Genomic DNA, 43,960 nt, shown 5'->3' with positions numbered 1-43,960 from the left:
TACAACACCCGCAGGAGACACTCCACGCTCAGCTACCTCAGCCCCATCGACTACGAGCAGCAGACCACCGCTAGAGTGCTGCTCGCCGCATGACAGCCGGTGTCCACGCTTCGGGGTGAGCCCCCGGGCTCCCCCGGTTGCCTCGTGGTGGTGACCAGCCGCGCCCGGCTGTCGAGCCTGGTCGCCATCGAAGGCGCTCAGTCAATCCCCCTGGATCTGCTGTCCGAGACCGAAGCGGGCGACCTGCTGGCTCGGCGCCTTGGCGCGCAACGGACCGCGGCCGAGCCTGAGGCTGTCAACGACCTCATCGCGATGTGCGCCGGCCTGCCGCTTGCGCTCGTCATCGTGACGGCCGCCGCCCACCGCCTGTTCCCTCTCGCCGACTTGGTACATCAGTTGCACCAGGCCCGTGACAACCTGGACGCCTTCGTCGGCGACGCATCGGTCACCGATGTACGGGCGGTTTTCTCGTGGTCGTACCAAGCACTCAGTACTGAAGCGGCGCGACTGTTCCGGCTGCTCGCCCTGCATCCAGGCCCGGACATCGGCATGGCCACGGCGGCCAGCCTCGCCGCGCTGACACCGGCTCGGATCAGACCCCTGCTGACCGAACTCTCCAGCGCCCACTTGATCAGCGAGCACGCCCCAGGAAGGTACGCCTTTCATGACCTGCTGCGCCTCTACGCCGCGGAGCTTGCCGACTCCGTGGACCCGCCCCTCTCGCGCGGCGCGGCACGTGAGCGCCTGCTGGACCACTACCTCCACACCGCGCACGTTGCTGCCCTCCTGCTGCAGCCGACCAGGAAGCCTCTGGCGCTGGACCCGCTGACCCCAGGGGTCGCTCCAGAACAGCCGCCTGGTTACGAGCAGGCGATGGCCTGGTTCGCCACCGAACGCCCCTCGCTCCTGGCCACACTCAGCCATGCGGCCGACGTTGACCTCAACCGGCATGCCTGGCAGCTCGCTTGGACGCTGAACGACTTTCTCGACAGGCAGGGGCACTGGCTCGACAACCTCACCGCGCACCAAGTCGCGCTCCGGGCCGCGGTTCAGCGGGGGGACTCGATCGGTCGAGCTCACACCCACTGCGGCCTGGCCCGCGCCTACATCAAGCTGAACCGTCTTGACGAGGCGCACGAACACCTGCTGCGCGCGCTTGACGAATACACGGAGCAACGCGACCTCCTCGGCCAGGCCGACACCACCCGGACCCTCGCATGGGTGGTCTGGTCACAGGGCAGCCATCGCGAAGGAATCGATCGCGCCCGGCGGACCATGGACCTGTACGCGGAAGCCGGGAACACGGTGGGCCAGGCACGCGCGTTGAACAACCTCGGCTGGTTCTACGCCGAGCTCGGCGAGCACGACCAGGCGCTCGACCACTGTCAGCAGGCCCTGCGCCTCCAGCAGGAGATCGGCGACCGCCGCGCCGAGGCTGCCACCTGGGACAGCCTCGGCTACATCCACCTCCAGACCGGCAGCGCGCAGCAGGCCATCGCCGGCTATGAACAAGCCGTCAACCTCCTGAGAGATTTCGACGATCGCCACGAAGAAGCCCGCGGCCTCATCGGCCTCGGCGACAGTCATCACGCGGCGGGCCAAGTCGGGGCAGCGCGAGAGGCGTGGCAACAAGCGCTCGACATCCTCACCGAACTCGGCCATGAAGACATCGGCGAGGTCCGTCGCAGGATTTACGACCTCGACCGATAACGACGGCATTCGCATTCTCGGCACTCGCCTCAGAAGTGCGAGCCATCAGTTCCGGTGCAGCGGCAGTCCTGGTTCGGCCGCGGGGGATTCGCCGTCACCTCGGGTCGATCAGTGAACGGACCAGGCGGGCGGCGACGTCGTCGCCCAACGGGGCGTGACCCATCAGCAGGCGATACCACATCAGCCCGTAAATCTGATCGACCAGCAGGTCCAGATCAGTGCCCGCGGGCACCTCGCCCTGCTCCAGGCCGCGAGCGAGCAGGGCGAGGAGCTCATCCCTGCGGCCGCCGGCGAACTGGCGCATCCCTTCGGCGGCGACAGGGTCCCGCTGGGCTTCGGCCATGATGCCACGCAGCAAACCGCCGACCAGTTCAGCGGTACGGAAGGTGGCGGCGACGAATGCCTCCAGGTCATCGGCGAACACACCTGTGTCCAGGCCGGGCGTCTCCCGTCTGGCTCGCTCCACCATGGCCTCGAGCAGCACCGCGCCTTTGGAGGGCCACCAGCGGTAGATCGTATGCTTGCTGACCCCCGCGGCCTGTGCGATGGCGTCAATCGGGACGGCCGAATAGTTGTGGGCGGCAAGCAGGTCGGCGGCGTGATCCAGAATGGCCTGCCGGACGGCGGGATTGCGCCGACGTCCGGTGTGCCGGCGAGGCTCGGGCTCTGCTGTCACATGACCAAGCATAACACTTGACGAAACCGGGGGTTTCTATAATCCTGTTACCGAAACCGGTAGTTCCGAAAAGGTGCCGAGCACGCCGGCCCCTGCCTCGGTTTCGGCGCTCCCGCCCCGCTGGAAACGTCGTGCCCAGCTGGCCTGGCAAAGCGCCACACGACAAGAGAACCACCATGACCCAGAGGAACACATGCACCGGGAACAGCAGTTCGAGCGAGGTTTGAAGGCACTCCGGCAGATCGACCCCGAAGCCGGCCAGATGATCGTCGAAGCTCTGGGCGACGTCTCGCCCGAACTCGGCCACCAGGTGATCGCCTGGGCATTCGGCGAGATGTACTCCCGCCCCGGCCTGCTCCCCCGGGACCGGCAACTGATCACTCTGGGCATACTTACCGCCCTCGGCGGCTGTGAGGCCGAACTCGACATCCACATCCGCGCCGCCCTCAGCATCGGCCTCGCCCCTGCCGAGATCACCGAAGCCCTCTTGCACTCGGCCGTGTACTGCGGCATGCCCCGGGCCTTGAACGGCACCTTGGTGGCCAAGAAGGTCTTCGCCGAAAAAGGCCTGCTTCCCATCGAGAACGCCACGGCCTGACTCCCGAGACTGGGAGGGTCAGCAACTGCTCATCCCCCCGAGTCGGCCACATCGGCGCGAATCGGCGGCTGGCACGCCACCGATGACCAGGGCGCCTTTGATCGCCCAACCAAAGGGCGCAATCCCGCCATGCCTGGCGAGCGCGAGGCTCGGTCGCACCAGCATGAGCGGACCCCACCACTTGACGAAACTATCGGTTTGGGCAAACCTGTCTTCGACATCGAAGATTCCGACACCATATGAGGCATGTCATGGATCTGAACCTGAGCGGCAAGCGGGCACTCATCACCGGCGCATCACGCGGCATCGGCGCCGCGATCGCCGAAGTGCTCGCCGAAGAGGGCTGCGATCTCGACCTGGCCGCACGCAGCGGCCCCGACCTGAAGAAACTGGCCGCCCAGCTGGGCACCGACTATGGGGTGAACGTCGACGTCCATGTCGTGGATCTGCGGCAGAGCCACGAACTCGACCGGTTCGCCGCCGCCGTCCCCGTACCGGACATCCTCATCAACAACGCCGGCGACATCCCCGGCGGACCACTGGCCGCAGTGGACGAGCAGACATGGCGGCACGCCTGGGAGCTGAAGGTCTTCGGCTACATCAACCTGACCCGCCACCTGTACACCAGGATGAAGACCCGTGGCCACGGCGTGATCATCAACAACATCGGTGCCTCCGGTGAGGGCACCGACGCCAACTACATCGCCGGCAGCACCGGCAACGCCGCACTCATGACATTCACCAGGGCACTGGGCGGGCGCAGCCTCGCCGACGGCATCCGCGTCCTCGGCGTCAACCCCGGCCCCGTCGCCACCGACCGCATCCTCACCCTGATGAAAGCCCAGGCCCGTGCCCGGTTCGGCGACGAGGACCGCCACAGCGAACTGACCGCCATATTCCCACTCGGCCGCGCCGCCACCCCACGCGAGATCGCCGACCTGATCGCCTTCCTGGCCTCCGACCGCTCCGCCTACACCACCGGCGCCGTGTTCACCATTGACGGTGGTGTGTCAGCGGCAGGCCTGTGAACGGGCTCCTGTGGGTGCTCCAGGGCACGCTGGCCGCCCTGTTCCTGGTGGCGGGGCTACGCCAACTCCTCCAATCCCCCAACCCCGCGCCGGGCAACACCTACGTCACCTGCCTGGACCTGCGCACGGGCGAGCAGGTCCAGCGGGCGCGCAGCGTGGCCGGCAAATTGGGCCTGCTGGTTCGCGTCGAGTAGTTCGGTGAGACGGCGAACCCCTCCTCGGGGAGCACGGGTGCGCACGCAGGTGCGGGCGTCGTCGGCGCCGACCGCGTCAGCACCGGTCAGGCGCGACGGGACCGCATGACATGCTTACCAGCCCCTGGCTCTCATCAGGCGGACATGCTGGGAGTCGCCCCATCACTGTCAGGCGAGCAGTTTGTCGAGAGTGATGGGCAAGGTTCGGATGCGTTTGCCGGTGGCGTTGTAGATGGCGTTGGCGAAGGCGGCGGCGGCTCCGACCGTGCCGAGCTCGCCGATCCCGCGCGCGCCTGTGGGGCTGAGCCTGGTGTCGGGGTAGTCGAGGAAGTGTACGTCGATCTCCGTGGTGTCGGCGTTGATCGGCAGCAGGTAGTCGGCGAGGTTGGCGTTGGAGATCCGGCCGGTTGCGCCTTCGACCTTGCCCTCCTCGAACATCGCTGCCGCGAGCCCGAACAGCACTCCCCCGGTGATCTGGTTACGCGCGGTTTGCGCGTTGAGGATCGCCCCGGCGTCCACCACGGTCGTGAAGCGGGACAGACGCGGCTCCCCGGTCCACCGGTTGACCCTGACCTCGCAGAAGTGCGCGGCATAGGAGGCATAGGCGTAGCCCTCGTCCAGGGCCGCACTGGTCCCCTGGGCGCCGACCTCGCCGCTCCTGGTCAGGGTGAGCAGCTCGCCGAACGCCACCGCCTTCCCCGCCCCTATGAGACTGCCCCCTTCGTACCGCACGTCGCGGGCCCCGAGCAGCGGCGAGCCCTCGGCCGTGGTGGCGTGCTCGACCAGCTTCCCGATCGCCTCCTTCGCGGCCACCAGGATCGCGGGCGTCACGGTCGAGGTAGCGGCCGAGCCGACGGCGCCGTACACGTCGGGGTTGCCGTTGCCCACGACGGGCAGCCAGGAGTCGCCGAGCGCCGGCTTGATCCGGTCGGCGGACACCTCCAGAGCGCGAGCCCCTGTCATCGCCATGATCGTCCACATCCCCGTGCCCGCGTCGGATGTGGCGCAGGCCACCGTGGCGGTGCCGTTCGGGCGGAAGGTCACCCGCACCGTCGTGGGCGCTCGGCCGGAGTCCAGGATGGCGGTCGACATCCCCAGGCCGACCAGCCAGTCCCCGTCGGTGACCGCGCCCGGCTGGGCACTGCGGCGCGACCAGCCGAACCGCGCGGCGCCCGCCCGGTAACACTCGTCGAGATGCTTGCTGGAATAGGGCGTGCCCTCGATCAGGGTCGACTCCAGGTAGTTCTTCATGCGCAGCTCAATGGGGTCCATGCCGAGCCGCACGGCCAGCTCGTCCATGGCGCTCTCCAGGGCGAAGGAGCCGGCCTCGTCGCCGGGGGCGCGCATGATCGTAGCGGTGGGCAGGTTCATGTCGGGGGTGACCATCAGCTTGATGTCGACGTTCGGGGCCGCGTAGTACTTCGGCGTGGTGCGGTAGCCGGGATCCTCCACGATACTCTGGCAGGTCGTGTGGTGCTTGATCGCGGTGACGCGCCCGTCCCGGTACGCACCGAGCGCGAGCGTCTGCGACGACGCCGCCCGGTGGCCGGTCACGGTGAAGAGCTGCTCACGGCTGGTCACGACCTTGACGGGGCGGCCGAGCGCGCGGGCAGCGGCCGCGGCCAGCAGCGCCGGCGCCCAGGTGAACGCCTTGCCGCCGAAGGCGCCGCCCACGTACGGGCTGACCACGTGCACGTCGGACAGTTCGACGCCCAGCACGGCGGCCAGCTCCATCGCATGCGCCGCCGGCCCCTGCGTACCGCTGTAGATCGTCAGCTTGCCGCTCTGCCAGGCGGCCACGGCCGCGTGCGGCTCCATCATGCTGTGGTGCCTGGGCGGGACGTCGTAGGTCTGCTCGACCCTGACCTGGCTCGCGGCCAGTGCGGCCTCGATGTCGACGTCCTGGGGCTTCTTGATCGGTTGCCCGAGTGGCAGCCCGGGGAGGGAAGGTGGGTCCGCGGGGCTCCGCTTGGCGTCCTCGAAGGAGGATTTGGGGGGCCGCGCCGCGTACGTCACCTTGATCAGCGCCGCGGCGTCGCGGGCCTGCTCGATGGTGTCGGCCACGACCAGCGCGACGAGCTGGCCGTAGTAGTGGATCTCGCGGTCGGCGAGCGGGTGGCGGGTCTCGGCGAAGATGCCCGCGAGCCCGGGCAGTGCGCCCGGAAAGGACGGCTGGTTGTCGTGGGTGTAGATGTCGATCACTCCCCCGGCGGCGCGGGCCGCGCCCAGATCCATCGAGACGATCTGGCCGTTGCCGATCGTGCTGGTCACCATGTGGCCGTAGGCCATGCCGGGCAGATTGTGGTCGGAGGCGTACTTGGCCGCGCCGGTGACCTTGGCGCGGGCGTCGATCCGGTTCATCGTGGGTTGTGCCATGTCAGCCTGCCAGGTGCACGAGTGCGCGGACGATGGTGCGGCGCAGCAGCGCCGGTTTGAAGGCGTTGCGGGACAGCGGGCGCGCGCCGTCGGTGGCGTGCGCCGCCGCGGCCTCGAACGTCGCCGCCTGCATCGGCCTGCCTTTTAGCGCCTGCTCGACGGCGGGCAGCCGCCAGGGTTTGGTGCCCACACCACCCGCCGCGACGCGGGCCTCGCCGATCACGCCGCCCCTCACGTTCACCGCGACGGCGACGGAGGCCAGGGCGAACTCGTACGACTGCCGGTCGCGCACCTTGACGTAGGTGGACCTGCGCGCCCACGGCAGCGCGGGCACGGTCACGCCCGTGATCAACTCACCTGGCCGTAACTCGTTCTCCAGGTGGGGCGTGCCGGCGGGCAGCCGGTAGAAGTCGGCCAGCCGCAGCGAGCGCTCGCCGCCGGCGCCGCGCAGCGACAGACGGGCGTCGAGCGCGGTGAGTGCGACGGCAAGGTCACTGGGATGAGTGGCGACGCAGGCGTCGCTGGTGCCCAGGATGGCGTGCGAGCGGTTGTGACCGTCGATGGCGGAACAGCCCGAGCCGGGCGAGCGCTTGTTGCACGTGGTGTGCGGGTCGCGGAAGTACCCGCAGCGGGTGCGCTGCAGCAGGTTGCCGCCGATGGTGGCCATGTTCCTGATCTGCGGGGAGGCGCTCTGCCGCAGCGCCTCGGCCAGCATCGGGTACGGGCCCGCGACCAGGTCGTGCCCAGCCACGTCGGCCATGCACTCCATGGCCCCGATGGACAGACCCACCGCGTCGGCCCGGATGCCGCGCAGCGGCACAGCCGTGATGTCCACCACGTGCGCAGGGCTGATGACCTCCAGCTTCATCAAGTCGACCAGCGTCGTCCCGCCCGCCAGGTAGGCGGATCCGTCGCGTGCCTGCTCCAACGCCTCGCTCACGCTGCGCGCGGCGGCGAACGTGTACGGCCGCATCACGCCCCCTCCTTCGCCATCCGCACCGCTTGCACAATCTGCTGGTATGCACCGCAACGACAGATATTTCCGGACATGTACTCCCGGATCTCGGCCTCCGACCCCGCGTGCCCCTCCTCGATCAGCGCGACGGCCGACATGACCTGCCCCGGGGTGCAGAACCCGCATTGAAGCCCGTCGCACTCCACAAACGCAAGCTGGACCGGATGCAGCCGGTCTCCGTCAGCCAGCCCTTCGACGGTGGTCACGGCCTTGCCACCGACCCCGGCCGCGAGTGTGAGACATGACAGCACCCGGCGACCGTCCACGTGCACGGTGCACGCCCCGCACTGGCCGCGGTCGCACCCTTTCTTCGTGCCAGTGAGATCCAGCCGCTCGCGCAGCGCGTCCAGCAGCGTGACGCGCGGGTCGAGGCTGAGCGTGCGCGCCTTCCCATTCACCTCCAGCGCGACCTCAACGACCTCGGCGCCCGTCGCGGTGGCGGCCGCAACCGGCCGTGGGTGCTCTGCGGTGGCGGCGAGCGCCGCTACCGCGGTCGAGGTCAGCAGGAAGCCGCGGCGCGACACCCCGCTGTCCCGTGACTGCTCGTCCATGAATCAGCCTCCGTTGCCTCGGGGCGGCAGCCCGGCCGCCCGGTAGATGTCGTCGATGGTGCTCACCGGCTCCCAGGACGCCGTCGTCACGATGGGCCTGACAGGTCGGCATAGGAGTCGTGTACGGCGCCGATGCCGTGCCGGGCTGCGAACCGCTGCGCCCGCAACCGTTCCCGGGCCGCCACGGCGACCACCCGCACACCCGGCACCCGCCTGGCGGGCCGAAGGAGTGCGGCGGGCGCGATGGCGGCGGCGCCCAGCAAGCCGATCTTGAGCACCTCTCCTCCAGAACCAGATACCATTAGGTACTGAGTACCATAACGTATCGAGTTCCATCGGGATAGACTGAACGCATGCCGGCCGAATCACTCCAGGAACGCAAGCGGCAGCGGGCGCGTAACGCCATCATCACGGCCGCCTACGAGCTGTTCGGTGAGCACGGGTTCGATGACGTGACGGTGACTCAGATCGCGGAGCGCGCCGAGGTCGGGCGCACCACGTTCTTCCGCTACTTCGGAGACAAGCAGGAGGTCGTCTTCGCCGACGACGAGCGGACCATCGCGGCCCTGATCGGCACGCTGCGGCGGGAGGCCGAACGGCGCGCCCCGATCGGCGACTCGCTGGCCGACGCGCTCGACGCGATCAGGGCGGCCACGCGGGAGGGTCTGACCGGGTGGACGGCCACGCCGCAGCGGTCGGCGGTGCACGCCAGGCTGCTGCGGCGCCACCCCGAGCTGATGGCGCGACTGCTGCTGAAGCAGCAACAGGAGGCCACCTTGATCGTCGACGTACTGGCCGAGCACGGGGCCACGCCCATGGCGGCGACACTGGCCACACAGCTGTCACTGGCCTGCCTCTACACGGCCATGCAGACCGCCGACGATCCCGCGAGTCTGCCGGAACTGGTCGAGGAGTCCTTCGCCAGGCTCGACGGCCTCACCGGGCGCTCCGGCTAGATCACCTCGACCTCGGTCGTCAGACGACAGCGCGGCGTTCGACGCGGTGGCCGACATGCCCCTCGAACAGGCCGCCCGACGCCGCGACACACTGGGATATGGCGGGCACGGTGCGGATCTGGGACGTGGCGTTGCCGTACGATCCCGACGGCCTCCTGCAGGCGGTGTGCGGCATCGCGGTCCGGCCATTCACCCCTGAGGAGTGGCAGCAGTACACCGACGAGCATTACCGGCCCAGTTGCCCGGTCCGCTGAGGAGTGCCGTCGTGATCACGGCGGTGCCCGTGATCTGGATATGACAGGTCATTCGCATTACCTGTCGCGTGGGGGCCAACCTCGGATTGGCGGTGCTGTTCGCCGCGGTCCCCGAGCCGCTGACCGTCATCAGGCTCGCGGGAGCCGCATATCCGCTGTGTCTGGTCTGGAAGACGCTCAAGGCCTGGTGGCGTCTCCGTCACGCGGTGGGACAGGTGCCGCCGGACACCCCGCGGCGGCTTTTCACGATGGGCCCGAGGAGGTCCACCCCGAGGCACTCGGCGGCGCCGGGGGCCGATACCTCGCCGGCAACACGATCGGCGGACCGGCCGGACGGCTGCTCCCCAGCTTCGTCACCGACCTGGCCGGCTGGCGCTGGGGACTCGCCGCGGCAGCACTCGCCGCGGCTCTGCTCACCGTGGCGTTCTGGCCCTGCTGCTCACGCTGCCCGCGACCCTTCAGCGCCCATGCGCACCTCTGATAACTTCAACCTCCACCTCACCTGCCGAGTCCTGGTCGTACACCGGACGTCCGGACCCGGGGCCCTGCCACCCACCTCAGCCCACGGCCGAAAGAACGGAAACCACGCGAGGAACGGTCCCGGCCAGCAACCCCCGCAGATCGACACCACCCGGGCACACTCCGCCCGCATGTACGACTACTACCTCGGCGGCACCCACTGGTACCCCGTCGACCAGGAGGCCGCCGAGAAGGTGAAGAGGGTCTTCCCCTTCATCGTCACCGGCGCACGGGCCAACCGCGACTTCATGCACCGCGCCACCCGAACCCTCGCCTCCGAGTACGGCATACGCCAGTTCATCGACATCGGCACCGGCATCCCCACCGAACCCAACCTGCACCAGGTGGCCCAGGCGGTGGCACCCGACGCCCGCGTCGTCTACGCGGACAACGACCCGACGGTGCTGGCCTACACCGACGCCCTGACGCTCGGCGGCCCGCAGGGCAGCACCACCTACGTGCACGCCGACCTGCGTCACGACTCCGTCCTCGACGACCCCCTCCTCCGCCGGACCGTCGACCTGGACGAACCTGTCGCCCTGTCCCTCCTCGCAGTGACACACTTCCTCCCGGACGAGGACAAGCCACAGGAAATCGTGAGGGCCATGGTCGAACGGCTCGCACCTGGCAGTTTCCTCGTGCTCTCACATGCCACACCAGACTTCAACCCGGCCGCCCACGACGCCGTGGCGGTCTACCGGCAGAGCGGCACCCCGGCACAGATCCGCACCAGAGCGGAGATCGAGCGCTTCTTCGAAGGCACCGAACTGATCGAACCCGGCCTGACCGCCACACACCGCTGGCGCCCCGACGGCGACTCCGGGATAACGGACGCGGACGCCTTCTTCTACGCGGGAATCGGGCGCAAGCCCTGACCTTCCACGCGGGAATCGCGGCGCAGGCCCTGACCTGCGGGGCCACCGCGCCGCCGCCGGCCCGCCCCCGGGCCGACGGGCAGAGTCCCGCCACCCCATCACCTTCGAGGGCCTCTACCGGAGAGCGTCCGTGCAACGGTGGCGGACCTGAAGCGGGCAGGCGGCCGCGGTGAACTTGGCGTCCCGACCACGGATGAGGAACGCGGCCGCGGTGCCCACATCCTGCGAGTCCATGGCGAGGTACGGCCGAGCCGGGTGACCCACAGGCCGGTGGGGTGGATCGGGACGCCGAGGACGCGGACGCGGCGGGTGGCGTGCTCGATGACCGCGACAACATGCAGGCGGGCGCCGACGAGGGAGCGGATCTCGAAGAAATCGCACACCGGCAGGGCGCCCGCCTGGCTGCGCAGGAACGCGGCCCAGGTCGTGAGTTGGGGGTGTCCTCAGCGGGAAAACACCCATGGGCGGCAGGCTCGCCGTGTCATCGCAGGGAGTCGGCACCGTTGTCGGGGCTGTGGTCGGGACTGTGGTCGGTGCGGTGGGTCGTCAGACGGTCGGGGTTCGGCCAGCGTACGCCGTGAGCCCAGCCCGCCCGCTCGAACCAGCGGATCAGCCGCGCGCTGGGGTCGAACTGGCCCTTGAGCACTCCGTGCCGGGCGCAGGTCGGCTCCACATGGTGCCAGTTGTGCCAGCCTTCGCCGAGCGTCAGCATCGCCACCCACCAGACGTTGGACGAACGGTCCCGGGTGCGGAACGGGCGGTCGCCGAAGGTGTGGGCGATCGAGTTCACCGACCACGTGACGTGGTGCACCACGGCGTAGCGGACCAGACCGCCCCACAGGAGCGCGCTCCACGTGCCCGACCACGACATCGACCACAGCCCCCCGGCGGCGGCCGGGAGCGCGAACGACATGAGAACGACCGCCGGGTAGGCGGCGTCGAAACGCCGCACGTCCGGGTCGGCCAGCAGGTCCGGCACCCAGTGCCGGCGGCTGGAGCGGTGATGGGCCGTGTAGAACCAGCCGACGTGGGCGTGCAGCATGCCGCGCAGCAGTGCCAGGCCGCTGTCGCCGTAGCGCCACGGCGAGTGCGGGTCACCTTCGCGGTCGGCGTACTTGTGGTGGCGGCGATGCTCGGCGGCCCACAGCGTGAGGGGGCCCTCGACGGCCATGCCGCCGGCCAGCATGAGCGCGATCCGTAGCGCCCGGTTGGCCTTGAAGGCGCGGTGGGTGAAGAGGCGGTGGTAGCCGATGGCGATCCCGAAGATGCTCACCAGGTACATCGCGACCGCGATGACCAGGTCGCGGAGGTCGATGCCCCAGCCCCAGGCGGCCGGCACCGCGAGGGCCAGCAGCAACACGGGGAGGACGACCAGGACGACCAGATAGGCGGTGCGGCGGCCGGTGGTAACCGTCACCGTCTCCACCGAGCCCGGCTGCGGCATGGGTGATGACATCACGTTTCCTCCCATGAGCGGTACAGGGCGACAGGCTCCCTATTCAACGGCCAGGCCCCTGGAGTGCGGCAATGTCCTTACAGTCACGGAGTAATTACTGTGGGGAAGTAAAACAATGCACTCTGTTGTCATGAAGAAAAGGTGTGGCGCCTCCCTAGATTGTGATTGCACAGCGTGATCATCGTTGTGCGCTCCGGCATCAGGCGGAAGGTCCACGAAATGGGTGCTGTCGATCAGGCGACCACGAGCGGCCATCTGGAGAGATACGACGAGGCGCTGGCCCGGGATCCGATGTCCGCGTGCAGCCTGGTCCGGGAGTGGATGCGTACCGGCTGGCGGAGCCTGTTCGCCGAGTTGCGCGAGCGACGCCCCATCTTCGTCACACCCGCCTTCACGGTCGTGACCCGCTTCGCCGACGTCACCGAGGTGCTCTCCCACGAGCAGGTCTTCTCGGTACGTGCCTTCGGCCCTCGCCTCGACGCCGCGCTGGGCGCCCCGTTCATGCTGGGCAGGGACGCCACGCCGATGAACTGGCGGGAAAAGGGCCTGATGCAGCTCATGCTCGACCCGCGGGACGCGGCCGACGTGCGCGAGCTGGCCGGCCGCCTCGCCGACGAACTGCTCGACGCCGCCTGGCCCGGCGGACGCCTCGAAGCGGTCCACGGGCTGTTCCGCCCTGTCGCCCTCGGCGTGTGCGCGCGGTATTTCGGCGTTCCCGGCCCCGATCCGCAGACGCTGGGCCGGTGGACGCGGGCCATCGTCGCCGACGGCTTCGCCAACTTCCTCGGAGATCCGGACATCCAGGCCGCGTCCGTCAGAGCGGGCACCGAGCTGGTCGGATACCTGCGCGACCGCCTCGCCGAGCACCGGGCCACACTCCGGGCCGGACGGGACCTCCCCGACGACGTCTTCACCCGCCTCGTCCGCTCCTCCCTGCCCGCCAGGGCCGACGTGACCGACGACCGCATCGTGATCAACATGGCCGGACTGCCGCTGGGCTTCGTGGAGAGCGCGCCGGGGGCCATGGTCGAGGCGGTCGAGCAGTTCCTGCTGCACCCGCGGGTTCTCGCGGAGGCCGCGGCCGTCGCCGGAGACCCCGAACGGTTCGATCCGTACGTCTGGGAGGCACTGCGGTTCAGCCCGTTCTTCAAGCTGCTTCCCCGGCTGTGCGAGCGTGACCATGTCCTGGCCGCGGGCACGCCGCGCAGCACGGTGATCCCCGCGGGCACGTTCGTGCTCGCGGCACCGGCCTCGGCCATGTTCGACGCGGCCGTGGTGCCGGAGCCCGACGAGTTCCGCCTCGACCGCCCTCGCCACCATCAGCTGTTCTTCGGCTCCGGCCATCACTCCTGCCTCGGCGTGCACCTGGCCGGCGCGGTGATCGCCGAGACCGTACGCCGCCTGCTGCTGCGTCCCGGCGTGCGTCCGCTCCCGCCACCGGCGGGCCGCGTCGAGCGGACACTCGGGATCTTCCCCGACCGCTTCGCCCTCGGGCTCGGCGCCGAGGGTCGGGTCCCGGCCGAAGGGCTCGGCGCCGAAGGGCGGCCCGGCATCGACCGGCGGGAGGGCTGACGATGGCGGCGAGCCGAGCACGCAGCATCGCCACGGATGGTCTCGCCAACCGGCTCAGGTTCCTGGCCCTGACCAACGGCCGACCGCTCTGGGACCTCGTACAGAGAAGCCGGCCGGTCCGGCGCCGGATCAACGCCTCGCTGATCGACCATGCGATCCGGGAGATGCCGCCGCGTCCCGAGCCGTTGAGCACCATGGCCGACTACACCTCGTGGGCCTCCTTGACCGACCGCACCTACAGCGGCAGGCACCTGCCTCCGGCGCCCGTCGACGAGGGGGCCCGTCCCACTCCCGAGAGTGCCGGCGGCCTGTTCACCCGCGGCGACTCCATGATCCCCTGCCCGCGCTCCACGGTGCTTTTCGCGTACTTCGCCCAATGGTTCACCGACGGTTTCCTGCGCGGCGACACCAACATCCCGCGCGACCCGCGCAAGAACAGCTCCAACCATCACATCGACCTGAACCAGGTGTACGGCCTCGACGAGGCGGCGACGGCCGCACTGCGCACGTTCGACGGCGGGCTGCTCAAGAGCCAGCTCATCAACGGCGGCGAGTTCCCGCCCTACCTGTGCGAGAACGGCAAGATCAAGCCGGAGTTCGCCCCGCTGAGCGTCATCCGCTTCGACCAGCTCACCGACGCGCAACGCGACACGCTGTTCGCCACCGGCAGCGACCGCGGCAACGGCCAAATCGGCTTCACCATGCTCACGGTGCTGTTCCTGCGCGAGCACAACAGGGTGGCCCGGCAGCTCGCCCGGGAACATCCGCGCTGGGACGACGAGCGGCTGTTCCAGACGGCCCGCAACATCCTCATCGTGCTGCTGATCAAACTGGTCGTCGAGGAGTACATCAACCACATCACCCCCTACCACTTCCGGTTCACCCTGGACCCGCGGCTGTCGGCGATGCTCGCCCACGCGCCCTGGCACCGGCAGAACTGGGCCTCGGTGGAGTTCAACCTCGTCTACCGCTGGCACAGCCTGATCCCGTCCCACCTGTCGGTGGGCGGGCGTGACCTGCCGATGGCCCAGACCTTTTTCGGCAGCGCGCTGATCCCCGGCCCCGGCCTCGGGCGGCTCTTCGAGGACGCCTCCCGCCAGCAGGCCGGCCGCATCGGCCTGTTCAACACCGACCCCGTCCTGCGGGAGATCGACGTGGCCAGCATCGCCGACTCCCGGGCGCTCGACCTGGCCCCGTACAACAGCTACCGCGAGCACTGCCGCTTCCCCAGAGTGCGTGCCTTCGAGCACATCTCCAGCGATCGGCGGGTCACCGGCGCGCTGCGCGAGCTCTACCGCGACGTGGACGACGTCGACCTGTACGTCGGGCTGTTCGCCGAGGAACCCGGATCCCCCACCGCGATCCTGCCTCCGCTGCTGACCAAGATCATCGCTATCGACGCCTTCTCCCAGGCGCTCACCAACCCGCTGCTGGCTCCGCGGATCTTCAACGCCGCCACGTTCTCCCCGGAGGGCGTGCGGGTCATCGCGGCCACGCACACGCTGTCGGACGTGCTGCGCCGCAACACGCCGGAGGACCCGAGCCCCCGCCTCGTCAGCATGTCCCGGCGGACCCGGTCATGACCGCGGAGAACGATCCGGCCGCCAGGTCGCTGCGCGCCGCGGCCCGCGAGCTGGTGGACATCGCGCTCACGATCCAGGACGCGGCGGCTCACGCCACGGCCGCGCTCTCCGACGACGCGCTGCTGCGCGCCCTGCCGTACGCTCCCTCGGCGGCCAGGCACACCTACCGAGCGCTGCTACGGGCCACGACGAACGGTCAGGGCCTCGGGTGCGCGTTCACCGGTGGCCGGCTGGCCACCGCGGCCGTCAAGGCCGGTGCCATGCTGGGGGCCGAGAGTCTGGCCGTACGTGTGCTGGCCACGTCGCTGCGGTTGCGCGTGGCAGCCGTGGCGGTCGCTCACCCCGAGCTCACCGGGGACCCCATGCTCGCCCGGCTCATCGACGCGGCCGCCGCCGACCGCGATCTGGAGGCCGTCCGGGCCCTGCGCGCCCTGCTCAAGGACCGCGGTGCGGTGCACGCGCTGAGCCAGCTCGCCCCGGTCTTCGGCGAGGTGCTCGCGCTGCGCGCGCTGCTGGACGAGAACCCGCTCAACGACGCCACCGCCTGGCTCATCGCTACGGGAAAGGGCTTCGCCACCGCCGATCCAGTCACCGGCATGAGCAACAGGGCCATCGCCGTCCTCGACACCGGGGAGGGCGCCGCGCGCCGGATCGAGCTGACCGCGGCCGAGTCGGCCCGGCTGTGCACACGGGGGTCGCTGCTCGGCTTCCTGGGCAACATCAGCGCGATCGGCACCACGGGGCGGGCCCTCATCCAGAGCGTCGAAGGACCCGACGGTGTGATCCGCCACATCCTCCAGGCACCGGGCATGCGGGTGGGACGTCCCGACGGTGAATCGCCCCAGGACCTGCTCGGCGCGTTCAGCAGCGCCGTCCTGGCCAGCAGCCCCTACAGCCGCGCCCTGGCCGAGGCCGTCGCCGACTACGGGCTGCCGCCAAGCGCCGAGCTGGCGCTCGTCGGACACAGCGCGGGCGGGGCGGCGATCATGAACCTGGCGCAGGACCCCGACTTCTGCACCCGCCACACGATCACCCACGCCATCGCCGTCGGCTCGCCCGTCGACTTCAAACGCCCCGCCGACCCGCGCACCTGGGTGGCCAGCGTCACCAACCAGCACGACATCATTCCCACCCTCGACGGGCAGGGCGCCGGTGCCTGCTTCGACCTGCACCCCGACTGGTACGTGGTCGATTACGGCGATTCCACTCACCTGTTCCCGCACTGCCACAGCATCGAGCATTATCTCGCCAACATCGCCGACGATCTGCCCGAGGCTCGCGATCTCATCGAGGAGCGGCTTACGCCGTTCCGGGGGCAGGTCGTGCGTTCCCAGGCATACCTGCTGTTCGACCACCCGCCCGAGCCGGAGGAGTCCCCCTTCCTGACCGTGCCCACCCGCGCCGTGGACGGTCCCGAGGGAACCGTCGAACTGCCGATCAGGTGCCGCGACGGCAACGCGCTCACGGCGTACTTCGCCGCGCGCCCGACAGCGGCGGCCGGCCTGCTGGAGGGTACGGGGCTCGGTCCCGCCCTCCAGGTGGCGGGCCGTGCCCTGGTCGCCGTGCACGCAGCCCGGAACCGGCACACCAGTGCGGGCGGCTATGGGGAGTTGCATGTCGGCATCGTCGTGCCCGGCCCGTTCCGCCGACGCTCCCGTTCTCCCGTCCGGTCCGACCTGCTGAGGCGACGCTCCTGCCTTTCCGTCTGGCCTGATCTGCTGCGGGCGGCGGACCTGCGCCGCTCCGGCAGCTTCCTCGTCGGCTCCGCAGTCGACACCACGATCGTCCGCGCCCTCGGCCCGCGACTGTGGGGCGGCGAAACGTACCTGACGCCCCTGGAACTCCGGCTCGGCACCCGGTCCGCCCACGTCGCCGCCGGCCAGCTCCTCACTCTGCGTGGACGACTCGGTCCGGGACTGCCTCTGAGCGATCCCGGCCTGGTCGGCTACACACACGAGGCCGGTGCCGTGCTGCGGTCCTGCGTCCGGGCCCGCGGGCAGGCCCGGCTGCACGCGGCGCCGTCACTTCGGCTGGTCATCGAGCCGCAGTCGACCCACCCGCTGGCCGACCCGCTCCGCGAGCTGGCGCTCGACGGCGCCCGCCCACTGCTGTGCCTGTCGGCCAGCACCCGCCAGACGCTCCGGGATGCCGCCGTCCCGGTGCCGCACGCCTGACGGAGGAGTCATGTCCGCCCAGATCGCCGCGATCATCGCTCACGCCGAAGTCCTGCGATCGGACGCCCGCGCTCTTGCTGCCTGCGCCGAGCGCCTGCGCGCGATCGAGGCAGGGCTGAAGGCCGGCGGCGGGGCACCGCATTGGCTGCACGCATCGGTGACCGCCCACCTGGCCGCCTGCGCGGCGGCCGCCGCCGACCTGGAGAAGGCCGCGCGGCGCCTGAGCCGCTACGCCGACGAGGCGAGCCCATGACCGGGGCGCTTCGCCACGCGGACCAGCGACAATAACAGGCGCGGTCAGATAGTCCGGCGCCACCGGACGGCGAGGTTCTCCCGGCACCAGCCGATCGTCGACCTGGCCTTGTCACTGGAGCCGGCGTGGGCGCCGTTGGTGCCGATCAGGTGGGTGACCACGTCCGGCTGACCGCGTTCGATCATCTTCGGCTGATCACAACGGCGACGGTTCGCCGTGTTGCCCCCGAGACAACATGATCAAGCCTTCTCAGAGATCTCTGAGAAGGCTTGATTGCTCTCGCGGACGCTGACCCTCTACGATCCCGTCTCCCTCCTTCAGGTCCAGGGCGAGCACGGGTGACCCCAAACACAGAGTCGTATTCTCCAGATGTCGCTATCCAGGTGTCTGACGGCAGAGGCGTTCGACCCTATCTGCATCCGGTAGATCGGACCATTATAGTACTGGTATTCGAGGGCAGCTGAAAAATTGGAGCCAGACCAGAGCCAGAGCCAGCTTTCGGCCCCGTTGGCCGGGTTGTTGTCGAAGGCGCCCTGGGCACCCTGATAATCCAGGACGACTTGAGCCGCCGAAGCAGGTTGCGCGGCGAGAGTCAGGCCGGTAAGAGCCGTCGTCACGACAGCAGTCGCTGTGACTAAGCCTTTCAGTCCCATTTGCTCTACCTTCTATCGGGCTTCGTTTCTTGTGCGGTTCCCAGAGACCCTGCGTCAGGTCCAGGCTGAACAAGTCTTCTTCACGCGGTCGCTGCCGACGCAAAGTCGTATTCTCCAGACGTCTCGATCCAAGAACCTGGTGGCGGACGTGTGGTGTCCAATAACCTCCAGGTATCCGGAGGTATTGTCATAGAACCGGTACTCAATGCCGGCGGCGCCACTGGTGCCAGACCAGATCCAGACCCAGCTTTCCGCCCCGTTGCCCGGGTTGTTGTCGAAGGCGCCCTGGGCACCCAGGAAGTCCAGGACAACTTGATCCGCCGAAGCAGGTTGCGCGGAAAGACTCACACCCGTAAGGGCCAGAGCCGCCGCGACAACAGCCGTTCTGGCAAAGCTTTTCGGGCTCATCCCGCTCCTTCCCATCTGACTTTGTACCGGCAATCCTGTCCTTTGTTGCGGAGCCGGATTTCCCGAACTCCGTGGACGTTCCACAGCTTGCCCGGGCTGTGGTCCTGGCGGCATCCGGGTGAGCCCTAGGACAGTCCCTGGGGGTTCCCGGCCGGTCTCACCGGACCTCCCGCAAGGAATTCCGCCAGGTCAGTGGCGGCGGCAGAGGTCTCGTCCGGTGATCCGGCTTTACTGGATCGGCTGTTCCGGGTCCTCGTGAAGCTCCGGTGGTCCTGCCGCCACACGCCCCGGCACCGCACCACCAGCGCAGATCTCAATCATGATCGCAAAGTGCCACTGGAGTCACTGGGGCCCACCAGGATGCCGCAGGGGTAGGCCCAAGGAGATTGGCCGGGTGAACCCAGGGGACTCGGCTGGGGCTTACCCGGATGCCGCCAAGGCCGCACCCGGAACAGGCTGTGGACATCTGCCGGCGTTCGGGGGTGAACCCGACCTGGTCACGCCCGCAGAGCGCGGGTCGTCCCGGTGTCCCCGCCGGCGCGGAACGCACAAGGAAGCGAAGTCAAAAAGGGAAGGCAGAACAAGATGGGTCTGAAGAGCTTCGCCAGAGCGGCAGTCGTCGCGACGACCGTGGCACTCACGGGTGTGAATCTCACCGCGCAGCCCGCTTCGGCGGACGAAGTCGCGGTGTACTGGTTCGACGCCGCGGGTGCTTTCGACAATGAGCCCGGCAACGGGGCCGAGGCCTGGGTCTGGGTCTGGAACGGGAGCCATACCGTGATCACTCTTGAGTACGAGTTCTTCGACGGCTCCGTAGGCCTGCTCTCGACTTGGGGGGCGAACAGCTCCAGAACCGCAGGCTTGGATCGGGACGTCAAGAGGATGCGAGTGTGTACGACGCAGTACGTGTGCTCGCTTTGGCAGGAGTGGTGGATGGCCGGGTAGCAGGTTGATGTGCGACACCACGCGGGCGACTGGCGGATCAGCGTGGCCTGGGCGGGGATGAGCGTCCCGCACGCGGGCTTGATGCCGTCCGCAGTCACGTGCACACCGGCCGTGCTTGACGATGACCTGGAACGGGACGCCGTCGGCGCACACCGAGTGCGCGATGAACGTCTCGGCGGCCCGGATGGCCAGGCAGGCCGGGTGCAGACCTAGCGCTGCGGACCTTCGCTGCCCGGCTGCGGTCGCCTCACATGCCGCTGGACGCCGGATCCATGGCCGGCCAGATCCTGATGGCGGCGCACGGCCTGGCACTCGAGGACCTCCCGGCCGCGGCGGTCTCCGAGCGCGTGCTGCGCCGGGCCACGCCAGGCGACATCGCTGAAGCAATCGGTTTCTCCTACGACGCGGCCACACACGACGTCGACCTGGTGGTGATAGGCGCGGGATTGGCGGCCGCCGTCTACGGGGCATCGGAGGGACTCGTGACGGTCCTGTTCGACGCCGCCGGGGCCGGCGGGCAGGCCGCCACGAGCTCACGTATCGAGAACTACCTCGGCTTCACCCGCGGCATCAGGGGCAGTCGGTCAGCCGCCGGCCGGCTCCTCACCGAGCTTGCCAGGAACGTCTCGGCGCGGCGGGTGAACAGATGAGCCTCACGTTCGGTGGACAGTTGCCGGGCCTTCTCCGCGGCGGCCCGAACCACCTCGACGGGCTCGCCGAGAGCATGCAGCAGCCGCGCTCGCAGCAGGAGGAGCAGGCCTTCCGGGTAACGCTGGCCGTAGGTGTCCAGGTACTGGTCGGCCTGGTCCAGAGCCACGGCGGCCTCAGCCGTCTGCCCGTTCGCGAGCAACATCTCACCGAGCAGCCCGTACCAGGTGGCGACGCACGAGCACGGCGGGTCGAGCAGGTTGACGGCGATGAGGCGCCGGGCCTCCGCCACCGCACCGGCCGCGACCAGATCGCCGTCGACGGAGCGATCACGAAGGCGCCCGGGGGTTGCGAGGTCGCCGGACGCTCACCGGCCGCCCGCGGCAAGCAGGGGCTGAAGCTCTCGGGCATGACGGCAGGCTACGGCATTCCGCTGGGCGTGCTGGCCGGCGCCAACCGTCACGACTCCTCACTGCTCGGCCCTACCCTTGACTGCCTGGACGACCTCGGGCCGTTACCCGGCGGCGTCACGGTGCACCTGGACGCCGGCTACGACTTGGGCAAAACCCGCACTCTGCTCGACGAACGCGGCCTCCACGGCCGCATCGCACACAAAGGCGAGAAAGCACGGATCCAAGCCAGTCAGCGTTGGCACGTCGAACGCACGCACGCCTGGCAGAACGCCTCTCACCGCATCGCCCGTTGCTACGAGCGCCGCGCCACCGTGATCGACGCCCTCTTCGACCTCGCCGACGCGATCATCACCGTGCGCAGCCTGATACGACGGGCGTGGACAACCCACCGCTGGGACGAACGCCCGAACCGCCGACCATGACCACACAGACTTCTTGAATGACCTCTACAACGGAAATTCCCAGAGGTGGACTGAGTCGCAGTGCGCACTACTTATGATCACGGGGCGGCTGTCGAGATCGGCTACCCGCACCCCGAATACCTCGCTGCTGTGCCCCCGGAGCGGCTGGCCCAGCAACCGGCGCCCAGCCAGGTCCCACACACAGATGGTGCCGTCCCTCGCCCCGGTGACGGCGAACGGACGACCGTGCACGGTGCCGGCGGTCAAGCAGCTGATTTCACCTCCGGGCGCGGTGAGGGGTTCGCCCCATTCGCTGGATTCGAGATCTCCCAGCACCACGCTCTGCCCGCCCGCTGCGACCGCCCGCACGCGACCGTCCACCGAGGCCAGCGCGAACTCGGTGAGCTCCTCGTCGAGGTCGTCAAATTGGGCAAGGGGCCGCCCTTCCTCGATATCCCACACCAGCACGCCACCGTTCCGGCCACCGGCCACCACGACCGGCCGGCCTGCCCACAGTCCCGCCGCGGCAGCGCTACTGGCGCCCGACTGGCATTCCAGCTCCTCAATGTCCACGAGAGAATCGTCAAGCGAGGGCTGCTCCGGCTCTGTCACCGAATCGTCCTCGTCGTCAAGGTCGCCATCGTCGTCATGCCAGTCCTCCGGCTCGGCATCGGACGGGTCCCACAACTGCACGCCCCACATGCCGACGAATCCCACGAGCAACCTCGAACGGTCACCGAAGTCGGCCCTGACCACCGAGCCCACGCTGCCCTGCCATTCGCTCAGCCGTACCTTGCCCGTCTCCAGGTCCCACATGACGAAGCCTTGGTGGTCACCTCCGCCGCCGATCACGATCCGGCCGTCGACCACTGCGGCACCGAGCGAAGTGAGCTCCGTGTGGGGGAATTCCTCATCCGGGGCGTCAAGCTCGTACTGTGTCCAGCGGTCGCTCGCCGGATCCCAGGTGCACGCAAGCCGGTCCCTGTCGGGGCTGCCGACGAGGATCAGCCGACCGTCAAGGGTGACGAGGTCGAAATCAATGATGTGACCGCAGGACGCAGGCAGACTGGAGATCAAGGGAGAGTGAATTGACATACCGGCACCTTGCCAGACCCCTCTGACACTCAGCTCGCTAACGGTCTGCTCGGCATCCCGGTACGGGCGGCGTCAAGCCGCCTGTCCGCGCGAGCTCTAAGTCCTGAGTCGGGTCAGTGGCTATAGGCGATCAGTGCCGCGCAACGCCCGCTGGCCATGACCGCAGGCATCTGGCACAACTGGGCCACCGGCCCGACCAGCAAGCGATCGCTCATCGCCCGCGATCATCAACACCAACCTCACGGAATCGACCGTCCGGAAGCAGACCCGTGGCCGAGCGGGACCATTTGGTCCGTGCGGCGGCTGTGATCAGACAGGGTAGCCTGAGGACTGTGAGCAGGCCGGAGATTGCACAGCCGGGGCGGAGGCTGACGCCACGTGGGACCGCCACCCGCGCGCGCATCGTGGCGGCCGCTGTCGAGCTGATGTACATGAAAGGCGTGAACGCGACCACGCTGGACGACGTCCGGGCCGCTAGCAACACCAGCAAATCCCAACTCTACAACCACTTCCCGGACAAGGATGAACTGGTCCGCGCCGTCGTCGCGGCGCGCGCCGCGCAGGTCCTCGAGCGTGAACGCGGCAACCTTCAGCGCTTGAAGTCGTTCCGCGGTCTGGTCCGCTGGCGCGACGCGCTGGTGCAGCGGAACGCGTTGCAGAACGGCGCCTACGGCTGCGCACTCGGCTCGCTGGCCAGCGAGCTCGCCGACCAGGACGACCAGGCCCGCGCCACGCTCGCCGAGTCGTTCGTGGAATGGGAAGGGCTGCTCGCCGCCGGCCTGCGGCGGATGCGGGACAGCGGGGTGCTCAAGCCGGACGCCGACCCGGAGAAACTTGCCACGGGCTTGATGGCCGCCTTGCAAGGCGGATACCTCCTCGCTGAGACCGCGCGTGACATCAAGCCCATGGAGATCGCCCTCGACATGGCGCTTGACCACGTGAAGTCATTCCTCACAGCGTGACGGCGTGTGCGCGGACGTAGCCGAGGGCCATGTCCGGGGCCATCTCCAACCGCCGCACGTCGCGGGTGGTGCGAGCGAGAAGCAGACCACCCTGTAGCGCGGCCATCAGGCTGGTCGCGAGCCTTTCAGGATCGGCATCCGCCACGAGCTCGCCACTCTCCCGAATCCGGGTGATTCCGCCTGCCAGGAGCGCGACTCGAATGCCGCGATGCCCGCGCGAACCGCCAACCGTCCGGCGCCCATCCTGGGGCGTACCGCCGCCCGGGGAAACCGGGCCGCCACACGCGCGACGAGATGCACGCGTGTGGCGGTCTCAGGTCAGCCGACGGTCCGGGCGTCCCGGTGGGGGAGCTTCCAGCCGGGGCGGACGAAGTGGCAGGTGTAGCCGTTGGGATAGCGCTCCAGGTAGTCTTGGTGCTCCGGCTCGGCCTCCCAGAACGGCCCGGCGGCGCTCACCTCGGTGACGACCTTGCCGGGCCACAGGCCCGAGGCGTCCACGTCGGCGATGGTGTCCTCGGCGACGCGCTTCTGCTCCTGGTCGAGGTAGAAGACGGCCGAGCGGTAGCTGGTGCCGATGTCGTTGCCCTGGCGGTCGAGGGTGGTGGGGTCGTGGATCTGGAAGAAGAACTCCAGCAGGTCGCGGAAGGTGGTCCGGCTGGGGTCGTAGACGATCTCGATGGCCTCGGCGTGGGTGCCGTGGTCGCGGTAGGTCGCGTTGGGCACGTCGCCGCCGGTGTAGCCGACCCGGGTGGAGACCACCCCGGGGAGTTTGCGGATCAGATCCTGCATTCCCCAGAAGCAGCCCCCGGCGAGGATCGCCTTCTGCGTCGTGGTCATCGTCGTACTCCTTCGTCGGCGTCGTCGAACAGCTTGCGGAACTCCCCGTAGCCCTCGCGCTCCAGGTCGTCGAGGGGGACGAACCGCAGGGCCGCTGAGTTGATGCAGTAGCGAAGCCCGCCGGCCGCGGCAGGGCCGTCGTCGAAGACGTGCCCCAGGTGGCTGTCGCCATGCTTCGACCGGACCTCGGTGCGGACCATGCCATGGCTCGCGTCCGTGTTCTCGACCACGTTGCCGCGCTCGACCGGCACGGTGAAGCTGGGCCAGCCGGACCCGCTGTCATACTTGTCGACCGAGGCGAACAGCGGCTCGCCGGACACGACGTCGACGTACAGGCCGGGCTCCTTCTTGTCCCAGAACTCGTTTCTGAAGGCCGGCTCGGTGGCGCTCTCCTGCGTCACCCGGTACTGCGCCGGCGACAGCCCGGCGACGGCCTCTGGGTCCTTGTGATACTGGTGCGGCATCTCCGTCCCCGGTTATCCAGGCGCCACGCGTCATGGCGCTGCTCTGGCTTGCATTGGACGATTTAGTCCAGTAAACAGCGGACGGCGGCACTCTATTCCGCCCGCCGCGCCGACGCTGAGCTTACGGAGATCACCGCGCGATCGGCGCCGCCTGCGGGCAACCAGGCCGAGCTCGGCCATCCTTGCTGCGACCGTGTTCTCCGGCACCCGCCTGCAGGTCACGGGTGATGCGAGGCGAACCGTCGGCACCGCCCGGCGCCTCGAACGAGCGGGTGATCTCCACATCCAGGCCGGCGCTGGCGAGCGGTCGGTGCCGCTCCCGTCGCCATCACCGTACTGCCCGGCCAGCCGATCCATGTGCACCCAAGCGCTGATCAGGCACCATCGACCGTGCCCATAGCACGCTTCTCACCCGGTGGAGCACCGGCATCGGCGACACCGTAACCGTCGTGGCCCGGCCCACGACCAGCTCCACCAGAACACCCGCCGGCTCGCCGCGGAGCTGACCCGCCTGTCGCACGTCTGCCGGCCGCCCTCGTCGAGGTATTCCGAGGAGGGCCTCGAATGCCGCCGAACGGACCTGCGGGTCATGCAAAACCCGTCCGACAAGGGAGCGCGGTGACGGCCCGAGCCTGAACCAGAGGGGGATCGCGCATGTGTGAGGGCGTCAGCCTGAGCCGCCCCTGGAACAAACCGCCGCACTGCGGCTCGACGGTTCCGTGTTCCATCCCGGGCAACGGCCCGTCGGGAACGGACCTTCGAGATCCTCGCGGCGTCCCGGTTGGCCGGCTGACGCGGCGTCGATGGCCGCGAGGATCGTCTCCAATACGCCCGGAAAGCGAGCCTCCAGGTCGTCACGGCGCAGCCTCATGAAGCGGGCCTTGCCCTCCGAGCGGGTCGAGGTGATGCCCGCCTCCCGCAGAACGCGCCAGTGATTGGAGAGCGTGGAGCGCGGGACGTTCAGGTGTTCCGGGCTGCAGGGCACCTCGCCGTCCGCAGCCATCAGGCGCACCAACCCCAACCGGACGGGATCGCCGAGCGCGTACAGCACGGCGGCCAGGTCCATGTCTGCCGTCTTGGGCTGAGCCAGCGATCGCATCCCGTTCCCCTGATACCTGTGAGTCTGAAGGTTGCCATGTCCTGATCCGACGAGTATAGGATCATTTCCATATTTCGGAAAACACGAAATGATCAAGGAGTTTTGTCCTATGGCTGCCCGCTCCACCTACGCCCGCGTCTATGTCGACGACCTGGACACCGCACTGCCCACCTTCGAGGCACTCACCGCCACCCGGCCGGGGCTGCGCTTCTCCTACCGGGACCTCGAACTGGCGAGCATCAGCGACTACCTCCTGGTCTCAGGCACCACGGAGGCGCTGGCGCCGTACCGCGACGTACAGGCCATCGTCATCGTCGACAGCCTCGATGACGTCTTCGCCATCGTCGAGCGCGAGGGAGGCGACACCCTTGATGGCCCGAACGTAGTCCCCACCGGACGCAACCTGACAATCCGCCACCCTGGCGGCGCAATCATCGAATACGTCGAGTTCGACTCCGCCAAGGTCCAAGCCCAATCGGCACGGTAGAAGGTTCACGGGACAGGCCCTCCGGTAGCCGGTGGCCGACCGGCGTTGCCGCCTCGTCACCCGTCTGACCGGCAAGGCCGGCGTGGCGATAGCCCGTACTTGCGGCGGGTGCTGGAGCGGGTCCGGATCGTCCGGCGTGCCTGCGGTGGCGTAGCGGACCGACAGGAGCCAGATCATCTGCGAAGGGACCCTTGATCTCGCCCCGATCCCGATTTGGCTCCGCGACCCGGTGAGATGAAAACTCGCCTCATCGCGTCTGGGGGTGTTGCCATGTCGTCATGCCACGGCCAGGTGGCTGCGGTGGTGCCGTGGGGTCTCGGCCTCATCGAGCAGGACGAGGGCGAAGTCCGCATGGGAGATGCGGGCCGCGGCGTCGCCGTGCTCGCGGATCTCGTAATGGCCGGTGCGCTTCCCATCATGGTCGAAGTCGCCCGCCGGGCTGACATACACCCAGTCCAGCGCGCCGCCTCCAACACGAAGAGCCTCAAGCCCGTCGGCGTGTGCCAGGCAGAAGGGCCGGAACTCGGCGGGAAAACCGGGCACGTCCATCAGGCGAGTCCCATCACGGCCGGGCAGCAGCGAGGCGAGCCCAACCGTGACAAACCTGTCCACCCCCAGCCTGCCCCAGGCCCTTGATGAGGGCATACGCGGCGCTGGTGAAGAATGTCTTCGGGTCGACCGCCGCCGCCGTATTGATCGCGGCGTCGTGCCCAGCCGCGAGAGCGGCGACGTCCGCCACGGCGGTGACATCCCCGGCGGTCCTTCGCTGTCTGGACGGCGGTCCGCGCCGGTTCTCCGAGCTCCGCCGGCCTGCCCCGTGCCGGCCGGTATCGGAGGACACGTTCGGCGGTGCGGCCGGCGGCAGCGGCCAGGGAGACGCGCTGACCCGGCCTACCTCAGGCCACCGACGGACAGCCCTCCGCGCCAGTGTCGCTGCAGAGTGAAGAAGGCGATCACGAGTGGGATGACCGACACGAGTGCGCCCATGATGATGAGACTCCAGAGGGAGGTGCTGCCCGCGTTGTTCGCCGAGGCGATTCCCTGCCAGACGCCGAGTCCGACGGTGACCGGGAAGAGGCGGTTGTCGGAGAGCATGGCGAGGGGCAGGAAATAGTTGTTCCAGGATGCCACGGCGGACAGCAGCAGCACCGTGACCACCGCGGGCCGCATCAGGGGAAACGCGACCTGGAGAAACGTTCGTACTTCGCCCGCACCGTCGGCCCGCGCCGCGTCCAGGATCTCGTCGGGAACCGCGTCGCGCGCGTAGACGTGCATCAGGTAGACCCCGAACGGGTTGAGCAGTGAGGGGAGGATCACCGCCCACACCGTGTTGGTCAAGCCGAACGCGGAGAACATCATGAAGGTGGGGATCACCAGGGCCGTCGCGGGCACCATGAGCGCGCCGAGCACGAGTGCGAAGCTGAAGCGTCTGGCGGCGAATCGGTATTTGGCGAATCCATAGCCGGCCATGACGGCCAGGATCGTGGCGCCGACCCCGCCTGCGACCGCGTACAGCGTGGAGTTGAGAATCCATCTGCCATAAATGCCGTTGTCGTAGCTGAACAGCTGCCCGAGGTTGCCCAGATAGTCGATCTGGTCGGCGAACCACAGGGTGTTGCCGCCGCCGAACAGGCCGGGGGCGTCTTTGGAGCTGTTCACGATGACCCACCAGAACGGCACGAGGAAGTACACGACCAGAAAGCCGAGCAGTACCTGCAGAGGAAGGTGGCGTTGCGGGCGGCTGCGGGCCCCGGCGCGGGAGCGGTCGCTCATCACAGGAAGCTCCTCCGTTTGCGGGTGATGAACAGGAAGGCGTAGACGCCGACGAAGACGATCCCGCCGAGAGCGAAGGAGATCGCCGATCCGTAGTTGAAGTTCGCGAGTGCGAATGCCTGCTGGTAGGCGTACATGTTGGGGGTGAAGTCCGGGCTGATCGTCCCGGCCGCGAGGGATCGCAGGATCTGCGGTTCGTTGAAGAATTGCAGGGTCCCGATGAGCGAGAAGACCAGGATCAGGAGCAGCGCGGGGACGATCAGTGGAATTTTGATCCGGAGCGCGATCTGCCATTTGCCGGCGCCGTCCATGCGGGCGGCTTCGTAGAGCGCCGGGTCGATGCCCTGGAGCGCCGCGTACAGGATGATCATGTAGTAACCGGCCCACTGCCAGGTGACGACGTTGACCAGGCCGTAGAAGATCAGGTTGCCGCTGAGGAAATCTGGCGGGGTGGCGCCGAACATCCCGAAGATGTCGGAGAGCGGCCCGAAGCTCTTGCTGTACAGGAACCCCCACATGACGGCCCCGATGACCGTGGGAATCGCATAGGGAAGGAAGATCATGAGGCGGGAGAAGCGGGTGAACAGCGAGGTCACGCCATCCAGGATCAGGGCCATCGCGAGCGCGACGATGATCTGCAGCGGAATGGAGACCAGCGAGAAGCGGATGACGAGCCACGACCCGGACAGGAAGGTCGGGTCGGTGAAAGCCTTCGCGTAATTGTCGAGGAAGACGAAGCTGATGCCGCCGATCAGCTTCTTCTGGAAAAGACTGAGATACAGCGCGTACGCGAGCGGCGCGATGAGAAGAGCCAGGAAGACGATCCCGAATGGCCCGACGAAGAGCCACCCCATCAGATGCTCACGAAGGCGCACCTTGCCGCGGATTCTGGGTGTCTTCTCTTGGGTGCGTGGTGCACTGTCCTCGATCAGGAGGGTCAACTTGGGCTCCGAGATGTCGATGCTGGGGACCGCGGGTGGGCCGGCCGGTCGAAGACGGCGCGGCCCTGCCCTTCACGTCACTGAGCGGTGAAACCTTGCTCTTTGGCGTAGTTCGCTACGTCCTGCTGAATCCGGTCGGCAGCCTGCGCGCCGGTGGCGGAACCCTCGTTGAGCGCGCTGACCTGCTTGGTCATGGCGTCGAAGTAGTACTGGCCGAACGGGCTGTAGGTGACGCCCTTGTAGGCGTTGGCCGCCGGGACGTAGACCTCCTTGTTCGCCTGCTGCCCACCGAAGAACGCCACTTTCAGGTTCACGAAAGCGGGGTCGTTGAGCGCCTTGAGGTTCAGCGGGAAGATGATCTGGTTGGTCCAGCCGTGGGTGAGCGACTCCTTGTCGGCGTAGAGGCCGTACGCCGCCTTCGCCGCGAGTTCGGGGTTCTTGGCCTGGCTCGTCACGGAGAAAGCCGACCCGCCCCAGTTCACCTGCACCGGGTTGGCGGGATCCCACTGCGGGAGGGGCGCCACCGCGAACTTGCCGGTGTCCTCGCCCTTGCCGACACCGGCTCCGGTGAGGTAACCGGGCGCCCAGGCCGCCGAGATGTACGTCGCGTACTTACCGTTGATCACACCGGAGATGTACTCGGGTGTGAACTGGTCCTGCGTCCCGACCAGGCCCTTCTTCACGAGGCCTGCCCAGTAGTCGAGCACGTCCTTGGAGGCCTGGTCGTTCAGCTTGATGCCGATCGTGCTCGGCTGCGCCGGGTCGTAGGTGAACGGAGTGGCGCCCTTCTGGATCTGCAGCGCCATGGTGAGGGCGGACACGTTCGCGGCGAAGTCGCCGAACTGCGGGCCGCCCGCGTCCTTCATCTTCTGCGCCGCCTGCTCGTACTCGGCCCACGTCTTCGGCGGCGTGATGTCGTACTTCTCGAAGATGTCCTTCCGGTAGATCATCGCCATCGGTCCGCCGTCGATCGGCACGCCGTAGACCGCGTCGCCGACCGAGACGTCCTTCCACGCGCCATCGCCGTAGTCGGCCTTGACGCGATCGAAGCCGTACTGCTTGATGTCGATGAGCGACTTCTGGATCTGGAAGGTCGGGATCCGGTCCATCTCGATCATGATGACGTCGGGCGCGCCGGTGCCCGCGGAGATGGCCGTCTGGAACTTGTCGTACTCGTCACTGCCTTGGCCGACATTGGTCCAGCAGACCTGCACCTCGCTGTTCTGCTTGTTGAAGTTGTCGACGACGAGTTGCATGTTGGGGTACCAGCCCCACATCGTCACGACCGGCAGATTCTTCTTGGAGATCGTGTTCGTGCAGTTGCTCGCGCCGTTTCCGCTCTCGGCGGTGCTTCCGCCTCCTTGCTCGCCGGGTGAACAGGCGACGAGCGCGGTCGCGGTGACGAGCAGGGCCGCCGCGGCGGGAAGTCTCTTCTTCATGGACGTGTTTCCCCTTCGGGATCGCAGCGCGTAAGGCTCCGTGCGCTGCCGTTGAGACGGAGCGACCGACCGGGACGGGGCGAAGGTACGCGACCCGCGCCCCGTCCCTCATGACGGTGCTCATGTGAGCGATAACATCGCGCGTGAGACGTCAGCATGCCTGCGGCATGTCGTCTCGGACGGGCATGCCTAGCGCTTGAACAGACGCGGCGCCAGGTCGATGAGGTTCTTCTGCCACACGTCCCAGCCGTGCGGCCCGGGGGTTACTCCGTCGAACTCGTAGTGGATACCGAGGTTGTTCAAGGTGGGCAAGGACGCCATGAACGACGAGTTCACGAAGTCGGTCTGGTCTCCGACATACAGACGCAGCAGCTTCGTCCCGGCGTTGATCGCCGCCGCGTCGACGCCGGTGCCGCTGCCGAACCCAGCCGAGAACGCCGCGACGTAGGCGAACCGACCCGGATACGCCTTGAGCACCCCAAAGGTCTGCCCGCCACCCATCGAGAGGCCGGCCAAGGCCTGCCGCGACGGATCGCTGGAGATGTGGAACCGGGCGCGGGCCGCCGGGACGATGTTCTCCAGCAGCTCCTTGTTGAAGTCGGACGTGTTGCCGTTGCCCATCACGACCACCATGGGCACCAGGTCGCCGTCCAGGGTCTGGTGGTCCAGGATCTGCTTGGCCCGTCCCATCTCCACCCAGTCCGTGTAGCTCTGACCCGAACCGTGCTGGAGGTAGAGGACGGGGTACGGCTCCGCGCGGTCCGGGTCGTAGCCCGGCGGGGTCCACACCAGCGCGGTCCGCTCCGCGTTGGCCACGGTGCTCTGATAGGTCATGCTCTCGACCTTTCCGCCCTGGCCGGCGGGAACGTCCGAAAGCAGGCGGGACCTCTCCCCGGGGATGAGGAAGCTACTCCAGGTCGGCTCGGAGGTCACCTTCGTCGGGTTCGACACGTCCTTGACCGAGGTCAGATCCGCGATCAGCTTGTAGTAGTAGAACCACGGCTCAAGCGGGCCCACGGTCACCCGCCACCGGTCGCCCGCACGGGACATCGGCACGCGCAACCAGCTCCCGTTGGGAGCCCAGTTCGCCCACACCTTGACGCGCTGAGCGTCCTTGAAGTCGGTCGTGGTCTCGAAGGTGACGAACCCGTCGCGAGTCACGAAGGGCGTCGGAGTGGTGCCGGCCGGCGGCGGGGTGAACTCGCCTTCCAGGCTCCCGTGACCGGCGCTCGGACCGTGGTCCGGCACCGTGCGGAACAGCCGCGGCACGAAATCGATCAGGTTCTCCTGCCAGGCGTTCCAGTTCCCCCCGGCATCGGGGTTGACCCCGTCGAATTCGTACGTGACCCGGGCGCGGTCCAGTGCCTTGGTCAGACGGTAGGTCACGTTGTACGCGGGATCCGTGACGTTCCCCGTGTACAGGCGTACCAGTTTGACGTGGTGGTTGATCGCGTTCGTGTCCGCCCGGCCGATGCCATCCGCCAGCAGGCCCGAGAACGAGCCGGCGTAGTCGAACTGATCCGGGCGGGTCAGCGCGGCGCGCAGCGCCTGCGCGCCGCCCTCGGCCACACCCGCGATCGCCTGATGCGCCGGATCGCGAAGGACTCGGTAGCGGTCGCCGACCGCGTTCCGGAGGTCCCTCGCCTCCTTGTCCTCGTCCGGCCCGTCACCATGGCTCATCACGACCACCATCGGCTCCATGGCCTTCTGGGCCGAGAGGTTGTCGAAGATCTGCTTGGCACGGCCGAGGTCCAGCCAGTCGGTGGCACTCCCCCCTTCGCCGGACTGCAGGTACAGCACAGGGTAGGACTTGGGGCCCTTGGGCGCGTACCCCGGCGGCGTCCACACCAGGGCCGACCGCTCCTCGTGCTTGGGCCCGTAGGTCAGGGTCTCGACCTTGCCGCCCTGGCCCTGAGGCGCATCCGCCAGCAGGCGCACCGAGTCACCCGGCACGAAGAAGGTGCTCCAGAGAGACTTGGACGCCACGCTGGTGCTGTTCGTCGGATCCTTGAGACCCTTCGTGTCGTCGCCCGTGACCTGGTAGGAGTACAGCCCCGGCCTGAGCGGGCCGAGGACGCCCGACCAGGCGTCGCCCCGGCGGGTGAGACCGAACTCCGCCCAAGCGAAGGAAGGGCCGAAATTCCCTTCGATGACGACCTGCGACACCTGGCCGGCGTTGGCCTGGATGTAGGCGGCCGGGATACTGAACGACGCGTAGCCGTCCTCCGAGACATTCAGCCACGGTGTGTCCGCCGCCGCGGGCAGCGGCGCGAACAACATTGCCGCGATCGCCATGGCTCCGGCGGCGATCGCCGCCGACAGCCGGCGCACGCCCAGGGGGCGTGAACTGCCATGATAAAGTAATGAAGGCATGCGAAAACTCCCTATGATGGCTGGCCACGATTGATCCTCGACCGGCCAGCCTGATCCAGCGGTGGATATTTCGTGGGTGTGGTGTCCGCACCTCCGTCCGTAAAGGGTTCAGCTTGCCCGCCTGACGTTCGTTGCAGCGAGCGTCAGGTGTGATAGGGCGCCACTTCCGTGAGTGACGTCATTGTCACAACGTTTTCGGTGCTGCCGTGGAGCCGCGAATCACCAGTCGGGTCGGCAGCACGATCTGGCCCGGGCCCTCCCAGTCACCGCACACCAGCGACTTCAGCATGCGAGCGGCCTCGTATCCGAGCTGGTACATCGACTGGTCCACCGTGGTCAGCCCCGGGTCGGTCAGCGCGGACTCCGGGATGTTGTCGAAGCCGGCCACCGACAGGTCGCCGGGAACACACAGCCCCAGATCCTTGGCGACATCCAGCACCTTCAGCGCCATCCCGTCGCTGGCCGCGAAGATCGCCGTCGGTCGGTCCGCTCGGTCCAGCAGCACCCGCGCGACCGGCGCCGCCGATTCGGGATTGAAGTCCCCTCTCACGATCAACTCCGGATCGACCGGAACACCGGCCCCGGCCAGCGCCCTCCGGTAACCCTCCTCGCGCGCCCATGCGGCCGCCAGGCTGGAACGGCCGGCGATGAATCCGATACGCCGATGCCCCAGGCCAAGGAGATGCTCGGCCACCGTGGTGGCGCCCGTGAGATTATCCGCCGTCACCGACGGCACCGTCGAGCCCTTCGCCGGATCGATGACCACGACCGGAGTCCCGCTCCGCACCTCGTCCCAGGGCGTGACCACGATGCATCCGTCTGTGAGCGTGCCCGACAGGCGGGCGAGGTGCCGTTGCTCCCAGCCCTCGGCATATGTTCCGTAAAGATCGCTGTTGGTGTAGATGATCAAGTCGAAACCCGACTGGCTCAACGCGTCCATCACCCCCTTGAGCACCTCGGCCGTATAGGACTGGAAGCTGTGGATCACCAGTCCCAGGACATTGGTACGACTGCGCCGCAGGCTCGTCGCCACCAGACTCGACTCGTAGCCGAGCTGCTGGATGGCCGCTCGGACCTGTGCAGTGGTGCTCGAACTGACGCCGTAACGCCTGTTGACCACCCGCGACACGGTCGCGGTGGAGACGCCCGCTAATCGTGCGACATCGCTCATCGTCACCGGCGCGCCGCCCTCGGCCATGCCGCCCTCACAAGTTGCAATCGTTATCGGTTACGTTTGCAGCGCCAAGGTAAGCGATCACGATTGCAGAAACAAGGCCTTTCCGGACGTCCGTACTTGGAATTAAAGGCGTGCCGGATCGAGTGGACCGAGCCGGGCCTGGCGGCGACTGAACGTGGTCGACCACTGCCGACCTGGGGTTCGGCCGCTCTGAGGTGCTCACCGCTCAGGATGGCGGCGCGGGTCCCGCCGGGTCGCGGACGCTGAGCGTCGTCGCCGGGCTGGAGGTGCGGGGAGGCGGTCTTCGGGTAGGCGGTCTTGACGATCGCGGTGCGCTTGGAAGCACGCGGCCGGGAGGCCGAAGCCGGCCACCCGGGACTTCGAAACTTTTTCGGACCCACCCTCGAACCCTTCTCGCTGGGTGTCAGCCAGGCAAGCTCCCGTGCCCGGCCGTTGACACGAAACATATGCGGAGCCTAATGTCCTCGCAACGCCGAACAAGTTGCGAAAGATTTCGGACCCAGTTCAGGAAGGGGAGAGGCCCATGCGGCCCTCAGAAGGTCAGGCCCCCTTCCGCGGTCCCCGTGCCTGCGCTCACGCCGGCCACACGCTCGGACCACGGCGAGAACGAACAGGTGAAGCTTTCAATCCGCGGTCGGGATGGGACCGTGGACCGGGACGCACCCGGCTTCCGGACCGCGACAAGCCACAGCCATGTCGATGAGATAACCCCTGCCGCCGGTGCACATCGTGTGTTCCCGTCGCACCGCTCACCTGACCGGCGACGGTCGGGCGGCGTCCCTGACACCGCGATCCTCACAGGTGGGCGAGGCGCAAGACGCGATCTCGCCCGCGGGCACGGACGGTCAGGGTGTGGGGGCGGGGCCGGTGGAGTCGCGGATGCTGAGCGTGGTGGCGAGTTGGAGGTGCTGGGAGGCGGGTTGGGTGCCGTCGGCCATGGCCAGGACGGTTTCGACGGCCATTCTGCCCATGCCGGCCAGGGGTTGGCGGACGGAGGTGAGGTGGGGGGTGGTCCATTGGGTTTGGGGGGTGTCGTCGAATCCGGTGATCGAGAGCTGGCCGGGGACGGGGATGTTCAGGTGTTGGGCGGCGGTCAGGACGCCGACGGCGATTTCGTCGTTGCCGGCGATGATGGCGGTCGGTGGCTGGGGGTGGGTGAGGAGGTCGTGGCCGTGGCGGAGTCCGGCTTCGACGGAGAAGGCTTCGTGGCGGATGAGGGTGCGGTTCGGGGGGATGCCGGCGGAGTCGAGGGCGGCTTGGTAGCCGTGGAAGCGTTCGAGGGAGGGGGCTGAGCCGGGGGGGCCGCCGATCCAGGCGATGGTGCGGTGGCCGAGTTTGATGACGTGTTCGGTGGCCGAGCGGCCGCCTGCCCAGTTGGTGGAGCCGATGCTGACCAGGCGTGATTCGGTGGTGTCGATCGGGTCGATGGTCACGATGGGCATGGGGAGGTCTTGGGCGGCCTGGATGATGGGGTCGGGGACGGCGACGGCCAGGGCGATGATGCCGGCGACGCCGGCGGTTTGTTGTTCGGTCAGCCAGGCGTGGGCGGCGGTGTGGCTGGTGGTGGTCGGTTCGCCGGTTGGGAGTTGGAGCAGGAGTCGGGCCTGGGCGGAGGTGGCGGCGAGCAGGATGCCTTGCAGCACGGTTCCGGCGTAGCGGGATTCCACGATGTCCAGCAGGGTGAGCAGGGTCCGGTCGCGTGTGTGGGTGTGTCGCGCCGTTGTGGCCTGGTAGCCGATCTCGGCCATGACTCCCAGGACGAGTGCGCGCGTCCTGGCGCCGACGTCGCTGCGCCCGTTGAGGACCTTGGAGGCGGTCGTCGGTGAGACACCGGCCAGGCGGGCGACATCGGCCAGCGTGGCGCGTTCCGAACGACCCCGCCGGCGCATCACAACTCCTTCCCAGACTCCGAAACTATTTCGGAACCTACCACGAACCTCCCCATGCCGTTGCTGCCAGGCGATTCCTGCCGCTTGTCCGTTGCCATGAGCCAGATCCGGCGCCTGATGTCCTCGCATAAACGAATAAGTTGCGAAATTGTTTCGAAACTCCATGCGCCACCTGAGCAGAGTCGCCGACTCGCTCCTCAGGTTCACGCCGACCGTGCCCGGCGACGGCGTGCCGCACCTCGATGTCGAGCTCGCGCCGTGGGCGGTGAGGTCGTTGTGGCAGTCGGCATGACCGCGCCACGGCCTTGGCAGAGCTGTCGCCCATGCCCCCTGGCTTCGGTGCGGCGCTAGCGTTGCAGCCGAACCGGAGTGCTGGACGCGCTGCGCCGGACGAGCCAGGCCTCGGTGATGTGCGTGAACATGGCTTCGGCGGCGCCATCAGGGTCGTGGGCGGCGATGCGTTCATAGATGCGGCGATGGCCCCGGTTGGACGCCACGCACAGGGCGCGCTCGGTCTTGCCCATGTACCGGGCGGTGTTGATCACCTGGCCCTCCAGCGCACGCACGACGCCCCGGGCGATGCGGTTGCCGGACGCCTGCATGATCGTGTCATGGAAGGCGCGGTCGTGGTCGGCGTACGCGACGTGGTCGTCCACGAGCTCGTCCATCCGATCCACCAGCGTGCGCAGCCGCTCGAAGGTGTCCTCGCCCGCCACACGGGCGGCGAGGTTGGCCATGTCGGACTCCAGCAGGCGGCGTGTGACGACGAGGTCGTCGAGGATCCCCAGGCTCTCGTCCATGTCGATGGTCGCCGCGAGAACGAGTTCGTCGAGCATGTCCCACATCGTGGATGGGGTCACCATGGTGCCCGCGCCCTGGCGGACCTGGACGAGCCCCTTCTCCTGGAGGATCTTCACGGCCTCACGGACGACGGTCCTGCTCACCGAGAAGGTCTCGCACAGCACGGGCTCGGGGGGAAGAGGCGTGCCGGACGGGTGCACGCCACGGACGATGCGCTCCACGAGCTCGGCTGTCACCGCCTTGGCCAGGGTGGCCGGCCTACGAACCCATGCGGGCGGTACGGAGACGCTGCCGGGCGATTCCTGCGATGCCGTCATATCCCTCTCCGGTGACCTGCTAGGACAGCGCCATCGTGCCAGTATACGGCATTCGTATTGACGTTATACGTCATACGAGTTACGTTTCCGAGATGACGGCCGGGGACGCCGGCCGCCCTCTGGAGAGTGAACAGCCATGAAGCAGCGAGCCCTATGGTCGGTCGTGCTCGTCACAGGACTGGCCGTGACCGGCTGCGGAAGCGCCGCACCGACACAGTCCTCCCCCGGGGACTCCAAGAGCAAGATCGTGGTCTGGGACTGGAAATCCGGTGAACCCGGTGTGGCCTCCTACATCGAGAAGGCGAAGGCCGACTTCGCCAAGAAGCATCCCGGCGTCACCGTCGAATTCGTGGCCCAGCCGTTCGACCAGTACTACACCCTGCTGGGCGCGGCCACCCAGTCGGGCAAGGGCCCCGACGTCATGTTGTTCAACGGCGGCGGGCAGATCCGGGACCGGGTGAACACGCTCCTGCCGCTGGACCAGTACGTGGCCGCGGACAGGCAGCGGCTGGCGGGCTGGGACGCCTTCGCCAAGGACGGCAAGCTCTATGCCGCCCCGGTGACGTTGCAGGGCCACCCGATCTACTACAACAAGTCGATGTATCAGAAGGCGGGGCTGGATCCGGCGAACCCGCCGAAGACGTGGGAGGAGTTCGTCAGCGACTGCGCCGCCATCAAGAAGGCGGCCGGCGCCAGGTGTTTCGCCCTCGGCAACAAGGAGGGCTTCGGGATCCAGTTCTTCATGTCGGGACTCGGGCCGGGCATCCTGACGCCCCAGGAGTACGACGACTGGATCGCCGGGAAGCGCGCCTGGACCTCACCCCATGTGAAAGAGATCTTCAGCCTGTGGAAGAAGGTCAACGACGACGGCCTGAACAACGACGGGGCCAACTCCACCGCGCTGTTCAACGACGCCTTCGCCCTGTTCGACACCGGCAAGGCCGCCAACATCATCGGGCTGATGTCGGATGTCGGGCACTGGAAGGACTTCGGCGAGTTCCTGGGCCCCGACCAGGTCGGCGTCATGGCCGCCCCGGTGGTCACCAGCGGAGCCACCCCCGTTCTTCCCTACGACGGCGGCATCGGTTATGCGGTCTCCAAGTCGGCCAAGGACCCCGGATTGGCCGCCGACCTGGTGCGATCGCTGACCTCCACCGGCCCCCTGACCGCCTTCTACACCGGTGCCGGCGCGATCACCTCTGACACCACGATCGACGTGTCGCAGGGCGCCCCTGCCGTGGCCGCCATCGTGCCCCGGATCAAGGGCGGCAAGCCCGCACTGCACGTCGCGTTGTCCAGCAAGACCCTGGACCTGATGGGCAGGCTGTCCCAGCAGCTCCTGAGCGGGTCGGCGAGTGTCGATGACGTGGTGAAGCAATTGGCCGCTTCGGATGAGGCGAGCTGATCGCGTGCCGATCGGAGGGTCGTCACCGGTGGTCCCCCCGGCTGCGGCGGAGCGGACCACCGGGGCGGAGTTCGAAGGGCCAGGACGTCACGGCACGAGGAGGATCTCCCGCGGGGCGCTGGCCGAGCGTCTCGCGCCCTTCGTCCTGGTCGCTCCGGCCGTACTGATCATCGTGGCGCTGCGGTTGTGGCCGCTGCTGCTGGGAGTCAACTTCTCCTTCACCGGCGATGGCGAGCGCAACGGCACCGCGGTCGGTCTCGACAACTACGCCGAACTGCTGAACGATCCGCTGTTCCGCACCGCCCTGCGCAATGTCGGACTGCTGGTGGTCCTGCTTCCCGTCGCGGTCGCGATCCCCGGCTTGCTGGCGACGTTCATCTACTTGCGGGTGCCCGGGCATCGGCTCTTCCGCGGCGTCTATTTCTTCCCGGCCGTCCTGTCGCCGGTGATCGTCGGTGCGATCTTCAACCTGATGCTCGGCTACGACGGTCCGCTGAACGCGGTGCTGAGGCGAACCGGCCTCGGCCCCATCGACTGGCTCGGCGACCCGGGCATCGCCATCTTCACGGTCATAGGCGTGCACATCTGGGCGACCTTCGGGATGGCCCTGGTGGTGTTCCTCGCCGGATTCTCCACTCTGGACGCCGCGCTCCTGGACGCGGCCCGGATGGACGGCGCGTCACTGCCCCAGATCATCTGGCATGTCATCATCCCCGGCCTGTCCCGCACCATCCAGTTCGTCTTCGTGACCACCATGATCGGAATGCTGACCTCCATGTTCGGGCTGCTGTACGTCATGACCAGCGGCGGCCCCGAAGGTTCGACGTACCTGCCGGAGTTCTACGTCTGGATCCAGCAGGGACAGATGAACCGCCCGGCACTCGCCTCGGCCGCATCGACGGTGCTGTTCCTCATCATGCTCGTGGTCGGAATTCTGCAGGTGAGCGTGCTCCGCCGTGCGGGGAGGGAGGACTGATGCCCGGCAATCGCCTCGGCAGGTGGATGGCCGCCGTCCCGATGGCGCTCCTCGCGCTGGCGACCGTCTATCCCCTCGTGTTCACCACCAACGTCGCCATGAAGACCCGGCGGGAGTACATCCTCGACCGGTTCTCCCCCACGAGCTCGTTGCACCTGGAGAACATCGCCGCGGCGTGGAACAGCGTCGGCATGGCGCGCTACTTCGCCAACTCTCTCATCGTGGTGACGGTCGCGGTGGTCCTGCTGCTGCTCTTCGGTTCGATGGCCGGCTTCGCCCTGAGCCAGTTGCGGTTCCGGGGCTCCTCGGCGCTGTTCCTGGGGTGCCTGGCGGCGTTGTTCGTCCCGTTCCAAGTGATCATGGTGCCGCTCGCCCGGGTCATGGCGGACATCGGCCTCATCGACACCTACCCGGGACTGATTCTGGCCTACGCCGCCCAGTTCCTGCCCTTCACCATCTTCCTGATGACGAGCCATTACAGGACCATCCCGGTGGAGATCATCCACGCGGCAAGGATCGACGGGAACTCCACCTACGGCGTCTACCGGCGGATCATGATCCCGCTCGGTGCTCCGGCCCTGTTGTCGGTCGGCATCCTCGATGCCCTCTTCTGCTGGAACGACGTGCTCATCTCCCTGCTGATGATGCCGTCGCCAGAGCATCGCACCCTCATGGTCGGGGTCACCTCGCTCCGCGGGCAGTACTCGGACAACATCCCCCAATTCGCCTCAGGAGTGCTGATCGCCGCGATACCCGTCCTTCTGATCTATCTCTTCCTTCAGCGGCAGATCGCCGACGGTGTCACCGCCGGCTCCACGAAAGGCTGACATGCGGATTTCGGGGTATCGGACTTTGACGACGGTGCATGAATGGGGCCGCCCCGTCGGTGACGCCAACGGCGTCTACACCGACGGGAACGTGCCGGTGCCGATCATCATGGTGGACACCGACGAGGGCATCACCGGCGTCGGCCTCGGGCCGCACGCGCACCTCGACACCATTTTCGCCGCCATCGAGGGCGAGGATCCGCGCAGTGTGACAGCGCTCTACGACCGCATGCTGCGGCAGACCTTCAAGGCCGGCCACGCGGGCGCCGTGTTCGGGACCATCGGCGCACTCGACACCGCTTTGTGGGACATCAAGGCGCAGGCCGCCGGCGAACCGCTCTGGCGCCTGCTGGGCGGTCGCGACCGGCGGGTCCCCGCCTACGCCTCCGGCCTGGACATCGCCCTGACCGACGAGGAACTCGTCTCCCTCTACCAGGTCTACGCGCGGCACGGACTACGGGCGGCCAAGCTCAAGGGCGGCCTCGACATCGACCGCGACCGGCACCGCTTGACGCTGATAGCAGAGGTCCTGACCGAGGCCGCGCACGGATCTCAGCCCGGCCTCATCCTCGACGTGAACGAATCCTGGACCCGCAAGCAGGCGGTCCGGCACGTCTGCGAGCTCGAACGCACCCTGGACCTGGTGTGGATCGAGGAGCCGGTCCGGCGATGGGACGCCGAAGGTCTGGCCATCGTCGGCCGCGGAGTCCGCGCCTCGGTCGCCACGGGTGAGAATCTCACCGGGCTCGAGCAATACCGGCCGCTGCTGGCCGCGGGGGCCGTCGACATCCTCCAGATGGGCGCCGTCTGGGGGATCACCCATTTCCTGCGAGTATCCGCTCTGGCGCACGCCCATGATCTGCCGGTCAGTCCGATCGGCACCACCCCGATCGCCCTGCTGCACGCCGCGACGTCCGCACCGAACCACCTGATCAGCGAACTGCAGGACCTGCGGCCACCACTCGGAGTGTCCCTCGATCTGACCGTCGAGGACGGCGCGTTCATCCTCGGAGACTCCGCCGGCCTGGGCGTCACGATCGACGAGGACGCGGTCGCCTCGCTCGTCCACCGGCCGGACGACGCCATGACGGGCGGAACCCCCAACGTCCGGCCGGAGCACGCCGGACGACGACTCCTGGCGGTGGCCGATCAGGGCGCCGCAGCACAGCGCCCGGTCTCCCCCTAGCCATGGACCCCACGGCCGGACGGCCGCTGGCGACGCCGGAGGAAGCACAACGACGAGCGCGCGAGGCGGCGGCCGAGGGCAAGCACGATGTCCCCGTCGAGTTGCTCGACGGCACCTATCGGCTGACCGCGCCGCTGCCGTTCGACGCCGCCGACTCCGGCCGGAACCGGCACGTCGTCACCTGGAAGGCCAGGAAAGGGCCAAGCCCGTGCTCGGGCAGCTCGGCCTGTACTTCGGCGGAAGGCCGGAGCACTGGCCCACATTCTGGTAGCGAGTCGCCTTCGCCGGAAGCGGAGCACCGCCTCCGGCGAAGGGCCGTCTCGCGATGACCCTCAGGTGCGGGTCCAGCGCTGGTTGGCGCCGCCGTGGCAGGAATAGAGCTGGAGCCGGGTGCCGTTCGCGGTGCCCTGGCCCACGGCGTCCAGGCACAGCCCGGACTGCACCCCGATGACCGTGCCATCGGCGTTCAGGCGCCACCTCTGGTTGTCGCCGCCCCAGCATGAGTAGATCTGGATTCTGGCGCCGTTGCCCGTCCCTGCCGCATCGAGGCACTTGTTGCCATAGACCCTGATCTCGCCCGCCGAGGTGGCGGCCCACTGCTGGTTGCTCCGCCCGTTGCAGTCCCACAACTGCACCAAGGTGCCGTCAGTGGTGGCGGCGTTGGGCACCTCCAGGCAACGCCCTGAGCTCACTCCCCTGATCTGCCCGGTGCCGCCGGGCGTGGGACTCGTCGTCGGGGTGGTGGAGCCGCCGTCCAGGCCGAAGAAGCGGATGGCATGAGCGGCCATCCCGGTTCGCGGCAGGTCGTGCCCGGCGCCGGTGATGGTGTACGCCTCGACCTGCCCGGAACCGAAGACTCGCCGGGTCCATCCGGATTGCGGGCTGTCGGTGGAGGAGGGGGTCTGGCTCAGTCCCAGCACGTTGGTCCACTGGTCGACCTCTTCCTGCAACATCGTGAAGGGCAGGACGGAATCAGCGGTGCCATGCCAGGCCATCACGCGCGGCCGGAGCCCGGTGTAGCCGGGGTAGGCGTTCCTGACCAGGTCACCCCACTGCTGCGGCGTCTTGTCCCCGCACCCGGCGGGTCCGAGGCAACCGTAGGGCACACCCGCGAACGGCGCGCCGGCCTTGAAGACGTCCGGATAGGTGGCGAGCAGGTTGTTGGTCTCCATCGCTCCGGAGGAGAAGCCGGTGGCGAACACCTTCTGCGGGTCACCGTTGTAGCGTTGCAGCACGTAGTTCGCCATGGAGACGATCGACACCGGGTCGCTGCCGCCGCCGTGTCGCAGGGCCTCATTTGACCACACGTCGAAGCAGTTCGACATACCGTTGGCGCTCTTGTTCGCCTGCGGGTAGATGACGATGAAACCGTGCCGGTCGGCCAGCGAGGCGAACTCGGTCCCCTGGTGGAAGGCCGTCGCCCAGCCGTTGCAGCCGTGCATCGCCACCAGAACGCCCGGCCGGGATGCCACCCCGTCGGGGACGTAGAGGTACATCCGCAGACCGCCGGGGTTGTCGCCGAAGTTCGTCACTTCGGTCAAGGCCGCCGCTGACGCTCGCGGCACAGCCGTGAGGCACATGGACATTGCGATGGCCGCGACCGCGACCAGCGCCACCATGCCGGCTCCGACGCTGACATTCCCTCTAGTTCGCGTTCTCATTGGCTGCGCTTCTTCTCATCGTTGCGCCTCTCTTCGGGTCGGCTGCGGCGACCGAGCATGGCGTGTATGTCCGCCCAGTGGCGTCCGTGCGGAGTTCGGGGGACCGCAGCCCCTCAGCGGGTGTCGAGCGAACGCCTGATAGCGCTAACAAGCGGTTTGCCGGTCGAGACTCCTCCTCTGGCTCGTGGGAGGTGGTGGCGGGACGGAGCAAATACGAGGCGGAAAGGTACTGTCAAGGGTTCCGGGCCGCCAGCGGATCGGGATGGGCACGGGCCGGGCGCGCTCACCTCGGGTTATTCGGATCTGGCCCGAGCCGGTGGGTGCGGGCTTCCGTGAAACTTTCATCTGGGCCCCCGCAGGCGAGCCCAACCCGAAACTTTCAACTCACCCAGTTGCGCGTTTGGCCAGTACAGGAGATATCGCTTACGGGCGAGTGTGACCGAAACTTTTAGTCATTCCTTGACAACTTTCGGAGCGATTCCCCACACTGAATCCCCGAGGCGATCTCCCCTGCCAGATCGGTGGTGGGCGGCGGGGGCTGCCGTCACGACGCCCCTATGTGTGCGTTCCCGTGAGCACGGCGTCGATCTTGCGGGCGTGTCCCGCACCCTTCCCACGATTTCGCTTTTGGAGGCTCAGGCATGCCCGTCAACGCCATGTCCCCACCTTCCACTCGGCGGCCACTCGGCGGGCGCCGCCGGGCGCTGATCGCCGGTGCTCTCGGCCTCATCACCGCACTCACGGTGCCGATCGCGGCGAACGCCGCGGAGAGCACGCTGGGCGCGGCGGCCGCGCAGAGCGGCCGCTATTTCGGCACCGCCATCGCCGCCGGCAAGCTCGGAACCTCGGCGTACACCACGATCGCCAACCGCGAGTTCAACATGGTGACGGCCGAGAACGAGATGAAGATCGACGCCACCGAGCCGAACCGGGGCCAGTTCAGCTTCACCAACGGTGACCGGGTCTACAACT

General features: G+C 68.1%; 44 protein-coding genes and 1 pseudogene. 23 read left to right on the top strand and 22 right to left on the bottom strand.

The annotated features are described in order from the left end of the window. The first annotated feature begins 144 nt into the window (after positions 1-144). A complete protein-coding gene (locus ABGB18_RS46990; RefSeq protein WP_347702220.1) occupies positions 145-1,710 on the top strand; it encodes a tetratricopeptide repeat protein in 1,566 nt (521 codons plus the stop codon). A gap of 94 nt (positions 1,711-1,804) precedes the next feature. Here the strand turns inward: ABGB18_RS46990 and ABGB18_RS46985 are convergent, their stop codons facing one another. Next, positions 1,805-2,386, bottom strand: a complete 582-nt coding sequence (locus ABGB18_RS46985) for a TetR/AcrR family transcriptional regulator (RefSeq protein ID WP_347702219.1) — start codon at positions 2,384-2,386, stop codon at positions 1,805-1,807. A 73-nt stretch (positions 2,387-2,459) separates the two neighbouring features. Here ABGB18_RS46985 and ABGB18_RS46980 point away from each other — a divergent pair, with 73 nt between their 5' ends. The 3 genes from ABGB18_RS46980 to ABGB18_RS46970 all read left to right on the top strand — a co-directional run bounded on the left by ABGB18_RS46980 (position 2,460) and on the right by ABGB18_RS46970 (position 4,206). Beyond that, positions 2,460-2,984 (top strand): carboxymuconolactone decarboxylase family protein, encoded by a 525-nt coding sequence (locus tag ABGB18_RS46980; protein ID WP_347702218.1) that lies wholly within the window; start codon positions 2,460-2,462, stop codon positions 2,982-2,984. A 251-nt stretch (positions 2,985-3,235) separates the two neighbouring features. Then, positions 3,236-4,012: an SDR family oxidoreductase gene (locus ABGB18_RS46975; RefSeq protein WP_347702217.1), complete on the top strand. Its 777-nt coding sequence runs from the start codon at positions 3,236-3,238 to the stop codon at positions 4,010-4,012. Continuing rightward, positions 4,009-4,206 (top strand): hypothetical protein, encoded by a 198-nt coding sequence (locus ABGB18_RS46970; protein ID WP_347702216.1) that lies wholly within the window; start codon positions 4,009-4,011, stop codon positions 4,204-4,206. Before ABGB18_RS46975 ends, ABGB18_RS46970 begins: the two co-directional genes overlap by 4 nt. 168 nt (positions 4,207-4,374) lie before the next feature. Here the strand turns inward: ABGB18_RS46970 and ABGB18_RS46965 are convergent, their stop codons facing one another. The 4 genes from ABGB18_RS46965 to ABGB18_RS46950 all read right to left on the bottom strand — a co-directional run bounded on the left by ABGB18_RS46965 (position 4,375) and on the right by ABGB18_RS46950 (position 8,426). Then, complete coding sequence (locus ABGB18_RS46965; protein ID WP_347702215.1) at positions 4,375-6,582, bottom strand: xanthine dehydrogenase family protein molybdopterin-binding subunit; 2,208 nt, start codon at positions 6,580-6,582, stop codon at positions 4,375-4,377. Between the two features lies 1 nt (position 6,583). Continuing rightward, positions 6,584-7,555 carry a xanthine dehydrogenase family protein subunit M gene (locus ABGB18_RS46960; RefSeq protein WP_347702222.1) on the bottom strand — a complete coding sequence of 324 codons (972 nt, stop codon included), beginning with the start codon at positions 7,553-7,555 and terminating at the stop codon, positions 6,584-6,586. After that, positions 7,555-8,148 carry a (2Fe-2S)-binding protein gene (locus ABGB18_RS46955; protein ID WP_347702214.1) on the bottom strand — a complete coding sequence of 198 codons (594 nt, stop codon included), beginning with the start codon at positions 8,146-8,148 and terminating at the stop codon, positions 7,555-7,557. The genes ABGB18_RS46960 and ABGB18_RS46955 overlap by 1 nt, the downstream gene beginning before the upstream one ends. An 86-nt stretch (positions 8,149-8,234) precedes the next feature. Next, a complete protein-coding gene (locus ABGB18_RS46950; protein WP_347702213.1) occupies positions 8,235-8,426 on the bottom strand; it encodes a hypothetical protein in 192 nt (63 codons plus the stop codon). 75 nt (positions 8,427-8,501) lie between these two features. Here ABGB18_RS46950 and ABGB18_RS46945 point away from each other — a divergent pair, with 75 nt between their 5' ends. The 4 genes from ABGB18_RS46945 (at position 8,502) to ABGB18_RS46930 (ending at position 10,752) form a co-directional block, all read left to right on the top strand. After that, positions 8,502-9,104 carry a TetR family transcriptional regulator gene (locus tag ABGB18_RS46945; protein ID WP_347702212.1) on the top strand — a complete coding sequence of 201 codons (603 nt, stop codon included), beginning with the start codon at positions 8,502-8,504 and terminating at the stop codon, positions 9,102-9,104. Between the two features lie 98 nt (positions 9,105-9,202). After that, positions 9,203-9,358 (top strand): hypothetical protein, encoded by a 156-nt coding sequence (locus ABGB18_RS46940; protein WP_347702211.1) that lies wholly within the window; start codon positions 9,203-9,205, stop codon positions 9,356-9,358. A gap of 187 nt (positions 9,359-9,545) precedes the next feature. Continuing rightward, on the top strand, positions 9,546-9,839 hold the full coding sequence (locus tag ABGB18_RS46935) for a hypothetical protein (protein WP_347702210.1): 294 nt from the start codon (positions 9,546-9,548) through the stop codon (positions 9,837-9,839). Further along, on the top strand, positions 9,826-10,752 hold the full coding sequence (locus tag ABGB18_RS46930) for an SAM-dependent methyltransferase (RefSeq protein WP_347702209.1): 927 nt from the start codon (positions 9,826-9,828) through the stop codon (positions 10,750-10,752). Before ABGB18_RS46935 ends, ABGB18_RS46930 begins: the two co-directional genes overlap by 14 nt. Before the next feature lie 481 nt (positions 10,753-11,233). Here the strand turns inward: ABGB18_RS46930 and ABGB18_RS46925 are convergent, their stop codons facing one another. Then, on the bottom strand, positions 11,234-12,208 hold the full coding sequence (locus tag ABGB18_RS46925; RefSeq protein ID WP_347702208.1) for an acyl-CoA desaturase: 975 nt from the start codon (positions 12,206-12,208) through the stop codon (positions 11,234-11,236). Positions 12,209-12,427: 219 nt separating this feature from the next. Here ABGB18_RS46925 and ABGB18_RS46920 point away from each other — a divergent pair, with 219 nt between their 5' ends. The 4 genes from ABGB18_RS46920 to ABGB18_RS46905 are packed head-to-tail and all read left to right on the top strand — an operon-like array spanning position 12,428 to position 17,790. Beyond that, positions 12,428-13,780 (top strand): cytochrome P450, encoded by a 1,353-nt coding sequence (locus tag ABGB18_RS46920; RefSeq protein ID WP_347702207.1) that lies wholly within the window; start codon positions 12,428-12,430, stop codon positions 13,778-13,780. 2 nt (positions 13,781-13,782) lie between these two features. Continuing rightward, complete coding sequence (locus tag ABGB18_RS46915) at positions 13,783-15,363, top strand: peroxidase family protein (RefSeq protein ID WP_347702206.1); 1,581 nt, start codon at positions 13,783-13,785, stop codon at positions 15,361-15,363. Next, positions 15,360-17,537 (top strand): hypothetical protein, encoded by a 2,178-nt coding sequence (locus ABGB18_RS46910; RefSeq protein WP_347702205.1) that lies wholly within the window; start codon positions 15,360-15,362, stop codon positions 17,535-17,537. Before ABGB18_RS46915 ends, ABGB18_RS46910 begins: the two co-directional genes overlap by 4 nt. Positions 17,538-17,547: 10 nt before the next feature. Then, on the top strand, positions 17,548-17,790 hold the full coding sequence (locus ABGB18_RS46905; protein WP_347702204.1) for a hypothetical protein: 243 nt from the start codon (positions 17,548-17,550) through the stop codon (positions 17,788-17,790). A gap of 44 nt (positions 17,791-17,834) precedes the next feature. On the opposite strand, the gene ABGB18_RS46900 is transcribed toward ABGB18_RS46905, so the two are convergent. Together ABGB18_RS46900 and ABGB18_RS46895 are read right to left on the bottom strand one after the other, a co-directional pair. After that, positions 17,835-17,975, bottom strand: coding sequence for a hypothetical protein (locus ABGB18_RS46900; protein WP_347702203.1), 141 nt, complete (start codon positions 17,973-17,975; stop codon positions 17,835-17,837). Positions 17,976-18,497: 522 nt separating this feature from the next. Then, on the bottom strand, positions 18,498-18,851 hold the full coding sequence (locus tag ABGB18_RS46895; RefSeq protein WP_347702202.1) for a hypothetical protein: 354 nt from the start codon (positions 18,849-18,851) through the stop codon (positions 18,498-18,500). 585 nt (positions 18,852-19,436) lie between these two features. Between ABGB18_RS46895 and ABGB18_RS46890 the strand changes: the two genes are divergently transcribed. The 3 genes and pseudogenes from ABGB18_RS46890 to ABGB18_RS46880 form a co-directional block, all read left to right on the top strand. After that, positions 19,437-19,796, top strand: a complete 360-nt coding sequence (locus ABGB18_RS46890) for a hypothetical protein (protein WP_347702201.1) — start codon at positions 19,437-19,439, stop codon at positions 19,794-19,796. A 272-nt stretch (positions 19,797-20,068) separates the two neighbouring features. Beyond that, positions 20,069-20,446: a hypothetical protein gene (locus ABGB18_RS46885; protein WP_347702200.1), complete on the top strand. Its 378-nt coding sequence runs from the start codon at positions 20,069-20,071 to the stop codon at positions 20,444-20,446. 302 nt (positions 20,447-20,748) lie between these two features. Continuing rightward, positions 20,749-21,279: pseudogene (locus ABGB18_RS46880) on the top strand (transposase); the annotation flags it as partial. Positions 21,280-21,303: 24 nt separating this feature from the next. Here the strand turns inward: ABGB18_RS46880 and ABGB18_RS46875 are convergent. Next, positions 21,304-22,335: a WD40 repeat domain-containing protein gene (locus ABGB18_RS46875; RefSeq protein ID WP_347702199.1), complete on the bottom strand. Its 1,032-nt coding sequence runs from the start codon at positions 22,333-22,335 to the stop codon at positions 21,304-21,306. Positions 22,336-22,685: 350 nt separating this feature from the next. Between ABGB18_RS46875 and ABGB18_RS46870 the strand changes: the two genes are divergently transcribed. Beyond that, positions 22,686-23,315, top strand: a complete 630-nt coding sequence (locus tag ABGB18_RS46870) for a TetR family transcriptional regulator C-terminal domain-containing protein (RefSeq protein ID WP_347702198.1) — start codon at positions 22,686-22,688, stop codon at positions 23,313-23,315. Here the strand turns inward: ABGB18_RS46870 and ABGB18_RS46865 are convergent. The 4 genes from ABGB18_RS46865 to ABGB18_RS46850 form a co-directional block, all read right to left on the bottom strand. After that, positions 23,305-23,460 (bottom strand): hypothetical protein, encoded by a 156-nt coding sequence (locus ABGB18_RS46865; RefSeq protein ID WP_347702197.1) that lies wholly within the window; start codon positions 23,458-23,460, stop codon positions 23,305-23,307. The genes ABGB18_RS46870 and ABGB18_RS46865 overlap by 11 nt on opposite strands. 173 nt (positions 23,461-23,633) lie before the next feature. Next, entirely contained in the window at positions 23,634-24,152 is a 519-nt protein-coding gene (gene msrA, locus ABGB18_RS46860) for a peptide-methionine (S)-S-oxide reductase MsrA (RefSeq protein WP_347702196.1), read from the bottom strand. Then, positions 24,149-24,616, bottom strand: a complete 468-nt coding sequence (gene msrB, locus ABGB18_RS46855; protein WP_347702195.1) for a peptide-methionine (R)-S-oxide reductase MsrB — start codon at positions 24,614-24,616, stop codon at positions 24,149-24,151. The genes msrA and msrB overlap by 4 nt, the downstream gene beginning before the upstream one ends. 667 nt (positions 24,617-25,283) lie before the next feature. After that, positions 25,284-25,682, bottom strand: a complete 399-nt coding sequence (locus ABGB18_RS46850; RefSeq protein WP_347702194.1) for a metalloregulator ArsR/SmtB family transcription factor — start codon at positions 25,680-25,682, stop codon at positions 25,284-25,286. Between the two features lie 142 nt (positions 25,683-25,824). Between ABGB18_RS46850 and ABGB18_RS46845 the strand changes: the two genes are divergently transcribed. Continuing rightward, positions 25,825-26,202 carry a hypothetical protein gene (locus ABGB18_RS46845; RefSeq protein ID WP_347702193.1) on the top strand — a complete coding sequence of 126 codons (378 nt, stop codon included), beginning with the start codon at positions 25,825-25,827 and terminating at the stop codon, positions 26,200-26,202. 276 nt (positions 26,203-26,478) lie between these two features. On the opposite strand, the gene ABGB18_RS46840 is transcribed toward ABGB18_RS46845, so the two are convergent. From ABGB18_RS46840 to ABGB18_RS46810, 7 genes are all read right to left on the bottom strand, one after another. After that, positions 26,479-26,814 carry a hypothetical protein gene (locus tag ABGB18_RS46840; protein WP_347702192.1) on the bottom strand — a complete coding sequence of 112 codons (336 nt, stop codon included), beginning with the start codon at positions 26,812-26,814 and terminating at the stop codon, positions 26,479-26,481. A 279-nt stretch (positions 26,815-27,093) separates the two neighbouring features. After that, on the bottom strand, positions 27,094-27,975 hold the full coding sequence (locus ABGB18_RS46835) for a carbohydrate ABC transporter permease (protein WP_347702191.1): 882 nt from the start codon (positions 27,973-27,975) through the stop codon (positions 27,094-27,096). Beyond that, positions 27,975-28,850, bottom strand: coding sequence for a sugar ABC transporter permease (locus ABGB18_RS46830; protein WP_347702190.1), 876 nt, complete (start codon positions 28,848-28,850; stop codon positions 27,975-27,977). Before ABGB18_RS46830 ends, ABGB18_RS46835 begins: the two co-directional genes overlap by 1 nt. A 143-nt stretch (positions 28,851-28,993) precedes the next feature. After that, positions 28,994-30,355: an extracellular solute-binding protein gene (locus tag ABGB18_RS46825; protein WP_347702189.1), complete on the bottom strand. Its 1,362-nt coding sequence runs from the start codon at positions 30,353-30,355 to the stop codon at positions 28,994-28,996. A 189-nt stretch (positions 30,356-30,544) separates the two neighbouring features. Further along, positions 30,545-32,728 carry an alpha/beta hydrolase-fold protein gene (locus ABGB18_RS46820; RefSeq protein ID WP_347702188.1) on the bottom strand — a complete coding sequence of 728 codons (2,184 nt, stop codon included), beginning with the start codon at positions 32,726-32,728 and terminating at the stop codon, positions 30,545-30,547. 184 nt (positions 32,729-32,912) lie between these two features. Next, the gene (locus tag ABGB18_RS46815) at positions 32,913-33,926 is read right to left on the bottom strand and encodes a LacI family DNA-binding transcriptional regulator (RefSeq protein WP_347702187.1); all 1,014 of its coding nucleotides are present in this window, start codon (positions 33,924-33,926) and stop codon (positions 32,913-32,915) included. A gap of 845 nt (positions 33,927-34,771) precedes the next feature. Beyond that, entirely contained in the window at positions 34,772-35,815 is a 1,044-nt protein-coding gene (locus ABGB18_RS46810) for a LacI family DNA-binding transcriptional regulator (RefSeq protein WP_347702186.1), read from the bottom strand. A gap of 163 nt (positions 35,816-35,978) precedes the next feature. Between ABGB18_RS46810 and ABGB18_RS46805 the strand changes: the two genes are divergently transcribed. Further along, a complete protein-coding gene (locus ABGB18_RS46805) occupies positions 35,979-36,107 on the top strand; it encodes a hypothetical protein (protein WP_347702185.1) in 129 nt (42 codons plus the stop codon). Positions 36,108-36,162: 55 nt separating this feature from the next. Here ABGB18_RS46805 and ABGB18_RS46800 read toward each other — a convergent pair whose 3' ends face one another. Next, positions 36,163-36,933: a FadR/GntR family transcriptional regulator gene (locus ABGB18_RS46800; RefSeq protein ID WP_347702184.1), complete on the bottom strand. Its 771-nt coding sequence runs from the start codon at positions 36,931-36,933 to the stop codon at positions 36,163-36,165. A gap of 136 nt (positions 36,934-37,069) precedes the next feature. Between ABGB18_RS46800 and ABGB18_RS46795 the strand changes: the two genes are divergently transcribed. From ABGB18_RS46795 to ABGB18_RS46780, 4 genes are read left to right on the top strand one after another with little or no spacing between them, the layout of a single operon-like run. Continuing rightward, the gene (locus tag ABGB18_RS46795; RefSeq protein WP_347702183.1) at positions 37,070-38,338 is read left to right on the top strand and encodes an extracellular solute-binding protein; all 1,269 of its coding nucleotides are present in this window, start codon (positions 37,070-37,072) and stop codon (positions 38,336-38,338) included. Positions 38,339-38,366: 28 nt separating this feature from the next. Beyond that, on the top strand, positions 38,367-39,314 hold the full coding sequence (locus ABGB18_RS46790; RefSeq protein ID WP_347702182.1) for a sugar ABC transporter permease: 948 nt from the start codon (positions 38,367-38,369) through the stop codon (positions 39,312-39,314). Continuing rightward, positions 39,314-40,141, top strand: coding sequence for a carbohydrate ABC transporter permease (locus ABGB18_RS46785; protein ID WP_347702181.1), 828 nt, complete (start codon positions 39,314-39,316; stop codon positions 40,139-40,141). Before ABGB18_RS46790 ends, ABGB18_RS46785 begins: the two co-directional genes overlap by 1 nt. A gap of 34 nt (positions 40,142-40,175) precedes the next feature. After that, positions 40,176-41,327, top strand: a complete 1,152-nt coding sequence (locus ABGB18_RS46780; RefSeq protein WP_347702221.1) for a mandelate racemase/muconate lactonizing enzyme family protein — start codon at positions 40,176-40,178, stop codon at positions 41,325-41,327. 332 nt (positions 41,328-41,659) lie between these two features. Here the strand turns inward: ABGB18_RS46780 and ABGB18_RS46775 are convergent, their stop codons facing one another. Beyond that, complete coding sequence (locus ABGB18_RS46775; RefSeq protein WP_347702180.1) at positions 41,660-42,988, bottom strand: PHB depolymerase family esterase; 1,329 nt, start codon at positions 42,986-42,988, stop codon at positions 41,660-41,662. 641 nt (positions 42,989-43,629) lie between these two features. On the opposite strand from ABGB18_RS46775, the gene ABGB18_RS46770 reads away from it, so the two are divergent. Then, a partial coding sequence (locus tag ABGB18_RS46770; RefSeq protein ID WP_347702179.1) for an endo-1,4-beta-xylanase occupies positions 43,630-43,960 on the top strand: 331 nt, incomplete at its 3' end.

Origin of the sequence: Nonomuraea sp. B12E4 (assembly GCF_039871825.1) — a bacterium.
In the GTDB taxonomy this organism is placed as follows: Bacteria; Actinomycetota; Actinomycetes; order Streptosporangiales; family Streptosporangiaceae; genus Nonomuraea.
This window is presented reverse-complemented; position numbering and strand designations above follow the sequence as displayed.

Bases quoted from the DNA above. Each gene is read 5' to 3' on its own strand.
- ABGB18_RS46785 (WP_347702181.1), top strand. From the start codon at position 39,314: ATGCCCGGCAATCGCCTCGGCAGGTGGATGGCCGCCGTCCCGATGGCG.
- msrB (WP_347702195.1), bottom strand. From the start codon at position 24,616: ATGCCGCACCAGTATCACAAGGACCCAGAGGCCGTCGCCGGGCTGTCG.
- ABGB18_RS46975 (WP_347702217.1), top strand. From the start codon at position 3,236: ATGGATCTGAACCTGAGCGGCAAGCGGGCACTCATCACCGGCGCATCA.
- ABGB18_RS46915 (WP_347702206.1), top strand. From the start codon at position 13,783: ATGGCGGCGAGCCGAGCACGCAGCATCGCCACGGATGGTCTCGCCAAC.
- ABGB18_RS46960 (WP_347702222.1), bottom strand. From the start codon at position 7,555: ATGCGGCCGTACACGTTCGCCGCCGCGCGCAGCGTGAGCGAGGCGTTG.
- ABGB18_RS46945 (WP_347702212.1), top strand. From the start codon at position 8,502: ATGCCGGCCGAATCACTCCAGGAACGCAAGCGGCAGCGGGCGCGTAAC.
- ABGB18_RS46795 (WP_347702183.1), top strand. From the start codon at position 37,070: ATGAAGCAGCGAGCCCTATGGTCGGTCGTGCTCGTCACAGGACTGGCC.
- ABGB18_RS46895 (WP_347702202.1), bottom strand. From the start codon at position 18,851: ATGAGCCCGAAAAGCTTTGCCAGAACGGCTGTTGTCGCGGCGGCTCTG.
- ABGB18_RS46905 (WP_347702204.1), top strand. From the start codon at position 17,548: ATGTCCGCCCAGATCGCCGCGATCATCGCTCACGCCGAAGTCCTGCGA.
- ABGB18_RS46775 (WP_347702180.1), bottom strand. From the start codon at position 42,988: ATGAGAACGCGAACTAGAGGGAATGTCAGCGTCGGAGCCGGCATGGTG.
- ABGB18_RS46800 (WP_347702184.1), bottom strand. From the start codon at position 36,933: ATGACGGCATCGCAGGAATCGCCCGGCAGCGTCTCCGTACCGCCCGCA.
- ABGB18_RS46930 (WP_347702209.1), top strand. From the start codon at position 9,826: ATGCGCACCTCTGATAACTTCAACCTCCACCTCACCTGCCGAGTCCTG.
- ABGB18_RS46940 (WP_347702211.1), top strand. From the start codon at position 9,203: ATGGCGGGCACGGTGCGGATCTGGGACGTGGCGTTGCCGTACGATCCC.
- ABGB18_RS46845 (WP_347702193.1), top strand. From the start codon at position 25,825: ATGGCTGCCCGCTCCACCTACGCCCGCGTCTATGTCGACGACCTGGAC.
- msrA (WP_347702196.1), bottom strand. From the start codon at position 24,152: ATGACCACGACGCAGAAGGCGATCCTCGCCGGGGGCTGCTTCTGGGGA.
- ABGB18_RS46820 (WP_347702188.1), bottom strand. From the start codon at position 32,728: ATGCCTTCATTACTTTATCATGGCAGTTCACGCCCCCTGGGCGTGCGC.
- ABGB18_RS46815 (WP_347702187.1), bottom strand. From the start codon at position 33,926: ATGGCCGAGGGCGGCGCGCCGGTGACGATGAGCGATGTCGCACGATTA.
- ABGB18_RS46850 (WP_347702194.1), bottom strand. From the start codon at position 25,682: ATGGACCTGGCCGCCGTGCTGTACGCGCTCGGCGATCCCGTCCGGTTG.
- ABGB18_RS46835 (WP_347702191.1), bottom strand. From the start codon at position 27,975: ATGAGCGACCGCTCCCGCGCCGGGGCCCGCAGCCGCCCGCAACGCCAC.
- ABGB18_RS46810 (WP_347702186.1), bottom strand. From the start codon at position 35,815: ATGCGCCGGCGGGGTCGTTCGGAACGCGCCACGCTGGCCGATGTCGCC.
- ABGB18_RS46890 (WP_347702201.1), top strand. From the start codon at position 19,437: ATGGGTCTGAAGAGCTTCGCCAGAGCGGCAGTCGTCGCGACGACCGTG.
- ABGB18_RS46925 (WP_347702208.1), bottom strand. From the start codon at position 12,208: ATGTCATCACCCATGCCGCAGCCGGGCTCGGTGGAGACGGTGACGGTT.
- ABGB18_RS46885 (WP_347702200.1), top strand. From the start codon at position 20,069: ATGGCCGGCCAGATCCTGATGGCGGCGCACGGCCTGGCACTCGAGGAC.
- ABGB18_RS46910 (WP_347702205.1), top strand. From the start codon at position 15,360: ATGACCGCGGAGAACGATCCGGCCGCCAGGTCGCTGCGCGCCGCGGCC.
- ABGB18_RS46965 (WP_347702215.1), bottom strand. From the start codon at position 6,582: ATGGCACAACCCACGATGAACCGGATCGACGCCCGCGCCAAGGTCACC.
- ABGB18_RS46955 (WP_347702214.1), bottom strand. From the start codon at position 8,148: ATGGACGAGCAGTCACGGGACAGCGGGGTGTCGCGCCGCGGCTTCCTG.
- ABGB18_RS46920 (WP_347702207.1), top strand. From the start codon at position 12,428: ATGGGTGCTGTCGATCAGGCGACCACGAGCGGCCATCTGGAGAGATAC.
- ABGB18_RS46900 (WP_347702203.1), bottom strand. From the start codon at position 17,975: ATGATCGAACGCGGTCAGCCGGACGTGGTCACCCACCTGATCGGCACC.
- ABGB18_RS46825 (WP_347702189.1), bottom strand. From the start codon at position 30,355: ATGAAGAAGAGACTTCCCGCCGCGGCGGCCCTGCTCGTCACCGCGACC.
- ABGB18_RS46805 (WP_347702185.1), top strand. From the start codon at position 35,979: ATGCGCCACCTGAGCAGAGTCGCCGACTCGCTCCTCAGGTTCACGCCG.